51 protein-coding genes, 2 tRNA genes and 1 pseudogene (2 of these 54 running past the window's edge) are annotated in these 57,671 nt (G+C 28.2%); 26 read left to right on the top strand and 28 right to left on the bottom strand.

The features are described from left to right. The 3 genes in view from BBIDN127_RS02800 to BBIDN127_RS02790 are tightly spaced (at most 15 nt apart) and all read right to left on the bottom strand, a layout consistent with a single transcriptional unit that may run on beyond the window. On the bottom strand, positions 1-924 hold the 5' end (the start) of the coding sequence (locus BBIDN127_RS02800; RefSeq protein WP_014023783.1) for a chemotaxis protein CheA. It extends 1,230 nt beyond the left edge of the window; the window shows 924 of its 2,154 coding nt (coding positions 1-924); it begins with the start codon at positions 922-924; its stop codon lies off the left edge, out of view. Between the two features lie 15 nt (positions 925-939). Continuing rightward, entirely contained in the window at positions 940-1,251 is a 312-nt protein-coding gene (locus tag BBIDN127_RS02795) for an STAS domain-containing protein (RefSeq protein ID WP_014023782.1), read from the bottom strand. A gap of 12 nt (positions 1,252-1,263) precedes the next feature. After that, positions 1,264-1,806 carry a chemotaxis protein CheW gene (locus BBIDN127_RS02790; protein WP_014023781.1) on the bottom strand — a complete coding sequence of 181 codons (543 nt, stop codon included), beginning with the start codon at positions 1,804-1,806 and terminating at the stop codon, positions 1,264-1,266. Positions 1,807-2,015: 209 nt separating this feature from the next. On the opposite strand from BBIDN127_RS02790, the gene BBIDN127_RS02785 reads away from it, so the two are divergent. The 3 genes from BBIDN127_RS02785 to BBIDN127_RS02775 all read left to right on the top strand — a co-directional run bounded on the left by BBIDN127_RS02785 (position 2,016) and on the right by BBIDN127_RS02775 (position 3,940). Next, positions 2,016-2,618: a BAPKO_0422 family outer member beta-barrel protein gene (locus BBIDN127_RS02785; protein ID WP_014023780.1), complete on the top strand. Its 603-nt coding sequence runs from the start codon at positions 2,016-2,018 to the stop codon at positions 2,616-2,618. Between the two features lie 82 nt (positions 2,619-2,700). Continuing rightward, positions 2,701-3,225, top strand: coding sequence for a DUF3996 domain-containing protein (locus tag BBIDN127_RS02780; protein WP_014023779.1), 525 nt, complete (start codon positions 2,701-2,703; stop codon positions 3,223-3,225). A gap of 172 nt (positions 3,226-3,397) precedes the next feature. Beyond that, on the top strand, positions 3,398-3,940 hold the full coding sequence (locus BBIDN127_RS02775; protein WP_044054963.1) for a DUF3996 domain-containing protein: 543 nt from the start codon (positions 3,398-3,400) through the stop codon (positions 3,938-3,940). 24 nt (positions 3,941-3,964) lie between these two features. Here the strand turns inward: BBIDN127_RS02775 and gnd are convergent, their stop codons facing one another. Then, positions 3,965-5,359, bottom strand: a complete 1,395-nt coding sequence (gnd, locus tag BBIDN127_RS02770; protein WP_014023777.1) for a decarboxylating NADP(+)-dependent phosphogluconate dehydrogenase — start codon at positions 5,357-5,359, stop codon at positions 3,965-3,967. A 112-nt stretch (positions 5,360-5,471) separates the two neighbouring features. Here gnd and htpG point away from each other — a divergent pair, with 112 nt between their 5' ends. Beyond that, positions 5,472-7,322, top strand: coding sequence for a molecular chaperone HtpG (htpG, locus tag BBIDN127_RS02765; protein ID WP_014023776.1), 1,851 nt, complete (start codon positions 5,472-5,474; stop codon positions 7,320-7,322). Positions 7,323-7,359: 37 nt separating this feature from the next. Here htpG and crr read toward each other — a convergent pair whose 3' ends face one another. The 6 genes from crr to BBIDN127_RS02735 all read right to left on the bottom strand — a co-directional run bounded on the left by crr (position 7,360) and on the right by BBIDN127_RS02735 (position 13,249). Next, complete coding sequence (gene crr / locus BBIDN127_RS02760; RefSeq protein ID WP_014023775.1) at positions 7,360-7,929, bottom strand: PTS glucose transporter subunit IIA; 570 nt, start codon at positions 7,927-7,929, stop codon at positions 7,360-7,362. Between the two features lie 2 nt (positions 7,930-7,931). Further along, a complete protein-coding gene (gene ptsP / locus BBIDN127_RS02755; RefSeq protein ID WP_014023774.1) occupies positions 7,932-9,653 on the bottom strand; it encodes a phosphoenolpyruvate--protein phosphotransferase in 1,722 nt (573 codons plus the stop codon). Between the two features lie 20 nt (positions 9,654-9,673). After that, positions 9,674-9,934 (bottom strand): HPr family phosphocarrier protein, encoded by a 261-nt coding sequence (locus tag BBIDN127_RS02750; protein WP_014023773.1) that lies wholly within the window; start codon positions 9,932-9,934, stop codon positions 9,674-9,676. A 136-nt stretch (positions 9,935-10,070) separates the two neighbouring features. Continuing rightward, complete coding sequence (locus BBIDN127_RS02745; RefSeq protein ID WP_014023772.1) at positions 10,071-10,940, bottom strand: FAD binding domain-containing protein; 870 nt, start codon at positions 10,938-10,940, stop codon at positions 10,071-10,073. Beyond that, the gene (locus tag BBIDN127_RS02740) at positions 10,933-11,400 is read right to left on the bottom strand and encodes a hypothetical protein (protein ID WP_044054962.1); all 468 of its coding nucleotides are present in this window, start codon (positions 11,398-11,400) and stop codon (positions 10,933-10,935) included. The genes BBIDN127_RS02745 and BBIDN127_RS02740 overlap by 8 nt, the downstream gene beginning before the upstream one ends. Continuing rightward, entirely contained in the window at positions 11,387-13,249 is a 1,863-nt protein-coding gene (locus BBIDN127_RS02735; RefSeq protein WP_014023770.1) for a hypothetical protein, read from the bottom strand. Before BBIDN127_RS02735 ends, BBIDN127_RS02740 begins: the two co-directional genes overlap by 14 nt. 280 nt (positions 13,250-13,529) lie before the next feature. On the opposite strand from BBIDN127_RS02735, the gene BBIDN127_RS02730 reads away from it, so the two are divergent. Then, on the top strand, positions 13,530-15,014 hold the full coding sequence (locus BBIDN127_RS02730) for a coiled-coil domain-containing protein (protein WP_014023769.1): 1,485 nt from the start codon (positions 13,530-13,532) through the stop codon (positions 15,012-15,014). Positions 15,015-15,033: 19 nt separating this feature from the next. On the opposite strand, the gene ligA is transcribed toward BBIDN127_RS02730, so the two are convergent. Continuing rightward, entirely contained in the window at positions 15,034-17,016 is a 1,983-nt protein-coding gene (gene ligA, locus BBIDN127_RS02725) for an NAD-dependent DNA ligase LigA (protein ID WP_014023768.1), read from the bottom strand. A gap of 240 nt (positions 17,017-17,256) precedes the next feature. On the opposite strand from ligA, the gene BBIDN127_RS02720 reads away from it, so the two are divergent. Genes BBIDN127_RS02720 through BBIDN127_RS02695 form a run of 6 tightly spaced genes read left to right on the top strand, consistent with a single transcriptional unit; the run spans position 17,257 to position 22,580 of the window. Next, entirely contained in the window at positions 17,257-17,637 is a 381-nt protein-coding gene (locus tag BBIDN127_RS02720) for a response regulator (RefSeq protein WP_014023767.1), read from the top strand. 8 nt (positions 17,638-17,645) lie between these two features. Continuing rightward, a complete protein-coding gene (locus BBIDN127_RS02715) occupies positions 17,646-18,065 on the top strand; it encodes a flagellar export chaperone FliS (RefSeq protein ID WP_014023766.1) in 420 nt (139 codons plus the stop codon). Further along, positions 18,055-18,453, top strand: a complete 399-nt coding sequence (locus BBIDN127_RS02710) for a hypothetical protein (protein ID WP_014023765.1) — start codon at positions 18,055-18,057, stop codon at positions 18,451-18,453. Before BBIDN127_RS02715 ends, BBIDN127_RS02710 begins: the two co-directional genes overlap by 11 nt. Beyond that, a complete protein-coding gene (gene polA, locus BBIDN127_RS02705) occupies positions 18,450-21,176 on the top strand; it encodes a DNA polymerase I (RefSeq protein WP_014023764.1) in 2,727 nt (908 codons plus the stop codon). Before BBIDN127_RS02710 ends, polA begins: the two co-directional genes overlap by 4 nt. Next, positions 21,158-21,775, top strand: coding sequence for a dephospho-CoA kinase (gene coaE, locus BBIDN127_RS02700; RefSeq protein WP_014023763.1), 618 nt, complete (start codon positions 21,158-21,160; stop codon positions 21,773-21,775). The genes polA and coaE overlap by 19 nt, the downstream gene beginning before the upstream one ends. Further along, positions 21,759-22,580 (top strand): SPOR domain-containing protein, encoded by an 822-nt coding sequence (locus BBIDN127_RS02695; protein WP_014023762.1) that lies wholly within the window; start codon positions 21,759-21,761, stop codon positions 22,578-22,580. The genes coaE and BBIDN127_RS02695 overlap by 17 nt, the downstream gene beginning before the upstream one ends. On the opposite strand, the gene BBIDN127_RS02690 is transcribed toward BBIDN127_RS02695, so the two are convergent. The 5 genes from BBIDN127_RS02690 to BBIDN127_RS02670 form a co-directional block, all read right to left on the bottom strand. Then, a complete protein-coding gene (locus BBIDN127_RS02690; RefSeq protein ID WP_014023761.1) occupies positions 22,563-23,927 on the bottom strand; it encodes an FGGY-family carbohydrate kinase in 1,365 nt (454 codons plus the stop codon). The genes BBIDN127_RS02695 and BBIDN127_RS02690 overlap by 18 nt on opposite strands. Before the next feature lie 3 nt (positions 23,928-23,930). Beyond that, complete coding sequence (locus BBIDN127_RS02685; protein WP_014023760.1) at positions 23,931-25,151, bottom strand: ribose-phosphate pyrophosphokinase; 1,221 nt, start codon at positions 25,149-25,151, stop codon at positions 23,931-23,933. Between the two features lie 209 nt (positions 25,152-25,360). Further along, on the bottom strand, positions 25,361-26,011 hold the full coding sequence (locus BBIDN127_RS02680) for a hypothetical protein (protein ID WP_014023759.1): 651 nt from the start codon (positions 26,009-26,011) through the stop codon (positions 25,361-25,363). Positions 26,012-26,132: 121 nt separating this feature from the next. Continuing rightward, positions 26,133-26,660 carry a tetratricopeptide repeat protein gene (locus BBIDN127_RS02675; protein ID WP_014023758.1) on the bottom strand — a complete coding sequence of 176 codons (528 nt, stop codon included), beginning with the start codon at positions 26,658-26,660 and terminating at the stop codon, positions 26,133-26,135. Between the two features lie 237 nt (positions 26,661-26,897). Next, entirely contained in the window at positions 26,898-27,125 is a 228-nt protein-coding gene (locus BBIDN127_RS02670) for a KTSC domain-containing protein (RefSeq protein WP_014023757.1), read from the bottom strand. Between the two features lie 294 nt (positions 27,126-27,419). Here BBIDN127_RS02670 and fusA point away from each other — a divergent pair, with 294 nt between their 5' ends. The 6 genes from fusA to BBIDN127_RS02640 all read left to right on the top strand — a co-directional run bounded on the left by fusA (position 27,420) and on the right by BBIDN127_RS02640 (position 31,588). Next, positions 27,420-29,501: an elongation factor G gene (gene fusA / locus BBIDN127_RS02665; protein ID WP_014023756.1), complete on the top strand. Its 2,082-nt coding sequence runs from the start codon at positions 27,420-27,422 to the stop codon at positions 29,499-29,501. Between the two features lie 23 nt (positions 29,502-29,524). Further along, positions 29,525-30,223 (top strand): Bax inhibitor-1/YccA family protein, encoded by a 699-nt coding sequence (locus BBIDN127_RS02660; RefSeq protein ID WP_014023755.1) that lies wholly within the window; start codon positions 29,525-29,527, stop codon positions 30,221-30,223. A 23-nt stretch (positions 30,224-30,246) separates the two neighbouring features. Then, positions 30,247-30,645 carry a bactofilin family protein gene (locus BBIDN127_RS02655; RefSeq protein ID WP_094248964.1) on the top strand — a complete coding sequence of 133 codons (399 nt, stop codon included), beginning with the start codon at positions 30,247-30,249 and terminating at the stop codon, positions 30,643-30,645. After that, on the top strand, positions 30,642-31,286 hold the full coding sequence (locus tag BBIDN127_RS02650) for a tetratricopeptide repeat protein (protein ID WP_014023753.1): 645 nt from the start codon (positions 30,642-30,644) through the stop codon (positions 31,284-31,286). The genes BBIDN127_RS02655 and BBIDN127_RS02650 overlap by 4 nt, the downstream gene beginning before the upstream one ends. Before the next feature lie 48 nt (positions 31,287-31,334). Continuing rightward, a tRNA-Lys gene (locus BBIDN127_RS02645) sits at positions 31,335-31,407 on the top strand. 108 nt (positions 31,408-31,515) lie between these two features. Then, positions 31,516-31,588: transfer RNA gene (locus BBIDN127_RS02640), tRNA-Lys, on the top strand. 162 nt (positions 31,589-31,750) lie between these two features. Here the strand turns inward: BBIDN127_RS02640 and BBIDN127_RS02635 are convergent. Genes BBIDN127_RS02635 through BBIDN127_RS02620 form a run of 4 tightly spaced genes read right to left on the bottom strand, consistent with a single transcriptional unit; the run spans position 31,751 to position 36,868 of the window. Continuing rightward, a complete protein-coding gene (locus BBIDN127_RS02635) occupies positions 31,751-34,552 on the bottom strand; it encodes a M16 family metallopeptidase (protein ID WP_014023752.1) in 2,802 nt (933 codons plus the stop codon). Next, complete coding sequence (locus BBIDN127_RS02630) at positions 34,533-35,306, bottom strand: hypothetical protein (RefSeq protein ID WP_014023751.1); 774 nt, start codon at positions 35,304-35,306, stop codon at positions 34,533-34,535. The genes BBIDN127_RS02635 and BBIDN127_RS02630 overlap by 20 nt, the downstream gene beginning before the upstream one ends. Positions 35,307-35,321: 15 nt before the next feature. Beyond that, a complete protein-coding gene (xth, locus tag BBIDN127_RS02625; protein WP_014023750.1) occupies positions 35,322-36,089 on the bottom strand; it encodes an exodeoxyribonuclease III in 768 nt (255 codons plus the stop codon). A gap of 20 nt (positions 36,090-36,109) precedes the next feature. Next, entirely contained in the window at positions 36,110-36,868 is a 759-nt protein-coding gene (locus tag BBIDN127_RS02620) for an MBL fold metallo-hydrolase (protein ID WP_014023749.1), read from the bottom strand. Positions 36,869-37,062: 194 nt separating this feature from the next. On the opposite strand from BBIDN127_RS02620, the gene BBIDN127_RS02615 reads away from it, so the two are divergent. The 4 genes from BBIDN127_RS02615 to BBIDN127_RS02600 all read left to right on the top strand — a co-directional run bounded on the left by BBIDN127_RS02615 (position 37,063) and on the right by BBIDN127_RS02600 (position 40,828). Continuing rightward, complete coding sequence (locus tag BBIDN127_RS02615) at positions 37,063-38,364, top strand: hypothetical protein (RefSeq protein ID WP_014023748.1); 1,302 nt, start codon at positions 37,063-37,065, stop codon at positions 38,362-38,364. Between the two features lie 2 nt (positions 38,365-38,366). Then, complete coding sequence (locus BBIDN127_RS02610; protein ID WP_014023747.1) at positions 38,367-38,981, top strand: glucosaminidase domain-containing protein; 615 nt, start codon at positions 38,367-38,369, stop codon at positions 38,979-38,981. Next, positions 38,965-39,774, top strand: coding sequence for a TIGR02757 family protein (locus tag BBIDN127_RS02605; protein ID WP_014023746.1), 810 nt, complete (start codon positions 38,965-38,967; stop codon positions 39,772-39,774). Before BBIDN127_RS02610 ends, BBIDN127_RS02605 begins: the two co-directional genes overlap by 17 nt. A gap of 106 nt (positions 39,775-39,880) precedes the next feature. Then, positions 39,881-40,828, top strand: a complete 948-nt coding sequence (locus tag BBIDN127_RS02600; RefSeq protein WP_014023745.1) for an aldo/keto reductase — start codon at positions 39,881-39,883, stop codon at positions 40,826-40,828. Between the two features lie 19 nt (positions 40,829-40,847). Here the strand turns inward: BBIDN127_RS02600 and BBIDN127_RS02595 are convergent, their stop codons facing one another. Together BBIDN127_RS02595 and BBIDN127_RS02590 are read right to left on the bottom strand one after the other, a co-directional pair. Continuing rightward, on the bottom strand, positions 40,848-41,636 hold the full coding sequence (locus tag BBIDN127_RS02595; RefSeq protein ID WP_014023744.1) for a type III pantothenate kinase: 789 nt from the start codon (positions 41,634-41,636) through the stop codon (positions 40,848-40,850). Further along, positions 41,629-43,452, bottom strand: coding sequence for a hypothetical protein (locus tag BBIDN127_RS02590; protein WP_014023743.1), 1,824 nt, complete (start codon positions 43,450-43,452; stop codon positions 41,629-41,631). The genes BBIDN127_RS02595 and BBIDN127_RS02590 overlap by 8 nt, the downstream gene beginning before the upstream one ends. Positions 43,453-43,555: 103 nt before the next feature. Here BBIDN127_RS02590 and BBIDN127_RS02585 point away from each other — a divergent pair, with 103 nt between their 5' ends. Continuing rightward, the gene (locus BBIDN127_RS02585; protein WP_006433858.1) at positions 43,556-43,978 is read left to right on the top strand and encodes a hypothetical protein; all 423 of its coding nucleotides are present in this window, start codon (positions 43,556-43,558) and stop codon (positions 43,976-43,978) included. A 31-nt stretch (positions 43,979-44,009) separates the two neighbouring features. On the opposite strand, the pseudogene BBIDN127_RS07795 reads toward BBIDN127_RS02585, so the two are convergent. Together BBIDN127_RS07795 and nadE are read right to left on the bottom strand one after the other, a co-directional pair. Beyond that, positions 44,010-44,191, bottom strand: a pseudogene (locus tag BBIDN127_RS07795) (inositol monophosphatase family protein); the annotation flags it as partial. Positions 44,192-44,425: 234 nt separating this feature from the next. Further along, positions 44,426-45,964 carry an NAD(+) synthase gene (gene nadE / locus BBIDN127_RS02580; RefSeq protein ID WP_014023742.1) on the bottom strand — a complete coding sequence of 513 codons (1,539 nt, stop codon included), beginning with the start codon at positions 45,962-45,964 and terminating at the stop codon, positions 44,426-44,428. Between the two features lie 384 nt (positions 45,965-46,348). Here nadE and BBIDN127_RS02575 point away from each other — a divergent pair, with 384 nt between their 5' ends. The 4 genes from BBIDN127_RS02575 to rlmB are packed head-to-tail and all read left to right on the top strand — an operon-like array spanning position 46,349 to position 50,679. Further along, a complete protein-coding gene (locus BBIDN127_RS02575; protein WP_014023741.1) occupies positions 46,349-46,912 on the top strand; it encodes a nucleotide exchange factor GrpE in 564 nt (187 codons plus the stop codon). Between the two features lie 23 nt (positions 46,913-46,935). Further along, on the top strand, positions 46,936-48,843 hold the full coding sequence (gene dnaK / locus BBIDN127_RS02570; RefSeq protein WP_014023740.1) for a molecular chaperone DnaK: 1,908 nt from the start codon (positions 46,936-46,938) through the stop codon (positions 48,841-48,843). Next, complete coding sequence (gene dnaJ / locus BBIDN127_RS02565) at positions 48,843-49,937, top strand: molecular chaperone DnaJ (protein ID WP_014023739.1); 1,095 nt, start codon at positions 48,843-48,845, stop codon at positions 49,935-49,937. Before dnaK ends, dnaJ begins: the two co-directional genes overlap by 1 nt. Position 49,938: 1 nt before the next feature. Next, on the top strand, positions 49,939-50,679 hold the full coding sequence (gene rlmB / locus BBIDN127_RS02560) for a 23S rRNA (guanosine(2251)-2'-O)-methyltransferase RlmB (protein ID WP_014023738.1): 741 nt from the start codon (positions 49,939-49,941) through the stop codon (positions 50,677-50,679). Between the two features lie 56 nt (positions 50,680-50,735). On the opposite strand, the gene trxB is transcribed toward rlmB, so the two are convergent. From trxB to BBIDN127_RS02540, 4 genes are all read right to left on the bottom strand, one after another. Next, positions 50,736-51,716 (bottom strand): thioredoxin-disulfide reductase, encoded by a 981-nt coding sequence (gene trxB, locus BBIDN127_RS02555; protein ID WP_014023737.1) that lies wholly within the window; start codon positions 51,714-51,716, stop codon positions 50,736-50,738. A gap of 70 nt (positions 51,717-51,786) precedes the next feature. Next, positions 51,787-53,487: a phenylalanine--tRNA ligase subunit beta gene (gene pheT / locus BBIDN127_RS02550; RefSeq protein WP_014023736.1), complete on the bottom strand. Its 1,701-nt coding sequence runs from the start codon at positions 53,485-53,487 to the stop codon at positions 51,787-51,789. Further along, positions 53,465-55,036, bottom strand: coding sequence for a phenylalanine--tRNA ligase subunit alpha (gene pheS / locus BBIDN127_RS02545; protein ID WP_014023735.1), 1,572 nt, complete (start codon positions 55,034-55,036; stop codon positions 53,465-53,467). The genes pheT and pheS overlap by 23 nt, the downstream gene beginning before the upstream one ends. 11 nt (positions 55,037-55,047) lie before the next feature. Further along, on the bottom strand, positions 55,048-57,671 hold the 3' end of the coding sequence (locus BBIDN127_RS02540; protein WP_014023734.1) for a SpiroCoCo family coiled-coil protein. Its footprint extends 3,877 nt past the window's final position; 2,624 of the gene's 6,501 nt are visible here — the last part of the coding sequence; its start codon lies beyond the right edge, outside the window; its stop codon occupies positions 55,048-55,050.

Here is a 57,671-nt window from a genome sequence, read left to right as displayed (position 1 = left end):
AATAAATTCCGATTTTTCAAATGAAGAATTAGCAGAATCTTTACTGCTTCTGTCTAGACGCAATAAATTAAAATTTTTAGGTTCTTCATCATCACCCTCATCTGCCTCTAAACATTTATCCAATTCTTGAATATCAATTTTTGATTGAGAATCTAAAAATGTAAAAATATCTTCAATGCTCTCTCTGCTCTCTTCTGTGTTTAGTCTTATCTCCCAATCAACATAAACATTATCAGGAGAAATAAGCTCTAAATCAGGAATGTTATCTACCTTGGCTCTAACATAGCCACTACCCAAATTAATCAACTTGCTCAATAAATTTATAGGCTTGTGCCCATGAAACAAAATACCCTTAGCCGGAGAAAAAAGAATTTTGTAACTCTTAAATTCAGATTGCAAAGCCTCATCATCAAATTTATTCTCTGAATTTACTTTAACAGACTCTTCTAACTCTTCTAAACCCGGGCTGTTATTAGGCTTTGAAAAATCATTTTCTAAAACTTCTTGAAAAGCATCCTTGGCATCATTAGGAGCCTCAAGAACCTTTTTAATTTCATTTACCAAAAACTGTTTACGCTTATCAAAGTCGATCTCAGAAATTGCTTCATCGCCTTCAATAAGCTCTCTAATAAAATCAACAGACATTAAGGTAGCATCAATAGCAGCTTGATTAAAAGTGGTCTTAGCATTTTTTACAACATCAAGAACCGTTTCTATTTCGTGAACAAGCGATGCTGTAAAATTAAAGCCAAACATACCAGAACTTCCCTTTATGGTATGTAAATTTCTAAAAATAGAATTAATAATATCTTGATCTGAGCTCACCTCAAGATTAAGAAGTGCTTGCTCAATATCTGAAATATTTTCTATTGATTCTTCCTTAAAGGAATTCTTAAATTTATCAATCACATCACTACTATCCATAAGCTTTCCTTAAATCTAAAATCCAACTAAATTAAGTCCCAAATCAAAGCTATCAACATCTTCAATATCCACTAAAAACCCGCCATATATTAATGAACTTAAAACCTCATCGGACGGATATTCAATTTTTACAAACAAATTTTTATTCTTAGCATATTTATTAGATGCATACAAAATTTGTATAAAAGTAATATCTATTTTTTCAACATTTGAAAGATCAATAGTAAGAGTATCCCCTTCTTTCATTTTTTTAAAAATATGCAACAAATCTTCTTTTACCTTAAAAATACTATTTATTACAAGCTCTCCTTCAGGCCTATAAATCATGACTAAAAACTCCTATTGCTGCTGATATTCAGGATCATATATTGTTGTATTTCTAAATTTAGAAAGCTCTCTAACATCAAATAAATTTTCTACATTTAAAATAATAATAAACTTATCATTACTCTTCCCAATTCCTGAAATAAATTTTGAATTAAACCCTGATCCAATCTTAGGGGCATCATCAATACTAAATGGATCTAATTCAAGAACTTCATTGACATAATCTACTAAAATTCCAAGATTAAATTCATCTCCCTCGTAAACTAAATTCAATATAATAATATTTGAAATGTTGACTCCCTTATTTCTCTTTTTATCATCCTCATCAACAGTTCGATCACTCATTCCAAATTGTTTCCGAATATCAATTATTGGAACGATTTTACCCCTATTATTTATTATTCCTGCCATGTAGTTGGGAGTTCTTGGGATTTTTGATATCTTGGTATATTCTAAAACCTCAACAACATATTTAATCTCAATAGCATAAAGTTCATCCAAACTAAATAAAAGATACTGACTTAAAGAATCTTGCACATCTGAATCTGTGCCCATAAACGCCCCTTTAAATGTAATTTAAATCGCAAATAGAATGCTAATATCAAGATTAATATTACTTCATATATTCATAAATACAAATTAGAAGTTAATAAAATTTAATTTTCCAAAAACAATAAAAAATATAGTTTTAAAAGAATTCTATCTTATAATTTAAGGTAGAAAGTTGCGCTTTAAATTAAATTTCACATAAAAAAAAGTTAACAATGCAAAGTAAAAACAAATTAATCAAATTATTAATAATTATTACGCTATTTTTCAATGTTGAGAATATTTTCACAAACGAAAAATCTAAAAACAACATAGCTGATCAAAACAATGCAACTATTCCAAAAATAGAAAGTTTAAAAACAAAAACTAAAATAAAATTTGGCTTTATTTTGCCTTACCCTACTGCAATAGAATTCAGTATCAATAACTTTGATATTGGAGTAGGAGTAACAATATTGAGTGTCTCAGAATTTTTTCCAAAATCACCAATAACATTGCTATTTAAAACATATTTTGACTATATATTTTTAAATTCAAGAATTAAAAATTCAAATTTTATCTTTTTCTTGGGATCTGGCCTATTTTTTGAAATAGGCAAAATTGCAAACTCAAATCTAACAAATGTTTCTTCTGGGATTACCTATAAAATCGGGGTAGGCTTGCCCTTGGGAATAATATATGAGGCTTATTATGACATTCTTGAAATTATAATAAAAACAACCCCATCAATTTTCATTGGCCAAATGCCTACTGGAAATTTAATATTTCCAATAAAAGGTAACTTTTCTATTGGAATAAAAGGCTCTCTTAAAATATAGCTTTCACTTTTTAGATAAAAAAAATTATTGAACTAAAGTTCTTTTAAAAACTAGAATGTTGTACTTAGGAGACAATAACGCAATGAAAACAAAAATAATTATTATGTCAATCATTATTTTACTTTTATTGGCACCAATATCAGGATTTGCTAATTCAAAAAACTCTGCAAGGGGTAAATTTGGAGCAGGAATTATACTTCCATTGCCAATTGCTCTACAGATTAATATAGGAAGCTTTGATCTTGACATTGGTCTTTACAGCGGAGTAAATAATTTATTTTCAGACTGGAAAACATTGTTTATAGCACTGGACTATATTTTCTACATATATACATTCCCAGGGGCCGCTAATATTTTGGATTTTTCAGTTGGCGCAGGGGGATATGGAACAATATGGTTTTCAAGATTTGGAGGCAGCAAGTCAGGCTCAGGGCCAATGAGCATTGGAGCAAGATTGCCCTTGGCTTTAAATGTTGCAGTATCTAGAAAAAAATTCGACCTATTTTTACGAATAGCACCAGGACTTGGAATGAACATTTGGAGTAATGGCATTGGATTTAGATGGGAAGTATTCGCAGGATTAGGACTAAGATTCTGGTTTACTTAATAATAAAATTCTTTAAATAATACAATTCTTTTTTAAAAAGAAAAATTGTTAAAAAATCAAACCGCTCGCTCCCAAAAACTTAAACATAAGATTTAAGATAAAAGATCTTGTTTTTATTGTTTTAAAATTCAAAAATAAAATATAATAATAAGACAAAATTTGGGAGACAACGGTGAAAAAAATCTTTATATTATTTATCATGATTGCAAACATATCTACAAATAGTTTTGCAAAAGATTCATATTTAAATAGAGGAATTGGCTTTGGAGCAAGCATTGGAAATCCAATTATTAACTTAATAATGTCATTTCCTTTCATTGATTTTGAAATAGGCTATGGTGGTAGCAATGGAATAAATCTATCAGGTCCCAAACTTGAATCAAAATTTTATGATTTTAATTTATTAGCAATAGCAGCACTTGATTTCATTTTTACAATATCTTTGATAAAAAATTTAAATTTAGGAATTGGAATAGGGGGAAACATAAGCATATCGTCTCACACATCTAAATTAATAAATGTAGAATTGGGATTTGGAATAAGAATTCCGTTGATTATTTTTTACGACATTACAGAAAATTTAGAAATAGGTATGAAAATAGCACCTTCAATAGAATTTATATCAAATACAAGATCTCTTGCGCAACACAAAACCTACTCGGGCATAAAATCAAACTTTGCCGGGGGAATCTTTGCTAAATATTATATCTTTTAATACTAATGTTCTAATTCATTTAATTTATTGCCAATCGCTATGAAAAAATTCACCTCGTTTTGAGTCTAATCTTTCAAAAGAATGAGCACCAAAAAAATCTCTTTGTGCTTGAATTAGGTTGGAAGGCAGGTAATTAGTGGAATAAGAATCTAAAAACGAAAGACTGGCATAAAATGCCGGCAAAGGAATCCCAATTTCACTAGCCTTTGAAATTATCCTTCTTAAGGACTTGTGATTATTTTTTAGCAAATCTAAAAAATAATCATCAAAAAGCAAATTAATAAGATGCGGATTTTTATCATAAGCTAATTTAATTTTATCTAAAAAACTGCTACGAATAATACAGCCTTCTCTCCAAACCAAAGAAATTTTACCTAAATTCAAATCCCAACCATAATTCAAAGACGCAGTTTTAAGCATCATAAAACCCTGAGCATAGGCTACTATTTTTGAAACTAAAAGAGCATAATAAAGATCTAAAATCCAATCACTAAGCTCAAATTCAAAAGAAGCAGTATCCATCTTAAGCAAATCGCTAGCAATAATCCTTTCGTGTTTTAAACCCGACATAAATCTTGAAAAAACAGATTCAAGAATTAAATTTACAGGCATACCAGATTCAAGAGCATCAATAGATGTCCAAACACCGGTGCCTTTTTGATTTGCAATATCTAAAATCTTATCAACTAAATATTCATTATTTTCTTTATACCTAAGAATCTTAGAAGTTATTTCTAGTAAATACCCCGAAAGATCGCCTTCATTCCATTTTTCAAAAACTTCAGAAATTTTCAAATTATCTAAATTGAAAGCTTTTTTCATGAAAAAATAAACTTCGCTAATAAGCTGCATATCAGCGTATTCCACGCCATTATGTATCATTTTAACATAGTGCCCAGAGCCATTCTCTCCAATATAAGTCGAACAAATATCATTGTTTTTGGTTTTAGCTGCAATTTTATTTAACATGGGCTCAAGAATTTCATAAGCTGATTTACTTCCTCCATACATTAGCGCAGGACCAAATCTTGCTCCTCTCTCCCCTCCAGAAATTCCAAGGCCTACAAAATAAATGTCTTTGGCAAACAATTCTTTTTCTAATCTCATTGTGCTCTTATAATGAGAATTTCCACCATCAATAATTATGTCTGATTTATTCATAAAAGGCAAAATTTGCTCAATAACCTTTTCTACAGCAGAACTTGTAACCATTAAAATGATTTTTTTTGGGGTTTTCAAGCTTTTAATAAAAGATTCAATATCTTTAAAGCCATTTATCTTTTTATGAGAATTTTGTTTAACAAAAATTTCAGTTTTTTCACTATCTCTATTGTAAACAGAAACATTAAAACCGTTATCAGCAATATTTAGAGCTAAATTGCCACCCATAACACCAAGTCCATAAATTCCTACATCCATTGCATTCTCCTTGATTCTAATTTTCTATTTTAAACAAATTGCTTTATTTATTATTTTTAGATTATGTTATATCATAAAAAAAGTAAAGATTAAATTAAAAAGGAAAAGCTACATGAAAAAACAATTTGATACAGAAGTAAATGATTTGCTTTATTTAATCATCCACTCTCTTTACTCACATAAAGAAATATTCTTAAGAGAATTGATATCAAATGCGTCTGACGCAATTGATAAGCTCAAGTTTTTAAGCTTGACAAACGAAAAATTCAAAAACATTGCCCTAGAACCAAAAATAGAAATATCATTTGATGATAAAAGCATCCTAATTAAAGATAATGGAATCGGAATGGATGAACAAGATTTAACTAATCATCTTGGCGTAATTGCAAAATCAGGAACTAAAGAATTTATTAATAATTTAAAACAAGATGAAAAAAAATCTGCAAGCCTAATTGGCCAGTTTGGGGTTGGATTTTACAGCGCATTTATAGTATCAGAAAAAGTAGAAGTTACATCAAAAAAAACACTAGAAAGCGATGCTTATATTTGGTCTAGCGACGGTAAAACAGGATATGAAATAGAAAAAACAAAAAAAGAAGAGTCGGGCACAGAAATAAAGCTTTATCTTAATAAAGAAGGTCTTGAGTATGCCAATAAATGGAAAATTCAAGAAATTATCAAAAAATATTCAAATCACATAAATTATCCGATTTATATTAAATACAGCGAACCTATAATGAAGGACGGAAAACAAGAGGAAGTAGAAGAAAAAGAAGAAAAATTAAATGAAACTACCGCTCTTTGGACAAAAAATAAAAGCGAAATTAAGGTAGAAGAATATAATGAATTTTATAAAAATACAACCTTTGATCATGAAAATCCATTGATGCATATTCATACAAAAGCCGAAGGAAATTTAGAGTATACTAGTTTATTTTACGTCCCAAGTAAGGCTCCTTATGATTTATATTACCCAAACACTAAACCTGGGGTAAAGCTATTTATAAATAGAATCTTTATTACAGATTCTGAAGGCAGCTTGCTTCCAAACTATCTAAGATTTATAAAAGGAATTATAGATTGCCAAGATTTGCCGCTCAATGTAAGTAGAGAAATTTTACAGCAAAATAAAATTTTGTCTAAAATAAAATCATCTTCTGTAAAAAAAATACTAAGCGAGCTTGAAAAGCTAAGCAAAAAAAATCCTGAAAAATATTCTGAGTTTTCTAAAGAATTTGGAAGATGCATTAAAGAAGGTGTTTATTCTGACTTTGAAAACAGAGAAAAGCTTATCTCATTAATAAGATTTAAATCTTCAAGTGTAGATGGGTTTGTATCTTTTAAAGAATATAAGGAAAGAATGAATGAGAGCCAAAAAAGCATTTACTACATAACAGGCGGCAAAGAAAATATATTAAAAGAAAACCCAATAGTAGCTGCCTATAAAGAAAAAGGATTTGAAATCCTAATCATGGATGATGAACTTGATGAAGCTATATTAAATCTAATTCCAGAATACGAAGGATTAAAGCTAAAAGCAATAAATAAAAACGAAACCGGCAATGAATTAAAAGATGAAAATTTCAAAAAAATTGAAGAAGAATTCAAAGATACCCTTACAAAAGTAAAAGAAATCCTTAAGGATCATATAAAAGAAGTCAACCTATCAGCAACATTAATAAAAGAACCTTCAGCAATAATAATTGATAGCAACGATCCAACTTACCAAATGCAAAAAATCATGCTGTCAATGGGACAAGAAGTAAAAGAAATTAAACCAATACTTGAATTAAACCCCAATAATAAAATAGTCCAAAATTTAAAAAATTTAGAGCCTGATAAATTAGAAAAAATAAGCATTCTCCTTTTTGAGGAAGCAATACTAACTTCAGGAATGCCTAGCAAAAATCCAGGAAAATTTATAAATATAATAAACGAATTTATAGAAAAAGATTTCTTATAATTAAAAGTAAAAAGAGAGAGCTAAAAACTCTCTCTTTTTACTTTTTAACTCGCAACACCAAATCTTTGCCCGCTGCAACAGGCTTTGCTTGAGATATTTTATGCCTAATCTCTTCTGTCAAAGCCGTTGAGGATAACAAAATATATTCAGAACCATTTTCAAGCCTTCCAAAAGAATATTCTATGCTTGAAACTTCATCAGAATTTGCAATAACAACTGGAGTAATAACGGATTCTGAATGTTCTTTCAAATATTCAAGATCAAGCCTAATAATAACCTCACCCTGTTTAACATTGGTGCCTTCTTCAGCAACTCTTGTAAAACCCTTGCCATTTAAATTAAGAGTATTAATTCCAAAATGGACAAAAATTTCAACGCCCTCTTTAGTTTCAAGACTAAAGGCATGATTGGTTTTAAAAATTTTACCTATTTTCCCATCACAAGGCGCTAACAACTCATTACTCGTTGGAAGAATTGCAATTCCATCACCAACTATTTTTTCAGCAAAAGCTTCATCGGGAACCTTATCAATTGACATAACTTTTCCACTAATCGGAGCAATCAAATCCAATGTAGCGGTTTTTTTAAAAAAATCTAAAAACCCCATAACTAATCTCCTATAAATTTATCAAAATAACTTAAAGTTTCTCGCTCGGAATCACTATTTAAAACCTTATTTGCCAATTCTTCTAATTCCATTATTGTGTACTTTTTAAGCAAATATTTAATTCTAAGTGTAGCACCAGGAATCATACTCAAAGACCTAAATCCAAGGCCTACAAGAAGCAGCGCTCCAGCATCATCTCCTCCAAGCTCACCACAAACAGACACATCAATTCCAGAACTAACACCATCATCAAGAACCTTTTTGATTAATTTCAACACAGCAGGATTATACTTATCATATAAATTTGATATTTTTTGATTACCACGATCAACAGCTAAAACATATTGGGTTAAATCGTTAGTCCCTATACTAAAAAATTTCAATTTATTGGCAAGTTTAGAAGAAATTAAAGCTGCAGAAGGAACTTCTATCATGCAACCCACTTCCAAATTTTCATCAAAAGGCAAGCCTCTGGACTTTAAGTTAATTTTTGCATTATTCACAAAATATTCTATTGTTTCAATCTCTTCATATCTGGTAAGCATAGGCACCATTACCCTTATCTTCCCATAATGGCTGGCCCTAAAAATAGCATTAAACTGCGCCTGGATCAATTCTTCATATTCCTTGTACATCCTAAGCGCCCTAAATCCTAAAAATGGATTTTCCTCTTTCTTAAAATTAAGATAGGGAATTTCTTTATCCCCACCAACATCAAGGGTACGAATCGTAACAACCCCTTTTTTTTCCATTGTTTCTATAACTCTTTTATAAGTTTCAAACTGCTCATCTTCTGTTGGAGGTTGTAAAGATTTCATATATAAGAATTCTGTTCTAAAAAGACCTATTCCTTCAACACCATATTTATTAACATAAGTAATATCAACGGGTGTTCCAATATTTGCCTTTAAAAACACCTTTACGCCATCTTTTGTCTCAGCACCTTTATCTTTTAAAGAAAAAAGCTCTTTTTCCATCTCTACTTGACGCAAAATCTTACCCTCATAAAGATCAAGCTCAACAGTAGAAGGATTTTTAATAACAATAGAAGATATTGCATCAATTACTATTTTATCACCATCCTTTAACTCATCAATATCTAACAAAGTCATAACAAGCGCTGGAAGCCCCATTGTTCTTGCTAAAATGGCAGCATGAGAAGTTTCTCCTCCAACCGCAGTTAAAAACCCTTTAACATAATTTAAGTCAAATTGCATAGTATCAGATGGGGTTAATTCCTCGGTAACAAGAATAATATCTTTATTAATCTCAGAAAAATCGGTTACTTGGCCCAAAATTATAGAAACCAATCTATTTCTAATGTCCTTATAATCAGACGCTCTTTCTTTTAAATAAGGATCTTTATAGTCTTCTACGCTTTTAACTAAATTTTCAAACGCTAAATAAATAGAATAAGCGGCGCTATAATTTTCCTTTGTAATAAGCTCAATAACAAGTTCGGAAAGCTCATCGTCTTCAACGATCAACACTTGACCTTCAAAAATACCTTTTTTATCATCTCCAAATTGAAGCATAGCTTTTCTCTCAAGATCCTTAAGAGCTTCAATTGCTTTTGACTTCGCTTTATTGAATTTTGATATCTCGATATCAACTTGAGAAAAGTCTATTTTTTCTCTGCTTATAATTTTATCAAAATTTTTCCTAATACAAAGAACTTCTCCAATGCCTATCCCCTTGGATATTCTTTTGCCCGATAAAGTCATAAATTAAATCCTTCTAAAATTCATTCCTTAAAAGATTCGATAAGCTCTGCAAGCTCTGAAGCAGCGATCTCCTCATCCTCACCCTCAGCACATATCAAAAGCCTTTTACCTGCTGATAATTCTAAAGTTTGAAGTCTGAACAAACTTTTTCCGCTAACAGATTTTCCATCAGATTCTATTGTTATCTCACTAGAATATTCTTTAGCTTTTTTTACAAAAGTTGATGCAGGCCTAACATGTAAACCGTTTACAGCCTTAATAATTGCTTCTTTTTTTACCATAAGTACAGAAACCCCTCATTATGAATATTATTTTTTGATTAACTTTTTACATTATAATACATAAAAATAAATTATATATTCCCTTTATATAAGAAATATAGCATACTAAAGATAGTAATTAAACTTATTCAAATAATTAAAAATTGAAACTCATTAATATGTCTAAATAAAAATTCTTTATTAGTTTTAAATTTCTTTCTCCTATATTAAAATTTTTAAAATCTCTTATATTTTTATCCAACATTTTAAGAGAATTTTCTATCTCAGAAAATGAAAGCGGCAAAGATTTGTTTAAAAGCAAAACCTGAAAATCCTTTATGACTATCACCTTGTCATCATAAAATATTTTTAACAAAAAATCATTTATAATGTCTCTTTTTATGTTTAAAAGAATGCATATAAAAATAATATTCGCTTCTTCTAAAATATCAAAAGATAAGGTATTGAAAAATATTTTATGATAAAAACTTCTGTTCCATAAATTCATCATTGGAAATTTAAATTTAGTAACAAGAACAGTGTTTCGATTTGCAATATACTCAGCTCTATTTAAATTATAAGCACTAAAAACATAAGTTTTTTTGGTTAAAATATTTTTAAACTCAATTTGGGCATCAAGGCTTAACAGTAAAGGATAAATATCAAAAACGGTGTTTTTATAATAAAACCCATTTGCAAGGTTAATGCTATTTAAATATATTTTATCATTAAATTTTGAAATAAATTCATAAAACAAACTTGGAATATTTTTCTTACCAATCTGAAGTATCTCATTGTAAGTAACACACGGCCCCATCTCAAGAAAATTACCCCTTAAAGACACCTTATTAAATTTTTCAAAATTACCAACAATAAAAAAATTATCAACCGGCGTTTCTCTGTTAAACAAACTGGGATTTTTTTTAAAATCTAGCTCATTATAAATGATATAATTATTTAAATTTTTGTTAAATAAATTAGATAGTATATTAAAACTTTCAGGGTAATAAACCTTAACATTAGCCATTTTTTCTATACAATTCTTCAGCTTTCAAATAAAGAGATAAAAAAGTATTAACATCCATACAATTACATTTTAACGAATTTCTATAGCCTAAAATATCTGATTTGCTTACAATCTCGTTTTCTAAAAAATAATAAAACAGCAAAACATTAGATTCAAAACAATTGCTACAAAAATTAAAATCGTCTTCTAATAAAATCTTTTGCATATGCTTATAAAAACTTTTTTTTTTAAGTCCTTCAAGGGTAACTATACTCCGACCATTTAAAATAAAAGCAGGAATTAAATCTGAATAAACAAGTTTGAAATCCAATAAAATTAAAAAAAATCTGTTATTAACAATGTATTCCAAACTATCACTCTTGGCAAAAAAAATAGAATCCAAAAGATTTCTAGTCCCCAAAGAAAGACTGATCTTTTTTGAAATGCTCTCTCCATTTAAATTGAAATTAATTAATGTCAATTTTTATGCTCCAACTATTTAAAATTTCTTCAAAATCAAGAGGGGTGCTGCTTGCATTAAAATCAAATACTTGAATCAAAGCAGTCCGAATTGCAGAAACAGAAACAATAAAAACACTTCTAAAAGAAAAAACAAACTCACCATCTTCAACAAACTCTAAGCTTAAACAATCTTTAATATCACAACTTACATTAGCACGACAAAATACATAATCAACCGCTAACCCAAATATTGTACGAATCCTTTTGTTATTTAACTTAAGCTTGGAAAATTTGCCTTGCTCTACAAAAAAAGTTGCATTACTAAAAACAGCACTAAGAGAATAAAATTCAAATTTAAGTTCAACAGAACACCCAAGCACACAATCATTAATATCACTAATAGCTATTTTTTCTTTAACAATAACAGGATATTCATTTGCAAAATCTGCATCCATTAAAGAAGAAAAATTGTCTTTAATACTTAAAATTGCTTTTTCAATCAAATAAGGATCTTTAAAAAGAAGATTATAAAAATTAGCAGAATTTAATACGCTCTCGTCTATCAAAAAGTTTATACTGCTATAGGTCAAGCCCAATGTTTTAGCCAAACTATTTTTCAAATAGTTGCTTAAATTGTTGTCAATAATGCTGTAGGGCAAAAACACATTTAATTCATCTTTATACAAGAAAGCAACAACATATTGATCTTCATTTAAAAAATAAGTGTTTGAATTCAAATAAGCAAAACCAACTCCCCTTCGACTAGTATCAAAAATATTATAATCCTTATTAACACTTAAAACAGAAGATTTCTTTATTAAAGAATTTTTTATATCTAGTTTTTTAAAAATTTTAAAAAAACTACTATAATCACCTTTAATCTGAGTAAGCAAATAACCTATTGGTTCACAAGAGATCGACAAAGCAAGATTATAAAAATTGGAATAAATAAAATTATAAACAGAAGTCTCAAATGCCAAAAGATTGTCATAAAAAAAAATGAAATCACTTTTATTCTCAACAAAAAAAATTTCTAAAAACCCATCAAAAAACAAATTTTTGAAAACATTATTAATAAATTTAAAATAAAATTTATATAAAAAATTTAAAGGTCTATTTATTATAATTTCTAAAACAATCTTTGAAAGCTTATTATCTGCCAACAAACAATTAGAAACTGAAAAAGTTAAATTTAAATTGTCTAAAATTCCAAAATGTCTTTTGTAGTAAACAACATTAACCCTTTTATTAATCTTTTTTGAAATTACAATGCCTTGTAAAATTGCATTAAAAGAAATAGGAAAAATAGAGCTAGACCAATAATTATTAAGAGAATTGATTTTTATTTTGTCTTTACTTACGCCAAAATTTTCACTAATAAAAAATTTTAAAAAAGAAATATTGTCTACATTAGCATCAATAATTAAATTTTCAGAATCAAAAAATATTTTAACTAAAATAAAGTCGTCTGAAACACTATTGTAATCACTAAATTCATAACAAGCATTCAAAACATTGCAAGTTTGAGATTCTTTCTTTGTAAATCCAGAAGAATAACTATTACTCACATCACCAACTCTTAGATTAAAAAGAACACTTTTTTCCGCTTTTAGCAAATAATCCAAATTGCATGAATATAAAACCAAAGGAATTTGACCCTTAAAGCTTATTTTATTATCAAAAAGCTTTAAATTAAATTCATTAGAATCAACAAAATCTCTAAACTTTAAAGTTATATTATCTTTATAACTGATGCTAAAAATTGAACTTACATGTTCATCTACAAAACTGAAATCTTCAATAAAAGAATCTTTAACATTGCAGCAAACTGGCAAAGCCCAAAATTCATGCACATCCACATTTGTCAAACTAGCAAACCCCACTAAACAAAAAAATTAAATTAGTAAAAACCTAACATTGCATAAATAAAAAAGGATTAAAAAATAAAATTTCAGAAACAGCTGATCTTACCAACATATGTAACAAGCTTAAAAGCAACTTAATAAAAAATTCAATTAAACCTAATTTGAAATCAGCACTATTTGTCAATAAAAATAGCTCCGGCGTTTATTTATCACTTTTGATATATAAACAAATTATGCTAACATTATAAATTATAGATGTTTTCTAAATAAAAACAAGGACCTTATGAATAAAACAAAAAATCGAAGCTTTAAATATTTTTTAATACTTTTATGTATACCATTATTTGGAGCTAATAATACAATAAGCTACTCTAGCATTGAAATTCCCTTAGAAGACTTAAGTGAAGAATTTAAAAGTGCTGAGAACAAAAGTGATCAAATAAATACCTCAAAACATTTAAACAAAAACATAGTTTCTTATAAAGACCCTAAAAAGGGTAAAGATCTGAAATTGCCAGAAAACATAAGAAATAAAAACCTGCCCAAAAAAAGAATGGACGAAAATGATCTAAAATCTGTAATTGAAAATTATGAAAATAAGATTAAAAATATAGAAAAGCTTTTAAAAACCAAAAATCAAAAAGCATCGGAAAATGAAAAAATAGAATCAATCGAAAAAAAGGCAAAAAAATATGAAATTTTAACCAATAAATTAAAAAACGAAATAGAAGAAATAAAAAAGCTCCTTAGCAAAAACACTAAACCCAAAAAAAATGAAAATTACGAAAAAATAAATATTGAAAACATTGAAGAAGAAGCCGATGATGATTTTGAAGAAAATTATGAATATAATGATGAAATCGAAGAAGCAAATGAAGACAATTACCCTTCTAATGAAGGAATAATAAACAATCTAAAAGAAAATCTTAATGAGAACGAAAAATATTATGCTATTAATGAAAAAAAAATCGAAGAACTTGAAGACAGAATCAACGATAATGAAAATACTATTTTGGACTTACAAAGAGAATTAAGAAATTTTAAAAAAAAAGATAACTCAGATAAAAACTTAGAAGAAATTGAGGAAAACTTATCTTCAATAGGAAGAATAATCAATGATCTAAAAAGAAAAATCAGCGCAAATGAAGCAATAAACAAAGAAAATCAAAAAAAAATAAGAACTGATAAACACAAATTCAAAGAATTAGAAGATAAAATAAAAGAGAATGAAGAGACTATTTTAAAACTTCAAAAAGAATTAAACAATTTTAAAAAAAAAGAAATTTTTCAAAAACCTTTAAGCGAAGAAACTTTCATTCCAAGTATTACAAACAAAAATGATGACTTAGAAGAAAATAAGAAATTAGAAAAGGAATATTTAAAGCCCACAGAAAAAAATGAAAGCCAAGATCTAGAAGAAAATACTAAAAGCACCTCAAAAACAACTATGATCAAAACAGCAGATTTTCAAATCTACCCCGACATATATCTTAATAACTATAAATTTAAAGAAAAAGGAGATCAATTTGCATTTAAAAAAGACAACACATACTATATTGAAATAAATCCAACTACTAATTTAAATGAAGCTTTAAAAAATCATGAAATAATCTCAAAATATAAATTTGAAAAATATTTCATTAACCCTGCTCTAAAAAATAAAGAAGAATTTTTTAGAAACTTAATAGAAGTCAAAAATATCCACGAACTAGGAATTATGTATAAAAATCTAAAGCCTGAATTTAAGCAAATAAAAATAATTAAATAAAAACAAACACTTTATCCAATTAATCTAAATAACTTTTTATGTCTTTAAAAGACATAATTTTTATATTTAAACTCAAAGCTTTTTTAAGCTTCGATCCGGCTTTTTCTCCTACAATAAGAAAATCTAAACTCTTAGTCACGCAAGTGTTAAAAATTGCTCCTTTATTTTTTAACTTGTCAATAACAATAGACCTGGAATAACCATTAAAAGTTCCAGTAATGCAAAACTTTTTACCAACTAATAACTTATTCTCATCATCAATCGTAATAAACTCTTCCATTTTAAATTTCAAGTTTTCAAAAAATTTAAACTTATTAAGCATTATCGAATCATTAAAAGCTCTAATAATATTTAAAGCAATTTTTTCCCCTATGCCTTTAATTTTCAACAATGTTGAAAAAGCAAAATCTTTATCTTGACAAAGCTTAAAAAGTTTTGAAAACGAATTTAAATTATTAAGAAATAACAACCTTATTGTGTTTTCTCCTAAATCTTTAATTCCCATGCTAAGAAGTAATTTGCTAAATGGCTTTTTTTTGCTAGATTCAATTGAATTTATCAAATTATTTATCTTTCTATCCTTAAACCCTTTAAATTCAAGAAGTTTATAAAAATCAAATGTATAAAGATCAATTTCTGAAGAAATAAATTTTTTCTCAAAAAGAAAAGAAATTATCTTGTCGGAAAACCCCTCAATATCCATACAATTTTTACTACAAAAATATTTTATTCTCTCGACTGCTACTGAGGGACAATTATTATTTGTACAAAAAAAATGTGCCCCCTCTTTTACTACAACAGTTTTACAAGATGGACAATTATCAGGAACTTTGAAAAATCCTGTTGAAAATTTATTTATCACCATTTCAACAGCAGGAATTACATCTCCTCTTCTTGAAACTTTAACAACATCACCAACATTCAAACCAATAGATGTTATATAATCTTGATTATGTAATGTTGCGCTAGTAATAAAAGCCCCCGAAACAAAAACTTTATCAATATTTGCAACAGGAGTAATTTTACCACTACGTCCAACCTGAACAACAATGCTATTTACCCTACTAACACCAGAAAGCGCTTCAAATTTGTAAGCCATTGCCCATTTAGGATGATGCGCAGTATACCCCAATCTTTCTCTTAAAGCAAAATCACTAACCTTAAGAACAACGCCATCTATTTCATATTCAAAAGAATCTCTTTTTTTTGCTATATCTGCTATATAATCTAAAACTTCGCCAATTGAACTTTTTTGATCAAAAAACCTAATCAAAGGATTTACTTTAAACCCCAATTTCTTAAGTCTTTCAGTAGCTAAATCATTGGTTTTAAACTTCAATCCAGCATTTAAAAAATCATAAATGAAAATATTTAAAGGAAAATTAGCAACTTCTCTACTATCAACCCTTCTAAGTATTCCCGAAGCCAAATTTCTAGAATTAGTATAAGGCTTTTCTAAAAATTTATTTATTTCTAAAAAATTTTCTTTAGTAATATAAACCTCACCCCTTAATACTAAATCAACCTTTTCATCAAGAAATAAAGGAATATACCTAATAGTTCTAATGTTTTTAGTAACGTCATTACCAAATTTTCCATTACCCCTGGTAAGAGCTTTTTCAAGAATCCCATCTTTATAATAAAGAACAATAGAACATCCATCAATCTTTGGCTCAACAGAAATATTAAAAAAATTATTAAAATCAATCTTATCTATCCATGATTTCAGCAAATTAAGATCATAAACCTTATCAAGACTTAATATAGGAGCAGAATGTTCAACCTCTTTAAAATCATTTAAAAGATCACTGCCAAATTTAAGAGTAGGAGAATCTAAGGTCTTATATTCGGGGTACTTACTTTCTAGCTCTTTAAGCCTTAAAATATGCTTATCATACACAAAATCTTCAACACTAGGCAAAGAGTCAACATAATACTCTTTATCCCACTTTCTAATCAACTTCTTAAGGTTTGCAATTTCTTGCTGTACTTTGCTGCTCATAGGGTAAAATTTAACATATCCTTTATTATTTTATCAAACAATTCTAATAAGCAAAAACCGACCACCTTACTATACAAACCATAAAATATCTCTCAAAATACATATTATTTTACTTAACATATTATTTTACTTATGTTCAAATTAAAATAATCTTTAAAGAAAAATATCAATCAAAAAGACAATATTATAAAAATGTGAATTATATTTTAATATGTTAAAATAGATAAAAGGAGTGCTAGTTTGGAAGAAAGCAAAAAAGCTTTAATAGCTGATGATTCGCTTTTTATGAGAAAAAACCTAATAAAAATCTTAAGTCAATTGGGATTTAAAGAATTTTTAGAAGCCGAAGATGGCATTCAGGCTGTTAAAGAATTTGAAAAACAAAGCAATATTGATTTAATAACACTCGATATAACAATGATGGGAATGGATGGAATCACAGCTCTTGAGAGAATGTATGAAATTAATAAAAAATTGCTTAAAAAGGTTAATATATTAATGGTTACAGCTATTGGAAAGCAAGAATTAATACAAAAAGCTTTATCTCTTGGGGCTAGAGGATATATTACAAAACCTTTTAAAAAAGACCAAATAATAGAACAAATTAAACTTTTGGATTAGAGGAAATTTTGATAGCAAAAGAAAAAATATATAAACAAACACAAATAAACACATCAAATCCCCTCTCAATATTGATAATGCTTTATGAGAAAGCAATACAGGATTTAAACGTTGCAAAAGAGCTTATAAAAGATGGAAATTGGAAAAATGCAGTTAAAGCCAATGAAAAAATCTTTCATGCACAAGAAATCATTACTGAATTAATGTCAACTTTAAATTTTGAACAAGGTGGAAACATCTCTACAAACCTACTCTCAATATATTTATTTCTAAATAAAGAGCTAGAAAATGTTCTTTTAAAAAAAGAAATACATAAAATTGACAATGTTATAAAACAATTGCAAATATTAAACTTTACCTGGAAAGAGTTAAGAAAAAAAGAAAATACTGTTACTCACAACAAATTAGGAATCAATATTGTCGGCTAATGAAATTTTAAAGAAATATTTTAGCAATTTGTTATTAGAATTAAAAGAATTGAAATTAATACTAACAATAGAAAGCAATGAATTGCAAAGAGAAGAAATAAGAATATTAAATATAACCAATCCTAAAAAAGATTTGATCTTAGAATCAATCAAAAATTATTATAAAACAATAAATGCATGGTTGAAATCTAAAAACCAAAAATTGGATAATTTCGAATACTTAATAAAAGAAATTAATCTACTAAAAGAAGAAATATACATTAAATATCAAATTTGTTGTGAAATCTTACAACAAATTGCAAATACAAAAAGAAAAATTCCAAAAATTAAAAAACATCAAAACCTTGCAGCAAACAATTTCCCCATAATGTTAGATATTAAAATATGAAAGAACTTTACCTAATTGACGCACTAAACATAATATTTAGAAATTATCACGTAATGAAAAATTATCCACTTTTAAACACACAAGGAGAAAATGTAAACGCATTTATTGGCTTTTTTAAAACATTATTTTTTATAATAAAAGAAAAAACCCCTGAACATTTGATTATTACCTTTGACTCAGAGGTGCCAACCTTTAGAAAACAAAAATATCCAAGCTACAAAGCAACAAGAGATGCACCTCCAGATGATTTAATACCTCAAATCGGATGGATAAAAGAGGGCCTTTTAAAGGCAAAAATACCAATCTTTGAAATTGAGGGATACGAAGCTGACGATCTTTTAGCTAGTTTTGCTAAAAAGGCTGCAAATAATAACTATTTAACTTACATTATTTCTCCTGATAAAGACTTACTGCAAACAATGTCAGATTACATAAAAATACTTAAAATTGAAAACAACAGCTTTATTGAAATGGATAATGATTACGTAATAAAAAAATTTGGAGTAAATAGCTTCCAAATAAAAGATTATTTGGCTATTGTTGGAGACAGATCTGATAATATCCCCGGAATAAAAGGTATTGGACCAAAAGGAGCAGCAAATTTATTAAGGGAATTTAAAACCTTAGAGGGAATATATTCAAATTTAGAACTAATAAATAAAAATCACCGAGAACTTTTAATCAAAGAAAAAGAAAATGCCTTTTTAAGCTACGAACTTGTAAGCCTTGAAGAAAATTTAAAAATTCCAGAAATTGAAAATTTCGCCTTAAAAAATTTTAGTGAAGAGTTAATACCTTTGTTTGAAAAGCATTCAGCAATTGCTCTAATAAAAACTTATAAAAAAGATATCCTAAAACAAGAAAAAGAAAATGCCGACCAAAAAAGCCTATTTAAACAAGAACCTATTACTAACAGCTTAGATGACATAAATACAATTGACACAGAAAATGTTAAATACCGCGCAATAACAACAAAAATAGAGATTGACGATTTAATAGAAAACCTTAAAAAGGCTAAATACATATCAATAGACACAGAAACATCCTCGCTTGACACTTACACAGCAAAATTAATTGGAATTTCCATTTCATTTAAAGAATTTGAAGGTTACTATATTCCAATCGAAGCCAAAGGAAAAACTTACATAGAAAAAAATTATATAATACAAAAATTTGACAATCTCTTTAAGTCAAATCCAAAAATAATTGGTCAAAATTATAAATTTGACTATAAAATACTTAAAAATAATGGATTTAGCCCCATACCACCTTATTTTGATACAATGATTGCCGCATACCTTATCGACACAAACTCAAAAGTATCACTTGATTTTCTTGCAGAAAAATATTTAATGCACAAAAATATTAAATATCAAGATGTGATTCAAAAAAATGATAACTTCGCAAATATATCTTTAGAAATGGCAACAAGCTATTCATCTGAAGATGCTGACATCACATTTAGATTATTTAATATATTTACCAAAAAATTAAAAGAAGACAAACTCGACAATTTAATGCACGAAATAGAAATGCCTTTTAACAAGGTAATTATAGAAATGGAAGAAAATGGCATTTACCTTGATAAAGAATATTTAAAAGGCTATGGAAAAGAACTTGGAAAAGAATTAGAACTAATCGAAAAAGAAATAATAAAAAGCATAGGAATTGATTTTAATCTAAATTCTCCAAAACAAATGCATGAAATTTTATTTGAAAAATTAAATCTAAAATTACCAGAAAAAATGAAAAAAGACTCAACTGATATAAAAGTGCTTGAATCTCTTAGAGGACAGCATGAATCAATTGAAAATCTAATAAAATACAGACAACTTGCAAAATTGAAGAGCACTTACACAGATAATTTGATAGAACTAATAAACTATAAAACAAACAGACTACACACAAGCTTCATACAAACAAAAACAGCAACCGGTAGAATCACAAGTATAAACCCCAACTTGCAAAACATACCAATAAAAGACGAAAAAGGGCGAAAAATAAGAAAAGCATTTAAACCAGAAAATGGAAATATTTTTATTTCAGCTGATTATTCTCAAATTGAACTTGCTATACTTGCTCACTTATCACAAGATGAGGCCCTTATTAAAGCATTTGAAAGCAATAAAGACATTCATACAGAAACTGCTTCTAAGCTTTTCAAAATAGAGGAAAAAGAAATTACTCCCAACTTGAGAAGAATAGCAAAATCTATTAATTTTGGAATAATTTATAGAATGTCAGATTTTAGACTTGCAAAAGAACTAGGAATTACAAAAGAAGAGGCAAAGGGATTTATAAACTCTTACTTTGACTCTTATCCAAAAATCAAAGAATTTATAATAAATCAAATAAACTTCGTGAGAAATGCTGGATATAGCGAAACCATCTTAAAAAGAAGAAGATATATAAAAGAAATTAATAGCAATAATTATCTAGAAAGATCTGCCGCTGAAAGAATAGCAATAAACAGCACAATTCAAGGAAGTGCAGCCGACATCATGAAAATTGCAATGGTCAAAGTATTTAATGAATTTAAACGTAACAAAATGGAATCAAAAATATTGCTACAAGTACACGATGAAATGCTCATCGAATCTCCTATTGAAGAAGAAAATGAGGTGAAGAAAATCTTAAAAATTATGATGGAAACTGCTTACACATTAAATCTGCCTTTAAAAGCAAATATTGAAACGGGTAAATCGTGGGGAGAAATCCATTAATAATTGGAGTGACAGGAAAAATTGCGTCTGGCAAAGACACTGCTTCAAAAATAATTAGCAATAAATATGGATTTTACGAAATAAATGCAGACAAGCTTGGGCATTCAGTATTACATGAGAAAAAAAAAGAAATAGTTGAAATATTTGGTCAAAAAATATTAAATACTAAAAATGGAATAGACAAACTCTTACTAAGAAATCTTGTATTTAATGACAATAAAGAATTAAAAAAACTTGAAAGCATATCCCACCCAATCATAATCAGTAAAATAAAAAAAATCCTAATCCAAAATCAATCTACAAAAATAATAATTAATGCTGCTTTACTTTTTAAAATAAATTTAGAAAAACTTTGCGACTATATAATTGTGCTTAAGACAAAGAATTCTATAATAAAAAACAGATTATCATATTCTATGCCAAACATTGACTCAAGTATAATCAATAAAATACTCAAAATCCAAAAAGATATTTTTTTTAAAAAAAATATTATAAACTTAAAAATAATCAATATAATTAATAACAAGAATTATGCATATCTAGAAAAAGAAATTGAAAAAAAAATGCAGGAGATAATTAACTATGAAAGATTTGAATGAAAACAATGATAATAATAAAGGATTTTTTGTAGCATTAACCTCGATTGCAACAGTTTGTATCATAATATTTCTTGGGACAATTATTTTCTTTCCAAACAAAAATTTGGCCTCAGACATTACAGAAAAAAATATTGTTTTAGAAGAAGATAAAGATCAAAACACCTTAGAAAACGTTGACCAAAATGAAAAATCTTTAAAGGTATCTGAAACTCAAAATGAAATAATCATAGATTTAACACAAGATTTAAATAAAGAAAAAAAACCTACAAACAAAAACCAAATACCTAATACTTCTCAAAAATCAAAAACTATTGAAAAATCTCAACCCACAACAACTCAAAAAATACCCAATGCTTCTCAGAAATCAAAAATTATTGAAAAATCTCAACCCACAACAACTCAAAAAATACCTAATGCTTCTCAGAAATCAAAAACTATTGAAAAATCTCAACCCACAACAACTCAAAAAATACCTAATGCTTCTCAGAAATCAAAAATTATTGAAAAATCTCAACCCCCCATAGCCCAAAAAACTTTAAATATTGATAACATATATGATCCTAATACAGAATATTACATACAATTTGTATCACTCTCAGATCCAATCAATGCAGACAACTATATTCAAAAATTACTCAAATATAATATAGTTGCTAAAATATATTCTGCAACAGTAGATAATAAAGATATTTACAGAGTAAGATCTGGTCCTTATAAAACAAAATCAGAAGCAAAAGCAGACTTTAAAAAAATAGCGGGAATAGGCGAATTTAAAGAAACTTATATATTACCCGTTAACAAATAGACTATAATTATTAATATATTTTTGATATTTTTCTAAATATTCTTCATGAACCTCAATAACAGGCGAAACAACATGCTTAATCTTTGTAAGCTTTAAAAAAGAATCATTTAAGCTGCTAAATTCTCTTAAAGAATAGAATGCTTGAATCGCTCCCCCAATAATCTCTGAATGCTTAAAATCAAAAATCTTTAAATCTTTGCCAAGAATATTTGCTTTTATTTGATTTAAAAGCAAATTATCAGAATTAGATCCACTAACAAAAATACTCAAAATTTCTTTCTTACGGTCTTTTAGCTCTACCAATCTATTATAAAAAGCAAAACATACAAATTCAAGCATTGATAAACCAATCTCCAGCGGATTTTTAATACTACCAAAAATTCCTTTGCTTAAATCTTTGCAAAGACAAGGATCTAAAATAACCAAATCATTAAAAAGTTTAATTTTGCTTGGATAAAAGTATACATTATTTAAAGTGGCACTTTTAACAATCTTTTTTAAGAGAAACTCAAAAGTTAAGCTTTTCTTATAAAAACTGTCTTTTAACAATTGAATCAAATATCCAAAAGGAACAATTCTCCCAATAATAAAAAATCCTTCTAAAAAATAAGGATATTCTAGAGAAAATTCTGGTAAATATGTGCTTGAAACAAAATTAAAACCCTCGCTTGTACCCATTCTATTTGACACAATTCCTTCCTCAAAAGCACCGCTTCCCACCAAAACATTCAAATAATCTGCTCCAGCATTAATTACACTAATTCCGCTATTTAGCCCAAATTCAATTCCTGCTTTATAAGTTACAACACCAACATTTTCTCCCATTTTTATGAACGGAGGAAATTTGTTCTTATCAAGCCCATATTTTTTTATCTCTATATCATCCCAAATAAAAGGAATATACTCTATACTTGGAAAGCTTGTAAAAAGCTTTCCTGTAAGCAAATAAATAAAATACTCAAAACAAGAAACAAAATAGCTTATTTTAGAATACGTTCCTCTTTCAACCGTACTAAGTACGTAGGGCAAAAATACAGATTTTCCCTTAAAATAAGGCTTAATTTTAAAAGAATTCCAATGCAAAACTTCTAAAGGAATTAAATTTGAATTTAAAGCAATCAAACATGGTGAAATACCACTAACAGAAATGCAATCTATTTTATTAGGCTGAAAATTGGATATGGCTTTCTTAAAAGAAAAAAGCCATATATTAAAGTCAAAATTTTCGAAATCAACCTCAAAATAATCTGAATAACTAATATCAATATAACTTAAAACTCCACTTTCAGAACTAACTAACGCTGCCTTTAAAACACTGGTACCAATATCAATACTAAGAGCATTCATAAATTAACCCTTGGTAATCAATTTCTGAATATCATCCTTTCTATCAAGAATTTTTTGCAAACCAACTTTATTATAAATTGCAAATATTGCCTCTGCAAAAAGAGGCGCAACATTAGCCTCATGATACCAGGGCTTATTTATTAATTCATCATTATGGCAAACGGCATTCGTTCCAATTATTTTATAAAAATATCCTTCCTCATAAGCTTTATCAAAATATTTAATAGCATCTCCATTGAAAAACGGCAAACTAATCCCACATATAATCTTTTTAGCACCCATGCTTTTAAGCAATTTCATTGCCTTAATGAGAGTACCCCCAGTAGCTAACATGTCATCGCTCATAAAAACATTCTTACCTTCAACATCTCCTAAAAGCTTGGTTACAGAAATATTTGAATCAACAACATCATTTGAAACTCTTGAATAATCTCTCTCCTTATAAAGCAAAGCAAGAGGACTCTTAAGACTTGATGCAAAAAATTTATTTCTACTTACAGCACCTGTATCGGGTGAAACAATGACCAAATTAGAATCTCTAATGTCTATTAAATCCTTAAGAGAATTAAAGATTTCATAAGAAACATTTAAATTTTCAAAATAAACTTTTCTAAATACATTCTCAATAGCCTTTGAGTGAATATCCAGAGTTAAAATATGTCTAATGCCCAACTCTTCTAAAAATCTTCCAATAAGACTTGCTGTTAAACATTCTCTTGAGTGCTTTTTATCTTGCCTTGAATAAGGATAAGACGGAATAATAACACTAACAGAATTGGCTTTAGCCTGCATACAAGCATCTATTGTTGTCATTAAATTCATTATATGATCATTAACTGTCATAATTATTTTTTCACTACTGCTTATCTCAACTTCATAAGCATTAGCAACATCTTGAACAATAAAAATATCCTTATTTCTGATTGTTTTTAAAATTTCAGTTTTAAATTCACCATTGGCAAATTTAACAAATTTTACAGGAATTTCTAAAGGCTCTTTGCTTTTAAGAGTAGATAAACTAAGCCCTTCTAAAAAAGGAGATAAAACTTTTTCAATCTTAAAAATTTCTTCCTTTAAGGATTTGGAATCTTGGCATATACTATCTACAATCTCATTTTCAATATTTATAAATATTCTGTCAAGTTCTTCTATTATTTTGCTAGCAAAAACCCTACCCCCAGGACAAGCAATAATTCCTATTGATTTTTTTTTAAGTAAATTCACCAAGCTCCTCGTTCTTTTTTTTTTTTAAAATCTCAACAATCTTAATTTGATAATTATTAAAACTTATGCACACAAAAACAACTAAAATTTTTTAAGCAAGGTTATTTAAATATTTTAGCCTTAACTTGATAATAAAAAGAAAAATCAAAAAATCTTCTTAATAAGAAAACCAAATATTATACATAATCCTAAAAACAAAATTAAATAAACTACACAATTCCAAATTCAAAACCTATCCCAAACTTGAAATCAGAAAATTTAGGGTTTTTAATATTCCAGACATAGTAACCTTCAAGAATTAAAAAAGAGAATGAAAGTCTAGCACCAATATCCCAGCCCATTGTTCCCAATTCTGCCAAAACAGAATCTGCAGAAGAAGTTGCTATATTAATCTTAGGACCTGTGAAAAACGCTAAAGCTAAAACAAAAAAATCTAATTTTGTATAAAATCTAGGTGTTATTGCCATAATAAACGAGAAATTTTCATTTGCAGTTCCATCTGAACGCTTTATTGCTTTAAGAAGATTCATGTCAAACAAAAGTTCAAATCCAATAGAAACAAAATCATCAAATTTAGCACCAAATTGCGCGTAAGTTCCATATTTTATTCCAGCTTTAGCAATATTGGCTAAATCGGAAAAATTTTGAACTATCTCTTCTTTTTCAATTGGGGATAAATCTGAAGGCAAATTTTGCTTAAGCTTTGCATTAATCTCTAAAGCCTCATTGTAAAAGCTTGAAAAGGGACTAACAGGAAAAGCAACCCCACCACCAAAATTGAATTCAAAATTAGTATCTGTAAAACCATTTACCACAATAATCCCAAAAAAACACAAAATTAAAACTTTAAGCCTAATCATATACAAACTCTCCTACAAAAATTTATGAAAAATAAAACAGGGTTTATATTGCATACCTTATTATATAATAATTACCATAAAGATTACCACAAAGTAAAAAGTAAACATAAAAACTAAAAAATTAACTCTTAAGAACAGAAGACACTATTTCTTCCACACCACTTGGTATAGGATGATTTAGCTCTTTATATTTTGAGATATATTTTTTTGCATTTTTTTTGTCGCTCTTTAAATGATAAATGTAAAAAATATTAAATAGAGCTTCTTTATTTGCAGGTGCAAATTCTAAAGTTTTCAAATAGTTAGTCAAAGCATTGTCCAAATCATTTTTCTTAAATAGCAAATACCCCTTAAGATTAATTAACAAAATATTCTCTGGATCTTCTTTTATAATAGAATTAAGTTTCAGCTCAGCCTCTGCATATTTTTTCAAATTAATGCAAGCTAAAATAAAATTGTAACTTGAATCATCACCAGCATTGATATTAAATTTAATAGATTTTTCATAAAGCAAAACAGAAGTCTCATCATTACCAAGCTCTTCATTTAATTTAGCAAGCTTATAATATTCATCTGATATGTTTTGATATTCCTTAAAAATAGAGCTACAAGACAAAACAAAAGCACTAATAAACAATAATTTATACATAAAAACTTACTTGAATCCTTAATACTATTTATACTATTTAAATTATTCAAAGCAGCAAAAATATTAAATCTAATAATCATAAAAATATAAAATTTAAACGCTGTTGAATCTTAAAATTAAATAAGCCATCTTGATGATTATAAAACAAAATATATCACTCTAAAAGCTAGTCATAAACATAAATAAGCCCTCTTGCTTTAAAAACAAAAGGGCTTTTAATACTATCTAAAAAACAAATTAAAGCTTTTCTTGGTCATATTTGTTAAATACATTTTCTGTTAAATATTTACCAACTGATCTTCTGTCCTCAACAAGTTTAGATATTGCACTAAAATGTCTTGGTTCAATCTTAAAATACTTATAAGCTCTTCCATCCTTAAAAAACACAGAAAGCTCAGACACAGAAGAATCGTAACCCACCTGTGATATTTTGCTCAATTCATTAGATATTGTTAAAGTTTCCAACTCAAATTCCTCCAAATAATTATCTTAGGAGTATAATAATAAAGTAAGAGTTAATTCACTAAATAAAAAATAAAAAGTTTTAATCAATAAAATCAAAATCTACTAAATGATATATTCCCTAATATAAGAATATACATTAATACAAATTTAATCAAGCGAACTGCCAAATAGTTTAAACTTCCAAAGAATCTAATAATATAAAACGATATAAGATAGATTTTTAAAAAAAAATTTTGTAAAATTACTAAGATAGTTAATCTTCTATTCACATATCATCAGGAGGAACAAAGTCTAATGGACTACAATAAATTACGAAACATAGGTATCAGCGCACACATCGACTCAGGGAAAACTACTCTTACAGAACGCATTCTTTTTTATTGTAATAAAATTCATGCAATTCACGAAGTAAAGGGCAAAGATGGGGTTGGTGCAACAATGGACTCAATGGAACTTGAAAGAGAAAGAGGAATCACAATAGCATCAGCTGCAACTCACGTTGAATGGAAAGATTTTCCAATAAATATTATTGATACACCCGGACACGTAGATTTTACAATTGAAGTTGAAAGATCTCTTAGAGTGCTTGACGGAGCAATATTAGTTCTTGATTCTGTTGCAGGAGTTCAATCACAATCAATAACTGTTGATCGACAACTTAAAAGATATAGCGTGCCGCGCCTTGCATTTGTAAACAAATGCGATAAAACCGGAGCAAATCCCTACAATGTAAAAGATCAACTTAAGTCAAAACTTGACTTAAACTCCGTTTTAATGCAAATCCCAATTGGATTAGAAGACAAACATATTGGAGTTATAGACCTTATATTAATGAAAGCCTACTATTTTGAAGGAAAAGATGGAACAGAAATAATAGAAAAAGAAATACCCTCAGATCTCTTAGAAGAAGCAAAAAGTAAACGAGAAATAATGCTTGACACTCTTGCCGACTTTAATGATGAACTTATGGAATTGCACATGGAAGGAAAAGATGTTCCTACCGAAATAATATACAATGCAACTAGAACAGGAACATTGGCTTTAAAATTGTGCCCTGTATTTATGGGATCTGCTTATAAAAACAAAGGAGTACAATTGCTCTTGGATGCTGTAACCAGATTTTTGCCATCCCCTCATGATATAAAAAACACCGCTCTTGACCTTAATAATAATGAAAAAGAAATCGATCTTAAAATCGATAACGACCTCCCAACTGTTGCTCTTGCATTTAAACTTGAAGACGGACAATACGGACAGTTAACCTATGTAAGAATCTATCAAGGAATTTTAAAAAAAGGACAAGAACTTATCAACTCAAGAACTTCTAAAAAATTCAAAGTCGGAAGACTTATCAGAATGCACGCTAATAATACAGAAGACATTGAATTTGGAGGAAGTGGTGACATTGTTGCTTTATTTGGAATAGAATGTGCATCAGGCGATACGTTTTGTGATCCATCTATCAACTATTCAATGACATCAATGTTTATTCCAGATCCAGTAATTTCTCTTTCTGTAAAACCAAAGGACAAAAAATCTGCTGATAATATGGCTAAAGCCCTTGGAAGATTCACAAAAGAAGATCCAACATTTAAAACTTACGTTGACATTGAATCAAACGAAACAATAATTCAAGGTATGGGAGAACTACACCTAGAAGTTTACATTGAAAGAATGAAAAGAGAGTTCAAGGCAGAAGTTGAAACCGGAATGCCACAAGTAGCCTATAGAGAAACGATTACAAGAAAAGCTGAATTTAACTATACTCACAAAAAGCAATCTGGAGGAGCTGGACAATTTGGACGAGTTGCGGGGTTTATGGAACCTCTTAACAAAGAAGGAGAAACATACGAATTTGTTAATCTAATAAAAGGGGGAGTAATCCCAACAGAATATATCCCATCATGTGACAAAGGATTCCAAAAAGCAATGGAAAAGGGAACACTCATTGGCTTTCCAATAGTTGACATAAAAATTACAATCAATGATGGCCAATATCACATTGTTGACTCATCTGATATTGCATTCCAATTAGCAGCAATTGGTGCTTTTAGAGAGGCTTATGAAAAAGCAAAGCCCACAATCCTTGAACCAATAATGAAAGTTACCCTTGAAGGACCCACCGAATTCCAAGGCAATATGTTTGGACTTTTAAACCAAAGAAGAGGAATAATAACAGGTTCGCTAGAAGATGGAAGTTTTTCAAAAGTTGAGGCCGAAGTGCCTTTAAGCGAAATGTTTGGATTTTCAACAGTCCTTAGATCCTCTACCCAAGGAAAAGCAGAATTCTCAATGGAATTCTTAAAGTATGGAAAAGTTCCAAGCGCTATATTTGATGAACTTCGCAAAAAATTTAACGATCAAAACAAATCTTAATAAAATAATAAGGAGGCTTTATTATGATCGATTTAACACAAGAAAAACAAGAAATACTAATAAAAAACAAGTTTTTAGCCAAGGTTTTCGGGCTTATGGCAATTGGACTTTTAATCTCAGCAATGTTTGCATATACAACCTCAGAAAATCAAACAATCAAAGCAATAATATTGTCAAATCCAATATCATTTATGGCTATAATACTTATACAATTTGGACTTGTATATGCAATAAGTGGTGCTCTTAATAAAATATCAAGCAATACTGCAACAGCTCTTTTCTTGCTCTACTCAGCACTAACAGGAGTAACATTATCTTCTATATTTATGATTTATACACAAGGATCAATAGTATTCACATTTGGAATTACTGCTGGAACATTTCTTGGAATGTCTGTTTACGGATACACTACAACAACAGATCTAACAAAAATGGGAAGCTATCTAATAATGGGCTTATGGGGAATCATTATTGCATCTCTTGTTAATATGTTTTTTAGAAGCTCAGGACTTAATTTCCTTATATCTATTTTGGGCGTAGTCATATTTACAGGTCTAACAGCCTATGATGTTCAAAATATTTCTAAAATGGATAACATGCTACAAGACGACACCGAAATAAAAAACAGAATGGCAGTTGTGGCCTCACTTAAACTTTATTTGGATTTTATAAATTTATTCTTATATCTTTTAAGATTTTTGGGCCAAAGAAGAAACGACTAAATTCATAAAAAATTCAATCAAAAATGAATGCTTTAAGGCAAAAGCATTCATTTTTAGAGGGTTCAATGAGCATAGATAGCTTAGAATTCGAAGAAAGTAGTACTCAAAATGTAATAAAAAAAAATTTTGAGTTTGAAGGATATATTGAAAGCAATAAGCCAATAATAATAGAAGGAAAGCTCAAAGGCTTAGTAAACTCATCAAACTCAATCTATCTAAGAGAAAAAGCTGATGTTGAAGCTGACATAAAATGCCAACATTTACTAAATCATGGCAAAATAAAAGGAAATATTGAGGCTTTAAAAACAATTAAAATTTACAAAACCGGCAAGTTAATAGGAAACATTAAAGCCAAAGAACTTTTTATTGATTCTGGAGCAATATTTAAAGGGAATTGTGAAATGGAGGATTTAGAAGAATGAAATTTTTTTTCCTATTGCAAATAACTTTAATTCTGTTATCCAATTCAAGCTTATTATTTGGACAATCACAGCCTAAAGAAAAAGAAGACTCTCTTCTTCTATATAAAGAAGGAAAATTTAAAGAAGCTATTTTAAACACGTTAGAAGAAATTCGACTAAATCCTAGCAACTTAGATGCTAGAACAATATTAATATGGAGCTTAATAGCCATAGGAGAATACAAAAGAGCTGAAAAAGAGGCAATTATTGGGCTTGGCATTAAAAAATATGACATAAGAATTATTCAAGCACTAGGAGAAGCTTATTTTTTTCAAAAAAATTATGAAAATGCATTAAAATATTTTCAAGAATACATTAGCCTTGATTCTAAGGGAGCAAGAATAATAAAAGTTTATAATTTGATTGCAGATTCTTTCTATGAGCTAAAAAGATACAATGAAGCCGATTTTGCATACGAACATGCATTGCGATTTTTTCCCAATAACCAAAATATATTGATTAAATTAGCAAGATCAAGAATAAATGCAAAAAATAAAATATTAGCAGAAGAAGCGCTAATTAAACTTCTTACAATCTCTCCTAATAACCTAGAAGCAAAAAATTTACTAGAAGAATTAAAAAAAAGCAACAACAAACCTTGACATTCAATTTATAAAAACTTATTCTTATTGTTAGCAAATTAATAAGCTGGGCTGCTAGCTCAAGTGGTAGAGCATCGGACTCTTAATCCGCTGGTTACAGGTTCAAGTCCTGTGCAGCTCAAATTGTTAAATACATTTTTGGTATAAATTATTAATTTTATGCCAATTTAACTTGACATTATTGGAAAATAAATATATTATTACTTTCAATGGTCATAAAATGACTTTTGGGCTCATAGCTCAGGTGGTAGAGCAGCGCCCTTTTAAGGCGTTTGTCGTAGGTTCGAGTCCTACTGAGCTCACTTTTGTCCTCTTCGTCTATCGGTTAGGACTCCAGGTTTTCATCCTGGCAAGAGGGGTTCGATTCCCCTAGAGGATGTCTTACTAATAAATAATGGATTAAGAAACATTCTCGCTTTCTAGAAAACCTCAGAAAACAAGAATGTTTCTTAATCAAACACAAACTATTCAGGTATCAATAATATCTCTGCTCTTTCATCAAGATTAATTTTCTTAAAAAATTCATTTATTAAATCTTTGTTTAAGTTTGTCTCTATAAACTTAACACCAAAATTATTTTTAAATACTCCATACCAGGATAATGACGCCAATATATTTGAAATCCAATAATCATTTTTCTCTGAATTTATTTTTGTATTTTTAATATAATTCTTCTTAACATAAGAAAAATCTTTATCATTAAAATCTATTTTTTGCCTTTCGATCATATAGCGATTAATAGAATTTAAAACATTGTCAAGCTCCTTAGGCTCGGTAGTAAAAAAAATAGATAAAATACCATCGGAATCCATATTTTTCCTTAAATTGGAATCAAAAGAGGCTTGAATTGCATAAACACTAGACATTTTTTCTCTAATATTTTTTATAAGGCCATCTGTTAAAAGATCTGCTAAAGCATTTAAATTTAACGAGGTTTCTGCCAAATAATTAAATTTAAAAGGATAAACCACATAAGCAAAGCCAGTTGTATTTTTTCCTTTCCTTACAATTATTTTATTAAAATTTTTACTATAAGAGTAATCTAAATCTTTATACTCGTTTATTTCTTTAAAGTTAAGATTGCCTAAATATTTCTTTGAATAAGCCTTTATTGTCTGAATATCTGAGTCTCCAGCAAAGACAAACTTAAAATTATTTGCATAGGTAAACCTTTTCTTATAAAAAGATAAAATATTTTCTTTTGTAAGATACTGTAAATCACTATCTTTTATATCTTCAAATCTAGGATCATTATTGTTTAAAAATTTACCAATAGCTTTTTTGAAATGATAATTAGAACTATTTTCATTGCTCTTTATTAATGCTTTTATGTTATTAATAGCATTTTGCAAAAAAACATCATCTATTTTGGGTTCCTTGAAAGTAAAATATATAAGCTGAAAAAGAGTTTCAAGATCTTTTTTATCTGAACTTCCAGCAATATATGATTCTTGGGCTCCAACACCAACACTTAAAGAAACAGCTTTATCTGATAAATATTTCTCAATCTGTAATGCAGAATAATCGCCGTATCCCGAACCAGATACTATTCTAGGGGCAAAAGATAAAACGGGAATAAGTTTTAAATCCTCATTGAGCAAACCTCCCCAAGAACTTGCACTAAAATCAATTACACCCCTTTTTTGATCATTATATTTAAAATAAACTTCAACCCCATTTTCAAGAACAAATGATGAAACTTCATTTTCAAACTCATTTTCTCTAATAATATCTTTATCATCTAAAGACTTCTCAAAAAATTTACCTTCAATTGAAGAATTCTCATAAGACTTTAATTCTCCTTTTAAAGCTATCTTTTGAAGATTGTCAATATCTTCAAAAGTCAAAACGGGATGTACTCCTCCACGGTAAGAATAAAAAATTGCACAATTTTTTACATCAAACTCTCTTTCTACAAGATTGTTTATTGTCTTTAAATCAATTTTTTCCAGATATTGAACAGAAAGACCGCAATATTCATTCATATCAAATTTATTAGAACCATTAATAGCAATTTCTATCAAATCTTGAAAAATAGACCATGAATTTGTTTTATTTATATTCTTTTTCCTTAATTCTAAAGATTTTAAAAATTGAGATCTAACTTTTTCAAACTCACCCTGGGTAAATCCAAATTTTCTTATCCTCTCAAGCTCATAAAAAAAGTCTTGTATTCCTTCATTCAAATGATCTGGATTAAAGTTTAAAGAAATCGATCTTGCAACAATAGTATTGTTATCTGACTTAAATGAAAAAAACTCTTTATTTGAAACATTTTTATAATGCTTTACCCCAGCAGTCTTTAATTCAGAAAATCTATTTTTAAAAAGAGCAGACAATAAAGACCTTTTAATATCATTTAAAACGTCATCTTTGGTCTTTATAAAGTTAATAATTTCTTTTTTAAAGAACATTAAACTGGGCTCTCCTACTTCCAAATCTTCTAAAAGTAAAAACTTATCTTTAAGCTCTACATCTAAATTTATTTTTACCTTTTTAATTTTATCGGTTGGATTTTCCCAAGAAATAAATTGCTTCTTTATTTTCTCTTCAATTTCTATAGGATCAATATCTCCCACCACAATAACACTTGCAAGTTCTGGCCTATACCATTTTCTATAAAATTTTTTAAAATCCTCTGACTGAAAAGACAAAATCTGCTCTTCAAGTCCAATAGGATTTCTAAATTCATAAAGACTCCCGCTTGTCAAAAACTTATACATTTTTTCATAAATTCTACTAGGATAAGTCTCGCCAAGCTTTTTTTCCTCAATAATAATATTTCGTTCCAAATCTATTTCTTCTTTCATGAAACTGATTTGAGAAGCCCAGTTTCTCAAAATATTTATAGATTCATCAATTTCATCTTTATTATTACCATCTGACAAATCAAGTCTATAATAAGTAAAATCAAAACTAGTAGCAGCATTAATGTCAGCACCAAATTGCATTCCAAATTTTTTAAGAACATCAACTATTGAATTCCCTGGATAATCTTTTGTACCATTAAAAGCCATATGCTCAAGATAATGCGCTATTCCCCTCTCATTATCTTCTTCATTAAGAGAACCCACATTAAAAACAATCCCTATACTAACGGCATTCTTTGGTATTTGATTTTTATAAATATAATATCTTACCCCATTAACAAGTTTTCCTTTTACTAAACTTTGATCTAACTTTATGTCATTAGAAACACAAGAAAACAAAAAAAATAGAAAAACACTTGTAAATTTACAATAACTTTTAATTCTTTGATAATTCATTTGCACTCCCCCTTATCGAATTTATTTTTTCAGAATAAATTTTATTCAATACTTTTAAAATAGATGAAAATCCAAAATCATTCCAATCTTTTAAACTCTTTAGCTTAGAAACTGGAAATAGCTCATAAAATAAAAACAACAACTCTTCTTTGCTTAATTTTGGAATATCATTTAAGTAAACGTTTTTATTAAAATCTTCAAGATAAATAAAAGGATTTAAGCGCTTATCTAGAAGAAATTTATTTAAATTAGGCATTAAAATGCTTTTATTATAAATTTCAATAGTGGTATATTCGCTTGGAACATCATCATAAAAATCGTTATTCAAAAAAGAATCTAAAATAATAAATTTATTATCCTTATTAACACTTACGCTTCTACCATCTAAAGTTTTTAAAAGCCCATCCCTACTAATATGAACCAAAGTATTTAAATCCTTTGTGGCCTTAAAGATAAGCCTTGCATTGTTATATTTCTTAGATTGGATTAAATGCTTGTTGCTATCTACTGCTAATTCTTTGTCATTTTTTAATAATAAATTTATGTTTTTTTCTTTTAGCGCCTTATAAGCTAAATCAATATACTCTAAAGCACAACTATTTGCCAAAACAAGTTGCTCTCTCTTTAATAAATTAATTAAAAATATTAATTCTTCCTTGTCAAGGCTGCGATAAAAATCAAAATCATTTAAATCAATGCTAAAACTAAAATTAACACTAAATATTAAATAAAAAATTGCAATGTTTTTTTTCAATCTAGCTTCCTCCCTTTAGCTAACTACATCAGTCAACTCTAAAAAAACAGGACAATGATCGCTTCCCATTACTTCGTCTAAAATTAGAGATTTTTTAACATTTCTCCTAAAAAATTCATTAACAAGAAAATAATCAATTCTCCAACCCATATTTCTCTCCCTAGCTCTTGTTCTATAGCTCCACCAAGTATAATAACCGGGCTCCTTATTAAATATCCTAAATGTATCCACATATCCTTTGTTTAAAAAGCTATCTAGCCAAGTAGTTTCTTCAATATAATATCCGGGAGAGTCTCTATTAGAATCAGGACTTATAAGGTCAATCTGAGTGTGAGCAATATTAAAATCACCACAAATTACTACATTTTTTCCACCACCCACAAGAGAATCTATAAGATTTTCAACATAAGATAAAAAATCAAGTTTATAAACAAGTCTTCTTCTTAAAGCTTGAGAATTGGGGAAATAACCATTAATTAACACAAAATCATCATAGTATGCTACAAGCCCCCTACCTTCATTATCAAAAATTTCTTTTCCAAGTAAATTTACAGCAATAGGCTTAACTTTAGAGTAAATACAAACACCACTATAACCTTTAATTTTTGACTTTGAAAAATAAGAATAATAATTTTCAAGAATTAAATCCTTTGGCAACTGTTCTCTTAAGGCTTTAGTTTCTTGAACACACAAAATATCTGGAGCATATTCCTTGACAAACTCAAGAAAACCTTTCTTTAAAACAGCTCTAATTCCATTTACATTCCATGAAATTAATTTCATAAATCCTCTTTAAATTTAAATCAAATATAAATCTTTAATCCATCATAAGCTAAATAAATATTGTCTTTTTCTAAATAATCAAATTCTTCATGCATTATATCGTGTGAAATATGCGTAAAATAAGAAATTTTGGGATTGATTTTCTTAATCTCACGAATGGCCTCTGAAAAATTTAAATGAGCCGGATGAGGCTTAATCCTCATAGCATCTATTATAAGTAGATCTAAATTTTTTAAATAATCATAGGACGCTTCAGGAATAAATTTAACATCAGTAAGATACGCCAAATTGTCTATCCTATAACCCAAACTAACTATCTCTCCATGAATCAAAGGAATTGGAACTATCTTTAGACCTTTAAAAACAATAGACTTAAAATCCTTAACCACATTAGGAATAATGTCAGCTTTCCCGCTTAAAGAAGGCTTGGATGTAAAATTATGTGGAAAAGCATTCATTATGTGAATCATGGCAGTATCTCTGGCATAAATGTTTAAAGGAGCAGTTCGTGTATAAAACTTAATATCATCAAAACCCATAACATGATCATAATGTTCGTGGGTGTAAAGCACTAAATCAAGCTTATCTATATTCTCTCTTAAAAGTTGTTGTCTAATATCAGGGCCCGTATCAATCAACAATTTAATGCCAGAAGCCTCAAGAAAAAAAGAACTTCTCAATCTTTTATTTTTACTAAAACTCGAAGTACAGACTCTACAGTTACAATTTAACATAGGAACGCCACTTGAAGCACCAGTTCCCAAAAAGGTTCCAACCATATGTTACTACCTTTCGCCTGTAAAACATAATCTATTTTAACACAACATTTTATATTAAACAAAAATAAACTCTATTAATTAAATACCCCTTCTTAAATCCAAAATTAGATTAACACTATGTAATAATCAATTCTGTAAACTATTTTGGAAAAATTGCTTTTATGCTTATAATTATTTAAGGAAAAATTATTTTTATGGATACGCAAATTTATGAACTCATTTTCTTAACCAGTTTTAGCATGTTTTTAATAGTAAATTTATTTAATTTAAAAAAAGAATTTACTTATGAAGACTACTTCATAATATTCCCAGGCACATTTTTTGTAATAACTTTATACTTTACAGAAATCAGACCGTTAATGTTATATATTGGCAGTATATTCTTAATTTTTATGCTAATCATCTTCTTTAAAAACATACAAACAATAGTAAATAGCAGAAGAAGAAATAGAGGTAACAAGTCTATAAAACAATCAAAAGGAATTTTTCTTTCAATTTTGCTAAAAACAATACTTGTAATACCTGCTATTTTAACTGTTATTATTGCAACTATTTTTTCATACTTAGCACTTTTTATAAATTATCCCAAAGATGAAAACAATAGCTATCAAATCGGATTTTCAAGAATTAAAGATCACAAAAATAATTTAAACTTATCGATTTGGTACCCTGTAAGCTCAACATTGGGTCTTAAAAAGCAAAATCCATTTCTTTTGTACGAATTTAATCCTTTTTTCATAAATGAAATGAATTATTTACCAAAACAGAACAACATATATAAACAAGCATTTATTAGTAATAACCAAAAACTATATGATTCTGTTTTGCTTATACTTCCTTATTATTCTCACGATTCAATGTTTAAATCCCTGGTTAGTGGGCTTGTTAAGAAAGGAAAAATTGTTTATTTATATTCACCAAAATATAAACATATGAAAAGCTACGATTTTATTAAAAATAGCCATAAAAGTATATTTAGCTATGTAATCAATAAAAGCATTAGTTATTTAATTGAACCTGCCAATATCCTTAATGAAAAAGCTGATATTGCATCTACTGAGAATGATATTCAAAACATTATTGAACTAGTAAAATCAAGTCAAAATTTAAAATTTTTAAATTCAAAAATCAACCTTAATAAACTAACGTTAATTACACTAGGAAATCAAGCAAATATTGCTAATTTTATCCTTGCAAAAAACACAAACATGACAAGGTATATCAATATAGGAGGAAAACCGCAAACAATAAGAAATTTAAAAAACTTACAACTAATTTTAAAAGAAAAAGAAAATGAAAAGAACCTCCGCACAAAAATTGCTAATACAAACTCTATAAAGCTAACAGACATAAGCAATATTGCAGAAATTTCTGATCTTATTTTTAGCAGAAACTATTTAAAAAGTTTTAATTTTTTAAAAAACAAAAAATCAATGTTATCAAGATTTAATTCTATTGTTAATGAAATTAATAAATTTATTGAAGAGGAAAAATAATAATGATAAAAAAATTCTTGCTATTTGCAATGCTCAGCATCTTTTTAGCAAATAAAGCTCATAGTAATGAAGAAGTAATCGAAATAAGTACTGAAATACAAACAGAAAAATATATTCCCTTTTTAATAAGTAGAGGAAAAACTCAACTGGAAGATCTTGTAAAATATACTCTAGAAATGAATCCAGACCTTGACAAAAACTATGTAAATACTGTTGCTAAAACCTATATAGACGAATCTTTGATTGAAGGGGTTAATTATGATATTGCATATGCTCAAATGCTACTAGAAACAGGAGCTCTAAAATTTAATGGAATAGTTTCAAAAGAGCAACACAATTTTTCAGGAATAGGCGCTACTAATAATCTTACAAAAGGAAATTCCTTTTCCAATATTACAGAAGGAATTAAAGCTCATATTCAACATTTAAAAGCTTATGCATCAAAACAAAATATCAAGTCAAATATGGTTGATCCTAGATTTTACCTTGTTAAAAGAGGATCTGCTCCAACAATATATGATTTGACTGGAAAATGGGCAAAAGACCAATTTTACGATAAAAAACTTAAAAAAATATTATTAGAACTATTAGAATATAATAATGCAAATAAAAGCTAAAAGCTCATTATATGATTTTCTAGAAAGAATATATTCAAAATATAATAAAAAAAAATTTATACATCCTGATCCTTTAGAATTTTTATATAGGTATAAAGAAAAAGAAGACATTGAACTTGTAGGCCTAATTAGCTCCTCATTGTCACTTGGAAGAGTAGAAAAAATTTTAGAAGCAATCGAGACAATACTCAAACCACTTGGCAAATCACCTTCTGATACCCTTAAGTTGGCAAATGAAAAAGACTTAAAAGAAATATTTAAAGGATTTGTTTATAGATTTTTCAAAGGAGAAGACATTGTAAAGCTGCTGTGCACCCTTAAGATAATAAAAGAGCAGCACCACACAGTTGAAAATCTCCTTTACAGTATTTATTATAAAAACCAAAATTTTATACTCAGCATAGATGAATTAATAAAGCATATGGAAAAAATAAATGGAAGAGAATTCGGAATGCTGCTTCCAAAGCCTTCAAAGGGAAGTTCTTGTAAAAGACTTTTTTTATTCTTAAGATGGATGATACGTAAAGATGACGTCGATTTGGGCATTTGGAATAAATTCAATCCTAATGATCTTATAGTACCAATGGACACTCATATGACAAATATTGCCTCAAAACTATTTAAAATCAAAGAAATAAAAAACGTAAATCTTAAAAAAGCAATAAAAATTACAAGTTATTTTTCAAAAGAAAATAAAGAAGATCCTGTAAAATACGACTTCTCTTTAACCAGATTTGGAATAAATAGAGATTTTAATAAAGAAAAATTACTAAAAAATATTAACAAACTATAAAATTTTAACAAACTATAAAATTTTATTTATAAAACATTTAAAATAAGACATACTTAAATCATTAAAATAAAAATATCAATTTATCATAAAATAAAAAGGGGAATCTGTGAATAATCTTAAGGAAAAGATAAATACTTATAGTAAACTAATTTTAGGGTCTTGGCAATTTGGAGGAGGATATTTTAAACAAGTCGAAAAAGAAACCGCTAAAAATATATTAAAAAAAGCATATAAACACGGACTCAGAAATATTGATACCGCAAGAGCTTATGGAAATGGAATTTCAGAAAAAATAATTGGTGAAATAATAGAAAAAGATCCAACAATAAGAGAAAATATTTTAATTGCAAGTAAATGCTATCCAATGGAAATTTCAGAATATATAAAGAACTTTAATGAAAGTCTTGAAAATTTAAAAACTGATTATATAGATATTTACTATATACACTGGCCTAAAACCGATTTTGACCTAAGACCAATCGCATCATTTCTTGAAGAAATGAGAGCAAAAGAAAAAATAAAATATGTGGGTGTAAGTAATTTTGAAATATCACACATGGAAAGCATAAAAAAAGTTTGCAAAATTGACGTAAACCAAATAGGATACAACCCCCTATTTAGAAATAAAGAAAAAGATGTAATTCCTTACTGTGAAAACAACAATATTGCAACCATATCATATTCAACAATTGCTCAAGGACTTTTATCTAAAGCTAATATAAAAGACAAAAACAAATTTAATGATATTAGAACAGAAAAACTTATACTTTTCAAAAAAGAAATTTGGCCCTTTACTTTAAAAACCATAAATAAACTTGAAGAGATAGCAAAGATAAATAACTTAACAATTTTAGAATTAACATATTCATGGCTTAAAAAAACAAAATTAAGTGGATTTATAGTAGGTTTCAGCAAGGAAAATCATGTAGAGTCAAACTTAAATTCATTTAAAGCAGAAATTAATGATAAAGTATATGAAGAGATTACATCAATTCTAGATAATTTTAATCACCAAACAAAAAACTTCCCAAATTTATTTAACAAAAAAATTTAAAACTTTAAAAACAAATAATTCAATTAACAAACTTAAAGTCAATAGAATTTCCTAAAATTCTAACGCCTTCTACAGTTAAATAAATATTAAAAATAAAATTTATATTAATTAATGGCAAAATTAGGTTAGCATTACCCCCGGTAATTATTAAATTAAATTCTTTTTTATACATCTTTTTAACATCACGATAAACACCTTCTATTAAATACTTATATTGATAAAACAAACCACTGTTTACACTCCCAGATGTAGCTCTCTCTAAAAGATTATTTGGGGTGCTAATGGGAAATTTCTTGAGAAGATAGGCATTGTCTACTAAAGAATTTAAATTTATCAAAGGACCAGAATTTATAAGACCACCAAGTATTCCATCTTGTCTACTAACAGCAAAAATGGTACAAGCTGTTCCAAGATCTGCTACCAAAACATTTTCAAATGAATAATTTTCAATGGCTGCAATAAGATTGGCAAAAACATCTGAACCTAGCAAAAATTTATCGCTTTTATAAGGATTAAATGTCAAATCATAATTTAAATCAAAACTAATAAACAAGGGCTTTATCTTAAAAAAAGAAAAAATGACGTTTTCAAATATTCCATTAAGAATAGGAACAACACTGCTTATAAAAACTTGATTTACATTAAAATCAAAATTTTCTTCAAAAAAGCTATAAGCCTCATCATACCTTAACATAAGATTTGTTTTCATTTTAATAAATAAATTAACTTGATTATCTTTAAATAAGGCAAAAGCAATGCTAGTATTCCCAATATCAATTATCAATTCTGATAATAAAGGCTTATTCATAAATATTTATTTTTTTTGCAATTTTGTCAAATCTTAATAAAAGACTAAAAGTCTTCTTTTTCTTAGGTGTTGCTTTAATAACCAAAATTTTGCTCAAAGGATAATACTTCCAACCATCAGAATATACGTAAAACTTATAATCTGTAAACCAATCAATTTCTCTAAATCTAACCAAAGTTGGATTTAAAATATTTCCAAAAAATATATAACTTGAATAATTAAGCTCTTGATCAAAATCAATTGCAACCTTGGCATCAGTAATTTCACTATTTAAAATCCTAGAAGCAACATATATCCACCTGATAAATCCATGATCAAAAATAAAGATAAATTGGGGCATATATTGATTATCATCAATAATATCAGAATAACAGTTTTCATAAGGAATTCCTTTGGCATAATCACTCATTAAAGAATAATAAATCGCATTAAATGAAAGCTTTAATATTAAATTATCTTTTAAATAAGATGCTATTCTTTTAAGAACCCCAGAAATCTTTAATGCATACTCAACAACATCAGCTGAATTAATATTATTCAATATATATACCTTTCCTTCATCTGTAACACCAAATAAAGTAAATACAAATTTATAAAGCTCCTTTTTAAAATTTAAATAAAACGAATCGTCACCTCTAATCTTAAGAAAAGTAAGATAATTAGAGAGAATGTTGTAGGCTTGGCTAAAATTAAAATTAGAACTTAATATTTTTTTAGGATCTTTGAGAAGATTTAAAGCACGATTTAATTTGGAACCGTTTTCTGATAAAAAAATTTTTTCCAAAAGACGAGGATCCTCCTTTAAATAAACCATAAGTCTGTCTTCTTCAAGAGAGTCAATAAAAGTTTTATTTCTTGATAAATAAGAAAAAAATTTATCGAATTGATTCGAATTAGCAAAATAATTTAAACTTAAATAGGTCAACTTATGTTCATTTTTAGCTAATAAAGAATCTAATTTTACAAATATTGACTCGTGATCCCCTCTGATTAAAGATTCTGCCAAAAAACAAACCATTAAATTTTCATCAAAGCTATACTCACCGTATTTAAGCCATCCTCCCTTTGAAACATTAAAATTAACAGGATTGTTCCAAGAATCATAAGCACTTTGTCTAAAATTGTTTAAAGCATCATTAAAAATTTTATTATCCACCTCTTTAATTTTTGAATGCATAATAGAATAATCTAATACATTAATTTTATTGCTTCGATTGCTCTCTAAAGTGGAATTTGGAATATTTTTATTTGATGAATCGATATAAATAGCATTGCCAATCCTAAATGCCGCTTGAGGAGAAATCAAAATATCTTTTTCTCTTATTTTTACATTTTCTCCTAAAAAGATTTTATATTCAAAATTATCCCCTTGTCTTATTGAAATATTAGACTTGTCTAATAAAACTTCATAATGATCTTCAACCTCATAGCTTAACAGAAAGCTCTTAGAGAGATTTGATTCAATACTAAAATTATTTTCTGAATCAAGCAAAAATCCGAGAAAGATATTATTCTCAAAATAAACATAAATACCCGTGTCTTGCACCTTATAAGAGATGGGCAAAAGATTTAAACCTGTTTCTAAAACAACAAGTGGATTAAGCTTGGACAAAAATATCCTAAATCCCCTAACATTAACAACAATATCATTTAAAATATATTCACTATTTTCAACCTTATTATTTACTTCTAATTTTATATCTTTTAAAAAAGATATATTTAAGTTTAAATTCCTAAATTGTAAAAAAATAACAACAAACAATATTAAAGTACCAAGCAATAAATTAAAAGCCCCTGCCCTTAAAAACTCCTTCATATGATGATTCTAATCATAAAAAATCAAAATATCAATATTGATTGCATAAAAACAAAAAAAATAATAAAATTATAGGTTAGCTAGTTAAATAGGAGTAAAATATATGAAAATTCCTAAAAATTATATTCCAGGAACAAACCCTTACAAGTCTTTACCTAAAAAACCTATTATTGAAAACAAGAAAAAAATTACTAAAAAACAAGAACAAATTAATTCAGAAATTATGAAATCTCAAGAGCGTATTTTGAAGCTATATATGAGACGCCTACAAAAAAAAGATCAAATAACTCTTCAAAATTTTATTCTAGAAGGACATAAAGTAGGTTCCAAAATTTTCAATAATTTACCAAAAACGCTAAAAGAAATAATAGCTTTAATGAATATAGAATCGTTAAAAGTGCTAAAAAAAAATACAAAAAATCCAATTAAAATGCTTTACATAAAATTTTCAAGCTGGACCTTGAACAAGCTAATCAAAACACTCGACATTGAATCTAATAACAACAAAACCGCAAAACATAAATAATAATTTTCAAATTCTTTCTATATCTTGCTTATTAATTTTTTTTATTTGCGTCTTTTCTTAAAATGTCTATTGTTGATTTGTTGTCAAAATAAATAAAAAATCTTTCAAGGATCATCTTTTATAATTGCTAAGTTCTAAAATATACATTGAGTCTAAGATATCCAATGCCATTTTATTGCCACAATAAAATTCACCAACCATGCCCACTTTATTATCTTTAATACTTAAAAAGAACTTGCGTTATTTACGTTATCACAACATAAAAATTAATAATTTTAATACATTAAGCAAGCAATAAAAAAACAGATCTGTACTATGGCAAACTATGTCTATTAAATAGATTCAAAGGTACAAAAATTCAATTTGAACTTAAAAAGCTATTTTCCAATTCTTTCCAGTAAAAAATATTATTAATAAAATTTAAAAAATCAAGCCCCAATCACAATTTCAAATCATATTATTTAAAATAGGCATTGAAAGCTCAAAACCAAAAGTTTTTTTAGAAACTTTAACTATAGGGGCTCCCTGCCTTCTTTTGTATTCATTTTTAAAATAAAGATTTAAGACTTTATCAACTATATCTTTTTCAAAATTAAGATAAATTGAATCCACAGATTCATTGTCAATCAAATATCGATTTAAAATAACATCAAGAACTTCATATTTTGGAAGAGAATCACTATCTTTTTGATCAAACCTTAACTCAGCCGAAGGTTCCTTTAAAATAATATTAACAGGTATAATACATTGGTCAAACTTTGCATTGATGTACTTTGCAAAATCATAAACCTCCGTCTTAAAAAGATCTCCAATCAAAGCAAGTCCTCCGCAAGTATCCCCATAAAGAGTACAATAACCAACTGCAATCTCGCTTTTGTTACCAGTATTTAAAAGCAAAGAATTTTGGGAATTACTATAAGACATTAATAAAAGGCCCCTTAAGCGAGCTTGTAAATTTTCTCCCGTAACACCTTTAACATCAAAATACCCTTCAAAAAATCTACTGCTTACCTCAAATAAATCTTTTATTGGCATTTCAATCAATTTAAAACCTAATTTTCTAGAAAGCTCTTTAGCATCAGAAATAGAATTTGCTGATGAAAATTTACTAGGCATAGAAATTCCAACAACATTCTCAGCGCCCAAAGCAAAACATGCAAGACACGCAACAAGAGCAGAATCAATCCCTCCAGATACTCCCAAATGAACTTTAGAAAATCCCGAAAAAGAAATATATTCTCTTAAAACAAGAGATATTGCCAAAATAATTTTTTCAAATAGCTCATTACATGTATCAAATTTTAAATTTTGAAATGTATCATTAGATATAAAATCAAATTCAAATCCTTTGGCTTGTTTTATCTTGCCAAAACTATTAATAAAAAAGCTACGCCCATCATAAACTGCAGAATCTTCAACCCCATAAAAATTTGAATAAACAATATCCAGATTATTCTCAATAGCAACTCTTTCAAAGAATTTTAACCTAAGATTATTCTTTTCCTTACAGAAATAAGATTTGGCCGGTATTATTAAATACTTAGCCTTCTTTAAATCCTCTCCAAATTTGGGAATTAATTCTTCAAACAACAACTCATCCTCAAAATTTAATACAGCAAATAAATTGTCCTTATAACTAAAAAACCCAGGCGAATTACCTTGCGATGCAGTTAGAATAACTTTATGATTACTAATGACAGAAACAATATCTACAAATTTGCCACCCTTATAAACACTATGACCAAAAACAATTAAAGTGTTATCATTAACCTGTTCTTTCATAAATTCGATGAACTTACATATATTTTGAGAATATTTAGAATGCACAAACAAATCACCATAATTAGTCTTGCCTAAAAACATAGAAGGAAAAACTAAAACGTCTGATCCTCTTAGCAAGGCTTCATCATAATTAGCTTTAAAATCAGCAATACATTTATTAAAATCTAAAGCTCTGTATTTCGCTTGAGCAATACTTATTTTCATAGGTAAATAATAAGCAATAATAAATTAAATTACAACAAAAAAATTAATAGCCTCGAAAAACCAATACTCACCCACATTTTAACAATGCCTTAATATTAAGGATATCTATAAAAGTACTAAAAACAAACAAAAACAAAATCAAAAAAATGTTACCAAAAATATTCTTATAAATAAAAAAATAAAATTTTTTATTTTGACAAAAAAATACACACGAACATTTAATCAAATAACAATATGTATCAATACAACACTATTACTGAAAGCTTAAGAAAAATATACATCTTGCAAATGATCAAAATGAATCAATTTTATTAAATTTTAAGAAAGAAAAAAATTTGTAAAATATTTTTTTTAAAGATAAAATGCTTTATCAAAGGAGGAAAAATGGAAAAAAAAGAAACTAAAAGCGAATCTGAAAAACCCAACAAACAAGATAACAAAAATACAAAATCTCAAAAAAAAGAAAACTTAAATTTAGTAAATTCTGATAAAAAAATTGCTGAGCTTGAAAATGAAATCTCCAATCTTAAAGATTTGCATTTAAGAAAACAAGCGGAATTTGAAAACTTCAGGAAAAGATTAGAAAAAGAAAAAGACAATTTTGTTAAATTTGCAAATGAAACCATAATGAAAGATGTCGTTAATTTTCTTGATAACTTAGAACTAGCTATTAACTCTTCAAAAAAATCCAAAGATTTTGATAACTTATTAACAGGAATCAGTATGATTGAAAATGAAATACTGTCAATCTTTGATAAAAAATATAATTTAAAAAAATTTGGAGAAAATGGCGAAAATTTTGATCCAAGTCGTCATGAAGCAATAAGCATTGAAGAGAAAGAAGGCCTTAAAAATCCAGAAATAGTAGAAGTATACCAAAAGGGATATTGCTACAACGACAGAATATTAAGAACAGCAAAAGTTAAAGTTGCTCAAAGTAAAAATTAATTAGAAAAAAGGAGGTTTATAATATGGGCAAAATAATAGGTATTGACCTAGGAACAACAAACTCATGCGTAGCTATAATGGAGCATGGAAAACCAGTTGTAATACAAAATTCAGAAGGGGGAAGAACTACTCCATCTATTGTTGCTTACACAAATAAAGGCGAAAGACTTGTGGGGCAGGTTGCAAAAAACCAAATGGTTACAAACCCTGAAAACACAATTTATTCTATTAAAAGATTTATGGGAAGAAGATTTGAAGAGGTTACAAGCGAAATAAAAATGGTTCCTTATAAAATAGAAAAAGGACTAAATGGCGATGCGCGAGTAAACATTTCCAATATAAAAAAGCAAATGTCCCCACCTGAGATCTCAGCAGCAACTCTTACAAAAATGAAAGAAACAGCAGAGGCTTACTTAGGTGAAAAAGTTACAGAGGCTGTGATTACAGTTCCAGCTTACTTTAATGATGCTCAAAGACAAGCTACAAAAGATGCTGGCAAAATAGCGGGTCTTGAAGTAAAAAGAATTGTTAACGAGCCAACTGCTGCTGCTCTTGCTTATGGAATTGAAAAAAAACACGAAGAAATTGTTGCTGTTTACGATCTTGGTGGAGGAACATTTGACATTTCAATATTGGAACTCGGAGATGGTGTTTTTGAAGTAAAGTCAACCAACGGAGACACACATCTTGGTGGTGACAATTTTGACGATGAGATAATAAAACATTTAATTTCAGAATTCAAAAAAGAAAGCACTATTGATTTGTCAAACGACAAAATGGCTCTTCAAAGACTCAAAGAGGCAGCCGAAAAAGCCAAAATAGAACTTTCAGGCGCTCAAGAAGCTTCAATAAATCTTCCATTTATTACAGCAGATGCAAATGGTCCAAAACACTTGCAACATACTCTAACAAGAGCAAAATTCGAACAAATGGTAGACCATTTAGTTCAAAAAACAAAAGAACCATGCCTTAAAGCTATTAAAGATGCGGGGCTTAAAGCTTCTGATATCAATGAAGTAATACTTGTAGGAGGATCAACAAGAATTCCTGCTATTCAAAAAATTGTAAAAGATATATTTGGACAAGATCCTAACAAAGGAGTAAATCCAGATGAAGCTGTAGCAATTGGAGCTGCTATTCAGGGTGGTATTTTAACAGGAGAAACTAAAGACATGGTACTCCTTGACGTTACTCCACTCTCACTAGGAATAGAAACACTGGGTGGTGTTATGACTAAACTTATTGAAAGAAACACCACAATTCCTACAAAAAAAAGTCAAGTATTCTCAACAGCTGCAGACAATCAAACCTCTGTTGATATTAAAGTCCTTCAAGGTGAGCGTGAAATGGCAGCACAAAACAGAATACTTGGTAATTTTATACTTGATGGAATACCAGCAGCGCCAAGAGGGGTGCCTCAAATTGAAGTTAGCTTTGACATTGATGCTAATGGAATAGTGCATGTGTCTGCAAAAGATATGGGAACAGGAAAAGAACAAAAAATTAGAATTGAATCATCATCAGGACTCTCTGAATCAGAAATAGATCGAATGGTAAAAGATGCAGAAGCTCATGCGGAAGAAGATAAAAAATTAAAAGAAAATATTGAAGCAAAAAATAAGGCTAATTCTTTAATTTATCAAACAGAAAAATCATTAAAAGAATATTCTGAAAAAATTTCAAGCGAAGACAAAGAAGCTATTGAAAGCAAAATAAAAGAATTAAAAGAAAGTCTTGAAAAAGAAGACATTTCACTTATAAAATCTAGAACAGAAGAACTTCAAAAAGCTTCTTACAAAATAGCTGAGATGATGTATAAAGATTCTTCCCAGCAAAATGCAAGCAGCCAACAAGAAAATGACCCCCAAAGTAATACAAGCGAAGAGGGTAAAGAGGCTGACTACGAAGTTGTTGACGAGGATAAAAAATAGTGAAAAAAGATTATTATGAAATTTTGGGGCTCTCAAAAGGAGCCTCAAAAGATGAGATAAAAAAAGCATATAGAAAAATAGCAATTAAATATCACCCAGATAGAAATCAAGGGAATGAGGAGGCTGCCTCTATCTTTAAAGAAGCCACTCAAGCTTACGAAGTTTTAATAGATGACAATAAAAAAGCCAAATACGACAGATTTGGACATTCTGCTTTTGAAGGAGGAGGATTTGAAGGATTTTCAGGTGGATTTAGTGGATTTTCAGACATCTTTGAAGATTTTGGCGATATTTTTGATTCATTTTTCACTGGAAACAAAGGGCAAGAAAGAAATAGAAAACATGCAAAAGGTGAAGATTTAGGATATAATATAGAAATATCTCTTGAAAATGCATACTTTGGGTACAAAAATAATATAAACATAACAAGACAAATGCTTTGCGATTCTTGTTTAGGGAAAAAATCCGAAAAAGGTACAAGCCCTTCAATGTGTAACATGTGTAACGGCAGCGGAAGAGTGGTACAAGGCGGAGGATTTTTCAGAGTTACAACAACATGTTCTAAATGTTACGGAGAGGGCAAAATAATATCAAGCCCTTGTAAATCTTGTAAGGGAAAAGGAAGCCTTGCAAAACAAGAAACTATTCAATTAAACATTCCCTCAGGCATTGATAATAACCAACAAATAAAAATGAAAGGCAAGGGAAATGTTAATCCGGACAATCAAGAATACGGCGATCTTTACGTAAAAATATTGATAAGATCTCATAAAATATTTAAAAGAAATGGTAAAGATCTTTATGCAATGCTTCCAATAAGCTTTGCTCAAGCAGCCCTTGGAAAAGAAGTAAAAATAAAAACAATCGCTTCAAAAGAGATTAAAATACAAATTCCAAAAGGAATAGACAATGAAGAACAAATTTTAATTAAAAATGCAGGAATGCCAATTCTTCAAACCGAAAAATTTGGAAATTTAATATTAATCACTAAAATAAAAACACCTAAAAATTTAAATTCTAATGCTATTAAACTTTTTGAAAACTTAAGTAAAGAATTAAAAGATGGTGATGAAATAAATTTACTCAAAGTATAATATGTATATAACTCATGCCAATTCAATAATTGAAAGCATAAAAAATAATAAAGGATTTGAACTTTATATATCAAAAAAAAGTTCAAAAACTATAGAAATTGAAAAACTGGCTAAAACGCAAAACATAAAAATAATAAGAATAAGTACAAATGACCTTGACAAAATTCTTAAAAACAAAGACCACAGAGGATTTGCATTAAAATTAAAACCTGAAAAAAATAAAAATGCAAAAACACAAACCAAAGATTTCGAAAACTTACTAGAAACATTTAAAAAAAAAGAAAATGCTTTCATTTTACTTCTAGATGAGATAGAAGATCCCCAAAACTTTGGAGCAATCCTTAGAACAGCAGAACAGTTTAGTATAGATCTTGTAATTACTACTCAAAAACGTAGCGCAAAAGACAATTCGACAGTTTTGCGCACCAGCTCTGGTGCAAGTCAATATGTAAAAAAAATAACAGTGGCAAACATAAACAACACAATAAATCTTTTAAAAAACTCTGGCTTTTGGATATACACTGGTGATATTAAAGGACAAGATATAAACAAAATCAAAATAAACGACAAAAAAATTGCACTTATTTTAGGAAATGAAGGAAAAGGTGTACACAAACTAATAAAAGAAAATTCAGATTTTTTAATAAGAATCCCAACTAGCGGAAAAATAGACTCACTTAATGTTTCTGTATCTACAGGTATTTTAATCTTTGAAATTAAAAGGCAATTAAATCTGCTCTAAAGCATTAAACTAAATAAAAACTTCACTTAAAAACCTCAAAAACATCTTAATAAAAACTATTTTAAAAAATTTCCCAACTCAACAGATGCAATAAACCCTTCAGCAGCAGCGGTAATGGCTTGAGCATAAACTTTATTACTAACATCTCCACAAGAAAAAACACCATCAACACTTGTTTTAACAACATCTTTAGTAAGAATAAATCCTTCTTCATCCAAATTCAAAAATCCCTTTAAAAATTCTGTATTTGGTTTATAACCAACAGCCATAAATACAGCACTAACTTCTAATTCATAAAAAACATTATTTTTTTTATTAAAAATCTTAACTGAAGAAACAAAAGATTTACCATCTACTTCTATGGCCTCTGAATTATACAAAATCTCAATATTAGGCAACTTCGCAACACTATCTCTTAACATAGCAATAGCTCTAAGATTGTCTTTTCTTACAATAAGATAAACCTTGTCCACCAATTTGCTTAAATAAATTGATTCTGAAAGAGCAGTGTTGCCTCCACCAATTACTGCAACCCTTTTCCCTTTAAAAAGATGTCCATCACAAATAGCACAAACCGAAATACCCTTATTCCAAAATACATCCGAATTTTTAAGAGTTTCAAGTTTTTTGGGTTTTGATCCCACGGCAATAATAACAGACTTACTTTTATAAATATAATTTTCTGTATAAAGATAAAAAATATTATTCTCCCGTTTTATAGAAAAAACAGTTTCAAGAAAAACTTTAGCTCCAAGATTTACTGCTTGCTCTCTCATATTTAACATCAAATCTCTACCACTTATTCCATTTTTAAAGCCAGGATAATTATAAACTTCTGTGGTTGTGGTAAGCTGTCCCCCAGGTTCAGGGCCTTCTAAAATAGCAGTCTTATAATTGCTCATAACAGAATAAATCCCGGCTGTTAGTCCAGCCGGGCCAGATCCTACAATTATTACATCTTCAATAACTTCTACCTCTTTTTGAGATAAATTCTCCTTTTTGGGCAGACTTACATCAATAGTTTCAAATTCTAACATATCTAAAATTCAAGCCTCTCTTAAAAATTTGAATATTAATCTTAACGTTGCTAAAACTAATATTCAACACTTAAGATCGACTCATAAGTTTACTAATATTAACCTCAAAAACAGAACATGGAATAAAAATGCCAAAATTATTTAAAACATAGGGTGAAATTTCGCCAAAACTACCTATATTAAAGCCTCCAATCAAAATATCTGCTCCCCTACCATTAATATAAAAAGCGGTTTTTGATTCTATTAAATTAATCTCAATATTTAAATAATAAAAAAGCGTTGCAACAATTGAATTAATCTCATTAAAAGAAATTTGCTTGCCAGACATTAAAAAAGCTAAATTCGTAAAAGTACTTGTTCCTTCAATAGTATCCAAATTCTTTAAAGCTACCTTTCCAATTTCAAAAATTTTATGTGGATAAGGAAAATTAGAACTAACGCTTTCTGATTTTAATAAATTGGGAATTATTGATGCTCTAACATATTCATAATTTTCTGTGATTGGATTAGATACTTTTAAAAAATTTTGATCATTAATATTCATTCTGTCAATAAAATCTTTCTTAGAGCCCATATAATTATAAATCATCTCTTGGAATCCCATACCCACCATTAAATTTCTAACATTTCTTGAAAACTCTTCTAAAGGACTAAGCCTTCCCACTGCAAAAGCCTTAGGAAGCTCTGGATTAAAACTTAAAAGACCTTCCCCTATCATTACATCTTCAATTACATCAACCTCATGAAGAAAGTCATTTCTATAAAAAGGTGGAATAATATAGTTTTTCAAATCTCTAGAATAAGAATTTACTCCCATTTTTTTTAAATTAAGGCAAATACGCTCTAATGTTAAATTACTTCCAAGCAATCTATTAATGTTTTTAACATCAAACTGCACTTCTTCTTGAAAATAATAAGGACATACCAATTCTTTAAAATCTAAACCAAAAGGCTCTCTAAACACAGTTTTTACTGGCAAAATTTCAAAACCCATATCATAAAAATCACAGGCTGCTATGGATAACGCTAACAAAGTTGCTTCAAAATCAATTCCCGTAACCTCAACAAATAAATCAGTATCACCAACCTTTAAAGATCCAATATTATTAGAATTAATTATTGGAGGATAAGAGACTACATTATTATTATCATCTAATAATAACGGATACTTATCAAAATTTTTAATAATATGTGAATATTCCAATCCTTTGGGATGCTTTTCATTTATTTCTAAAAGAGAGAGCTCATAATCCATTCCCAAAGGAACAAATTTATGATTAGGAGATGAAGCAACATAACTTATTGGAAATTTAATAAAATTAGAATTATACATCCCCATTGCAATTCTTTTTCTCTTTTGTCCATAATTTTGACAAAGTTTTTCTTGAAATTGAATTAACGTCTCAAGCATTCTATCATCAACAATCAATCCTTTTGCTAAAAATCCAAAAATAAACGGCCTGATTTGAGACATTTCGCCATCCACCAAAATTTCACCATAAAACTTTTTAAATTCTCCCCTTTTTGAAAAAAAATCATAATAGGGCATTTCTTTAAAAAAATACGTTCTTATCTGACGAGCAAGCCCTAAATAAGACCACAAATCTGGCCTATTTGTATCATTAAATTCTATTTTGATTTTCCCCGAACTTTCATCAAAACCATCAAATTCCGCTTTAAACGGTTCAAGTAATTCTGAAATCTCTAAATTTGTAAAATTTTTTCCTATTTTATCTAAAAAAAGATTTTTATAAATTTCTACCTTTGGCATCTACCTTTCCTCGTCTTAAAATAACATCACCAATATCGTAAGTAAATAGATCTCTCAAATCATTTAGACCTAAGTGCATTAAAGCCATTCTATCTATTCCAATCCCCCAAGCAATAACAGGTATATCAATGCCCAAAGGCCTTGTAACTTCTGGCCTAAAAATTCCACTTCCTCCAAGTTCAAACCAACCAAGAACAGGATGTTTTACATGTATTTCAATAGAAGGTTCAGTAAAGGGAAAATATGCGGGAACATATTTAACTTCTGTAGCACCCGCAAGCTCTTTGGCAAAAATTTCAAGAAGGCCCAGCAAAGTTTTAATGCTAACACCATCTTCAATAACAATCCCCTCAGTTTGATAAAAATCTACTCCGTGAGTTGCATCTACCTGATCATATCTAAAACATCTAATAACTCCAAAATATCTACTTGGACTTTTGGCATTAATTAATTGTTTTGCAGAAAGAACAGTACCATGGGTTCTTAAAACCAATCTCTTAGAAAGATCTTCGCTAAAACTATACCTCCAGCCCCTTGAACCTGTTGCATATCCTGTTTCGTGGGCTAATTTTACATTAGAAAAATAAGGTTCGGGTAAAGATTCTTGCATACTAGGATCTGAAATGTAATAAACATCCTTAATATCACGAGAAGGATGAAATTGGGGCATAAAAAGAGCATCGTTGTTAAAAAATTCTGTTTCTACTAAAGGCCCATCAAACTCTTGAAAACCAAGCCCTACTAATTTGTCTTTAATTTTAGAAATATAATCTAAATAAGAATTAGCACGCCCAATAAAAGTTTTAGCTGATGGAATATGAATATTGTAAGCTCTAAATTTTATATTCTCATATGTTTTATTTTTTAAAATTTCAGGAGTAAGCTTTGTAATTTCATCCTCAATTAATTTACTTTCCATTAAAAAATTTTTAACTTCCAATCCAAAACTAGATAATCTAAACTTTAAATCAAGTTTTTCTATTATTTTAAAAAATACAGAATCTGCTCCTTTTTTCTTAGCAAAATTTGATAATAATAAAAGCTCTTCGGTTGTCAAACTTTCGCTAAGAAGATCGCTACTTTCTGCTCTTTCCAATAAAACACGTATTTTCTGATAATTGGCCTCTATGCCGTCTAAACAATTTATAACGATCTGTTTATTTAAATCAATAGAAAGAATGCCCTCTTTTAACAAATTACCAAAAGCTTTTCTTACTTCTTTAATATCAATATCAAGCTCTAAGGCTAAATTTGAAGCCAAAACTTCCTTTTGAGATACTAGATTTATTATTTTTTCCTCAACAAACCCATCTCTTAAAGCGCAAAGACCCTTTTCTGTTGCTTTATAAAATACATTTAATTTTCTATAAATCTCTTCAATAATTCCCTTAGAATTTAACCATTCAATTGTTTTATTTGCCTGACCTTCATTAAACCCCAACTTTTCAATAATAATTGAAGCAGAAATATCATCCCCTTCTTTATTGTTTACAATTACTTTCATCTCAAGAGGATGCAATGTTTTTATTAAATTTAAATTTGCCTTCATAAATATAACCTTTAATCACCTTTATTGCTTATACCAAGCTCTAAAATAAGCTCAACTTCCCCAATAGACAATTTGGTAGCTCTAGAAATTTCTTCAGCACTCCATCCCTGCCTCATTAGTTTTATTACAGAATTTCTAACAGTTTCATTATTAAGGCCAACATTATCTTGATATTTAGAATCGGTTTTGACAAGAATACCAAGAGTTTTTATTCTCTCTTCTGCTGCAGTATTTAAATTCTCCAACCTTGTCTCAGATTTCACCACCTTCTCTCTCATAATCAAAGTATTTTTCAACCTATTTTCAATATCTAATAACATTTCCTTTAAATTTTGAGCATTAATCAACACTTCTTCAGATAACCCTTTGTTTAATAAGAGATTTGAAACAACATTTTCCATATCCTTGAGATTGTCTTGAAACTTAGCGCTCTCTTTGCCTAAAGCATTAAATCTTTTTTCCACTTCATTTATCAAATCAAAATTTTTATCAACAGATTCTATAGTACTCTTTAATATACTCTCTTTATTGCTAATTCTTTCATAATTATCAAGAATAGTTCTCTGCTCCTCGGCAATCTCTTTTATTTTAGCTTTATAAATTTGCACTTCATCATAAGATTCAACTAAACTCTTATATCTACTATCAAATGACGAGTAAAATTCAAAAAATTTATTAAAATCATTCTTAATAGATTTAATTGATTCTTGTTCTAACTTTAACTCATTAAAGGTTTCAATAATACCCAATGTTTCTTTTTGAATATTATAAAATTCTTTATTAACGTTTTCAAAATTATTTTTATACTCTTGAGCAAGATCTATCTCATTTTTTAAAGTTTCCCATAACTTTTCCAACTTGTCCTTAAGAGAATAAGCCTCCAAAAATATCAAGTTATTTTTTTCAAGCTCGGCATCCAATTTTTTAAAATTCTCAATTTGATTTTCAATTTGAAAATTTATTTTATCATAACTATCTTCATATTCTGCTCTCAAATCAGATTTATATTCAACTAAATTGTCTTTAATCTCACTAACAAATTTGTTAAATTGAATATCATAATTTAATATTTTAGACTCAAGTTCTAAAATATTGGTATCAACCCCTTTCAACAATTCTTTATGATTTTTCTTAAATTCAACCTCAAATTTATCAATTTGTTCCTGTAAGCCATTTTTTATGGTTTCAATCTCTAATGTTGAATGTTTTAAACTTTTTTTAAGTTCATTCTCAAGTAAACCGAATTCTGATTTTATAGATTTAGAAAAGGAATCATATTCATTCTCAATTGATGTCTCAATATTACTTCTATATAAACTAATTTTTTCAGAAAATTCTGAAATATTTTTATTAATTAATTCAATTTGTCCTTCAAAGCTTTCTTTATCACTAGAAATTACATCAACCATTTCACGCCTTGATTTATCAAGATTAGAAGACAAAATTGTAAATTCATGCTCTAATTTCTGATTAAGCTCAAAAATTTTATCTTCAAGATCCTTTTGCTGAGTTAAAAATTTCATTTCTGCTTGAATTAAGACATCTTCAGTTTTCTTATTAACCTTTTCGTCTATCTTTTCTACCTTAAAATCAACAAATTTTTCAAGATCTAAAACTTTAAGATTTAATGATTCACCAATATTTTTAAAATCAATTTGGACTGATTGTTCAATTTTTTTAGCCTCGTTTTGCAAATTGCTAAAAATCTCTTCTGCCTTAGTTTCAAAACCATCTTTAAAAGATTCCAAACCAATCTTTACATTAAAAATATCATTCTCAAATGATTTAATTCCAAGTTCAGCAAGATTTATTCTCTTCTCTATTGTGCTATAAGATTTTTCTTGCCAATTTTTTACATCATCTTTAATATTTAAAAACCAAGAATCAATAATACTTTGCTTATTGTTTACAAAATCAACAAATTCATCTACTTTCCCGGTAATATTAGTTTCCATTAAAGCTATCTCACTCTGCATATCTTTTTTTTTAGAAGAAAATTCTTTGGTAAAATCCAAATAAAAATTTTCTTTATCATCTTTCATTTTTTGTTCAATATCTAAATGGAAATTTTGAATAAGTTCTGTTTTGTTTTCCAAATTTTTAGACAAATCATATTCCAAATTTTGAATTTTATCATTATATGAGGCAATAAAGTTTTCCAAAGAATATTTAAGCTCTTCGCCTCTAATTTTCAAATCTTTAAAAAAGTCTTCTTCTAATAGTTTAAGGTGCGATGACACATTGTGATAAGACTCTTCTTTTAATCTAATAACGTCCTTTTCAACATTATTTAAATCAGATTCAAGATTTTTGAGATTTTTCAGTTGAGATTCTAGTTCATAGATCATCTCTTTATTTGAACTCTTAAACTCTTCGCTTAAAGTTGCAATATAAGAATTTAATTTCTCTGAAAACTCCTCGTACATATCAGCATACTTTTTCTCAAGTCCATCATATTGACTTAAAGCTAAATTATCAATGGCTTTAATTTTGTTGTCAATTTTATCCTCTAAATTTAATTGCCCTTCATTACACCTTTCTTCAAGTTCAATATACTTAAGATTAAAATCATTGGCTATTTTATCAATACACCCACTCACTTTATCATTCAAATTCTTCTCTATGCTATCAAAAG

The organism is Borreliella bissettiae DN127 (assembly GCF_000222305.1).
GTDB lineage: Bacteria > Spirochaetota > Spirochaetia > Borreliales > Borreliaceae > Borreliella > Borreliella carolinensis.
Note: the sequence above shows the minus strand (reverse complement) of the source record. Positions and strands in the feature narration are given on the sequence as shown.

Excerpts from the sequence above, each read along its gene's own strand:
- BBIDN127_RS02575 (WP_014023741.1), top strand. The coding sequence starts at position 46,349 with ATGGAAAAAAAAGAAACTAAAAGCGAATCTGAAAAACCCAACAAACAA.
- BBIDN127_RS02615 (WP_014023748.1), top strand. The coding sequence starts at position 37,063 with ATGGATACGCAAATTTATGAACTCATTTTCTTAACCAGTTTTAGCATG.
- BBIDN127_RS02655 (WP_094248964.1), top strand. The coding sequence starts at position 30,247 with ATGAATGCTTTAAGGCAAAAGCATTCATTTTTAGAGGGTTCAATGAGC.
- BBIDN127_RS02745 (WP_014023772.1), bottom strand. The coding sequence starts at position 10,940 with ATGGCTAATGTTAAGGTTTATTACCCTGAAAGTTTTAATATACTATCT.
- BBIDN127_RS02610 (WP_014023747.1), top strand. The coding sequence starts at position 38,367 with ATGATAAAAAAATTCTTGCTATTTGCAATGCTCAGCATCTTTTTAGCA.
- BBIDN127_RS02680 (WP_014023759.1), bottom strand. The coding sequence starts at position 26,011 with ATGATTAGGCTTAAAGTTTTAATTTTGTGTTTTTTTGGGATTATTGTG.
- BBIDN127_RS02785 (WP_014023780.1), top strand. The coding sequence starts at position 2,016 with ATGCAAAGTAAAAACAAATTAATCAAATTATTAATAATTATTACGCTA.
- BBIDN127_RS02730 (WP_014023769.1), top strand. The coding sequence starts at position 13,530 with ATGAATAAAACAAAAAATCGAAGCTTTAAATATTTTTTAATACTTTTA.
- ptsP (WP_014023774.1), bottom strand. The coding sequence starts at position 9,653 with ATGACTTTATCGGGCAAAAGAATATCCAAGGGGATAGGCATTGGAGAA.
- ligA (WP_014023768.1), bottom strand. The coding sequence starts at position 17,016 with ATGAGCAGCAAAGTACAGCAAGAAATTGCAAACCTTAAGAAGTTGATT.
- pheT (WP_014023736.1), bottom strand. The coding sequence starts at position 53,487 with ATGCCAAAGGTAGAAATTTATAAAAATCTTTTTTTAGATAAAATAGGA.
- BBIDN127_RS02690 (WP_014023761.1), bottom strand. The coding sequence starts at position 23,927 with ATGAATGCTCTTAGTATTGATATTGGTACCAGTGTTTTAAAGGCAGCG.
- xth (WP_014023750.1), bottom strand. The coding sequence starts at position 36,089 with ATGAAATTAATTTCATGGAATGTAAATGGAATTAGAGCTGTTTTAAAG.
- pheS (WP_014023735.1), bottom strand. The coding sequence starts at position 55,036 with ATGAAGGCAAATTTAAATTTAATAAAAACATTGCATCCTCTTGAGATG.
- polA (WP_014023764.1), top strand. The coding sequence starts at position 18,450 with ATGAAAGAACTTTACCTAATTGACGCACTAAACATAATATTTAGAAAT.
- trxB (WP_014023737.1), bottom strand. The coding sequence starts at position 51,716 with ATGTTAGAATTTGAAACTATTGATGTAAGTCTGCCCAAAAAGGAGAAT.
- BBIDN127_RS02780 (WP_014023779.1), top strand. The coding sequence starts at position 2,701 with ATGAAAACAAAAATAATTATTATGTCAATCATTATTTTACTTTTATTG.
- gnd (WP_014023777.1), bottom strand. The coding sequence starts at position 5,359 with ATGGATGTAGGAATTTATGGACTTGGTGTTATGGGTGGCAATTTAGCT.
- fusA (WP_014023756.1), top strand. The coding sequence starts at position 27,420 with ATGGACTACAATAAATTACGAAACATAGGTATCAGCGCACACATCGAC.
- BBIDN127_RS02695 (WP_014023762.1), top strand. The coding sequence starts at position 21,759 with ATGAAAGATTTGAATGAAAACAATGATAATAATAAAGGATTTTTTGTA.
- BBIDN127_RS02585 (WP_006433858.1), top strand. The coding sequence starts at position 43,556 with ATGAAAATTCCTAAAAATTATATTCCAGGAACAAACCCTTACAAGTCT.
- rlmB (WP_014023738.1), top strand. The coding sequence starts at position 49,939 with ATGTATATAACTCATGCCAATTCAATAATTGAAAGCATAAAAAATAAT.
- nadE (WP_014023742.1), bottom strand. The coding sequence starts at position 45,964 with ATGAAAATAAGTATTGCTCAAGCGAAATACAGAGCTTTAGATTTTAAT.
- BBIDN127_RS02635 (WP_014023752.1), bottom strand. The coding sequence starts at position 34,552 with ATGAATTATCAAAGAATTAAAAGTTATTGTAAATTTACAAGTGTTTTT.
- BBIDN127_RS02605 (WP_014023746.1), top strand. The coding sequence starts at position 38,965 with ATGCAAATAAAAGCTAAAAGCTCATTATATGATTTTCTAGAAAGAATA.
- dnaK (WP_014023740.1), top strand. The coding sequence starts at position 46,936 with ATGGGCAAAATAATAGGTATTGACCTAGGAACAACAAACTCATGCGTA.
- BBIDN127_RS02595 (WP_014023744.1), bottom strand. The coding sequence starts at position 41,636 with ATGAATAAGCCTTTATTATCAGAATTGATAATTGATATTGGGAATACT.
- BBIDN127_RS02795 (WP_014023782.1), bottom strand. The coding sequence starts at position 1,251 with ATGATTTATAGGCCTGAAGGAGAGCTTGTAATAAATAGTATTTTTAAG.
- BBIDN127_RS02650 (WP_014023753.1), top strand. The coding sequence starts at position 30,642 with ATGAAATTTTTTTTCCTATTGCAAATAACTTTAATTCTGTTATCCAAT.
- BBIDN127_RS02750 (WP_014023773.1), bottom strand. The coding sequence starts at position 9,934 with ATGGTAAAAAAAGAAGCAATTATTAAGGCTGTAAACGGTTTACATGTT.
- BBIDN127_RS02590 (WP_014023743.1), bottom strand. The coding sequence starts at position 43,452 with ATGAAGGAGTTTTTAAGGGCAGGGGCTTTTAATTTATTGCTTGGTACT.
- BBIDN127_RS02675 (WP_014023758.1), bottom strand. The coding sequence starts at position 26,660 with ATGTATAAATTATTGTTTATTAGTGCTTTTGTTTTGTCTTGTAGCTCT.
- htpG (WP_014023776.1), top strand. The coding sequence starts at position 5,472 with ATGAAAAAACAATTTGATACAGAAGTAAATGATTTGCTTTATTTAATC.
- BBIDN127_RS02620 (WP_014023749.1), bottom strand. The coding sequence starts at position 36,868 with ATGGTTGGAACCTTTTTGGGAACTGGTGCTTCAAGTGGCGTTCCTATG.
- BBIDN127_RS02790 (WP_014023781.1), bottom strand. The coding sequence starts at position 1,806 with ATGGGCACAGATTCAGATGTGCAAGATTCTTTAAGTCAGTATCTTTTA.
- crr (WP_014023775.1), bottom strand. The coding sequence starts at position 7,929 with ATGGGGTTTTTAGATTTTTTTAAAAAAACCGCTACATTGGATTTGATT.
- BBIDN127_RS02660 (WP_014023755.1), top strand. The coding sequence starts at position 29,525 with ATGATCGATTTAACACAAGAAAAACAAGAAATACTAATAAAAAACAAG.